The 57671-nt window shown below is 73.0% G+C and carries 42 protein-coding genes and 2 pseudogenes; 20 read left to right on the top strand and 24 right to left on the bottom strand.

Annotated features, from left to right (window positions below; all coding sequences use genetic code 11):
• Nucleotides 1-65: 65 nt before the first annotated feature.
• A complete protein-coding gene (gene ptsP, locus ACIBBD_RS30935) occupies nucleotides 66-1736 on the top strand; it encodes a phosphoenolpyruvate--protein phosphotransferase (RefSeq protein WP_399422862.1) in 1671 nt (556 codons plus the stop codon).
• 88 nt (nucleotides 1737-1824) lie between these two features.
• Here ptsP and ACIBBD_RS30930 read toward each other — a convergent pair whose 3' ends face one another.
• The gene (locus tag ACIBBD_RS30930) at nucleotides 1825-2727 is read right to left on the bottom strand and encodes a hypothetical protein (RefSeq protein ID WP_399422861.1); all 903 of its coding nucleotides are present in this window, start codon (nucleotides 2725-2727) and stop codon (nucleotides 1825-1827) included.
• Nucleotides 2728-2915: 188 nt separating this feature from the next.
• Nucleotides 2916-4883 (bottom strand): acetoacetate--CoA ligase, encoded by a 1968-nt coding sequence (locus tag ACIBBD_RS30925; RefSeq protein WP_399422860.1) that lies wholly within the window; start codon nucleotides 4881-4883, stop codon nucleotides 2916-2918.
• Nucleotides 4884-5096: 213 nt separating this feature from the next.
• Here ACIBBD_RS30925 and ACIBBD_RS30920 point away from each other — a divergent pair, with 213 nt between their 5' ends.
• The gene (locus ACIBBD_RS30920) at nucleotides 5097-7475 is read left to right on the top strand and encodes a TIM-barrel domain-containing protein (RefSeq protein ID WP_399422859.1); all 2379 of its coding nucleotides are present in this window, start codon (nucleotides 5097-5099) and stop codon (nucleotides 7473-7475) included.
• Here the strand turns inward: ACIBBD_RS30920 and ACIBBD_RS30915 are convergent.
• Both ACIBBD_RS30915 and ACIBBD_RS30910 read right to left on the bottom strand, forming a co-directional pair.
• The gene (locus ACIBBD_RS30915) at nucleotides 7466-8002 is read right to left on the bottom strand and encodes an NUDIX domain-containing protein (RefSeq protein ID WP_399422858.1); all 537 of its coding nucleotides are present in this window, start codon (nucleotides 8000-8002) and stop codon (nucleotides 7466-7468) included. The two genes, ACIBBD_RS30920 and ACIBBD_RS30915, sit on opposite strands and share 10 nt — an antisense overlap.
• Nucleotides 8003-8020: 18 nt before the next feature.
• Nucleotides 8021-8857, bottom strand: coding sequence for a M15 family metallopeptidase (locus tag ACIBBD_RS30910; protein WP_399422857.1), 837 nt, complete (start codon nucleotides 8855-8857; stop codon nucleotides 8021-8023).
• A 162-nt stretch (nucleotides 8858-9019) separates the two neighbouring features.
• Between ACIBBD_RS30910 and ACIBBD_RS30905 the strand changes: the two genes are divergently transcribed.
• The 5 genes from ACIBBD_RS30905 to glpK all read left to right on the top strand — a co-directional run bounded on the left by ACIBBD_RS30905 (nucleotide 9020) and on the right by glpK (nucleotide 15139).
• Nucleotides 9020-9445 carry a Zn-ribbon domain-containing OB-fold protein gene (locus tag ACIBBD_RS30905; RefSeq protein ID WP_399422869.1) on the top strand — a complete coding sequence of 142 codons (426 nt, stop codon included), beginning with the start codon at nucleotides 9020-9022 and terminating at the stop codon, nucleotides 9443-9445.
• Nucleotides 9442-10632: a lipid-transfer protein gene (locus tag ACIBBD_RS30900; RefSeq protein ID WP_399422856.1), complete on the top strand. Its 1191-nt coding sequence runs from the start codon at nucleotides 9442-9444 to the stop codon at nucleotides 10630-10632. Before ACIBBD_RS30905 ends, ACIBBD_RS30900 begins: the two co-directional genes overlap by 4 nt.
• Before the next feature lie 167 nt (nucleotides 10633-10799).
• The gene (locus ACIBBD_RS30895; RefSeq protein WP_399422855.1) at nucleotides 10800-12455 is read left to right on the top strand and encodes an EAL domain-containing protein; all 1656 of its coding nucleotides are present in this window, start codon (nucleotides 10800-10802) and stop codon (nucleotides 12453-12455) included.
• A gap of 351 nt (nucleotides 12456-12806) precedes the next feature.
• Nucleotides 12807-13556, top strand: coding sequence for an MIP/aquaporin family protein (locus tag ACIBBD_RS30890; RefSeq protein ID WP_399422854.1), 750 nt, complete (start codon nucleotides 12807-12809; stop codon nucleotides 13554-13556).
• Between the two features lie 59 nt (nucleotides 13557-13615).
• Nucleotides 13616-15139 carry a glycerol kinase GlpK gene (gene glpK / locus ACIBBD_RS30885; protein WP_399422853.1) on the top strand — a complete coding sequence of 508 codons (1524 nt, stop codon included), beginning with the start codon at nucleotides 13616-13618 and terminating at the stop codon, nucleotides 15137-15139.
• A gap of 70 nt (nucleotides 15140-15209) precedes the next feature.
• Here glpK and ACIBBD_RS30880 read toward each other — a convergent pair whose 3' ends face one another.
• From ACIBBD_RS30880 to ACIBBD_RS30860, 5 genes and pseudogenes are all read right to left on the bottom strand, one after another.
• On the bottom strand, nucleotides 15210-15815 hold the full coding sequence (locus ACIBBD_RS30880; protein ID WP_399422852.1) for a GTP-binding protein: 606 nt from the start codon (nucleotides 15813-15815) through the stop codon (nucleotides 15210-15212).
• Nucleotides 15796-19435: pseudogene (locus ACIBBD_RS30875) on the bottom strand (hydantoinase B/oxoprolinase family protein). Before ACIBBD_RS30875 ends, ACIBBD_RS30880 begins: the two are co-directional and overlap by 20 nt.
• A gap of 24 nt (nucleotides 19436-19459) precedes the next feature.
• Nucleotides 19460-19855: a DUF742 domain-containing protein gene (locus ACIBBD_RS30870; RefSeq protein ID WP_399422851.1), complete on the bottom strand. Its 396-nt coding sequence runs from the start codon at nucleotides 19853-19855 to the stop codon at nucleotides 19460-19462.
• 9 nt (nucleotides 19856-19864) lie between these two features.
• Nucleotides 19865-20299: a roadblock/LC7 domain-containing protein gene (locus tag ACIBBD_RS30865; RefSeq protein ID WP_399422850.1), complete on the bottom strand. Its 435-nt coding sequence runs from the start codon at nucleotides 20297-20299 to the stop codon at nucleotides 19865-19867.
• Entirely contained in the window at nucleotides 20296-23193 is a 2898-nt protein-coding gene (locus tag ACIBBD_RS30860) for a nitrate- and nitrite sensing domain-containing protein (protein WP_399422868.1), read from the bottom strand. Before ACIBBD_RS30860 ends, ACIBBD_RS30865 begins: the two co-directional genes overlap by 4 nt.
• Nucleotides 23194-23613: 420 nt before the next feature.
• Here ACIBBD_RS30860 and ACIBBD_RS30855 point away from each other — a divergent pair, with 420 nt between their 5' ends.
• Nucleotides 23614-24249: a hypothetical protein gene (locus ACIBBD_RS30855; RefSeq protein WP_399422849.1), complete on the top strand. Its 636-nt coding sequence runs from the start codon at nucleotides 23614-23616 to the stop codon at nucleotides 24247-24249.
• 273 nt (nucleotides 24250-24522) lie between these two features.
• On the opposite strand, the gene ACIBBD_RS30850 is transcribed toward ACIBBD_RS30855, so the two are convergent.
• The 4 genes from ACIBBD_RS30850 to ACIBBD_RS30835 form a co-directional block, all read right to left on the bottom strand.
• Nucleotides 24523-29136, bottom strand: a complete 4614-nt coding sequence (locus ACIBBD_RS30850) for a hypothetical protein (RefSeq protein ID WP_399422848.1) — start codon at nucleotides 29134-29136, stop codon at nucleotides 24523-24525.
• A 53-nt stretch (nucleotides 29137-29189) separates the two neighbouring features.
• The gene (locus ACIBBD_RS30845) at nucleotides 29190-30062 is read right to left on the bottom strand and encodes a hypothetical protein (protein ID WP_399422847.1); all 873 of its coding nucleotides are present in this window, start codon (nucleotides 30060-30062) and stop codon (nucleotides 29190-29192) included.
• Between the two features lie 55 nt (nucleotides 30063-30117).
• The gene (locus tag ACIBBD_RS30840) at nucleotides 30118-31644 is read right to left on the bottom strand and encodes a hypothetical protein (protein ID WP_399422846.1); all 1527 of its coding nucleotides are present in this window, start codon (nucleotides 31642-31644) and stop codon (nucleotides 30118-30120) included.
• A 98-nt stretch (nucleotides 31645-31742) separates the two neighbouring features.
• Nucleotides 31743-32450, bottom strand: a complete 708-nt coding sequence (locus tag ACIBBD_RS30835; protein ID WP_399422845.1) for a GntR family transcriptional regulator — start codon at nucleotides 32448-32450, stop codon at nucleotides 31743-31745.
• Nucleotides 32451-32624: 174 nt separating this feature from the next.
• On the opposite strand from ACIBBD_RS30835, the gene ACIBBD_RS30830 reads away from it, so the two are divergent.
• Genes ACIBBD_RS30830 through ACIBBD_RS30810 form a run of 5 tightly spaced genes read left to right on the top strand, consistent with a single transcriptional unit; the run spans nucleotide 32625 to nucleotide 37012 of the window.
• Nucleotides 32625-33926: an MFS transporter gene (locus ACIBBD_RS30830; RefSeq protein WP_399422844.1), complete on the top strand. Its 1302-nt coding sequence runs from the start codon at nucleotides 32625-32627 to the stop codon at nucleotides 33924-33926.
• A complete protein-coding gene (locus ACIBBD_RS30825; RefSeq protein WP_399422843.1) occupies nucleotides 33923-34753 on the top strand; it encodes a putative hydro-lyase in 831 nt (276 codons plus the stop codon). The genes ACIBBD_RS30830 and ACIBBD_RS30825 overlap by 4 nt, the downstream gene beginning before the upstream one ends.
• A gap of 20 nt (nucleotides 34754-34773) precedes the next feature.
• A complete protein-coding gene (locus ACIBBD_RS30820; RefSeq protein WP_399422842.1) occupies nucleotides 34774-35532 on the top strand; it encodes a LamB/YcsF family protein in 759 nt (252 codons plus the stop codon).
• Entirely contained in the window at nucleotides 35529-36146 is a 618-nt protein-coding gene (locus ACIBBD_RS30815) for an allophanate hydrolase subunit 1 (RefSeq protein WP_399422841.1), read from the top strand. The genes ACIBBD_RS30820 and ACIBBD_RS30815 overlap by 4 nt, the downstream gene beginning before the upstream one ends.
• Complete coding sequence (locus tag ACIBBD_RS30810) at nucleotides 36143-37012, top strand: biotin-dependent carboxyltransferase family protein (RefSeq protein ID WP_399422840.1); 870 nt, start codon at nucleotides 36143-36145, stop codon at nucleotides 37010-37012. Before ACIBBD_RS30815 ends, ACIBBD_RS30810 begins: the two co-directional genes overlap by 4 nt.
• Nucleotides 37013-37295: 283 nt before the next feature.
• Here the strand turns inward: ACIBBD_RS30810 and ACIBBD_RS30805 are convergent, their stop codons facing one another.
• The 5 genes and pseudogenes from ACIBBD_RS30805 to ACIBBD_RS30785 all read right to left on the bottom strand — a co-directional run bounded on the left by ACIBBD_RS30805 (nucleotide 37296) and on the right by ACIBBD_RS30785 (nucleotide 43106).
• Nucleotides 37296-38156, bottom strand: coding sequence for an SGNH/GDSL hydrolase family protein (locus ACIBBD_RS30805; protein WP_399422839.1), 861 nt, complete (start codon nucleotides 38154-38156; stop codon nucleotides 37296-37298).
• Between the two features lie 341 nt (nucleotides 38157-38497).
• Nucleotides 38498-39649, bottom strand: a pseudogene (locus ACIBBD_RS30800) (glycosyltransferase); the annotation flags it as partial.
• Nucleotides 39646-40779 (bottom strand): glycosyltransferase family 4 protein, encoded by a 1134-nt coding sequence (locus ACIBBD_RS30795; protein ID WP_399422838.1) that lies wholly within the window; start codon nucleotides 40777-40779, stop codon nucleotides 39646-39648. The gene ACIBBD_RS30795 and the pseudogene ACIBBD_RS30800, both read right to left, overlap by 4 nt.
• Nucleotides 40780-40949: 170 nt before the next feature.
• Nucleotides 40950-42389 (bottom strand): HEAT repeat domain-containing protein, encoded by a 1440-nt coding sequence (locus tag ACIBBD_RS30790; protein ID WP_399422837.1) that lies wholly within the window; start codon nucleotides 42387-42389, stop codon nucleotides 40950-40952.
• A gap of 324 nt (nucleotides 42390-42713) precedes the next feature.
• Nucleotides 42714-43106: an ankyrin repeat domain-containing protein gene (locus ACIBBD_RS30785; RefSeq protein ID WP_399422836.1), complete on the bottom strand. Its 393-nt coding sequence runs from the start codon at nucleotides 43104-43106 to the stop codon at nucleotides 42714-42716.
• A gap of 262 nt (nucleotides 43107-43368) precedes the next feature.
• Between ACIBBD_RS30785 and ACIBBD_RS30780 the strand changes: the two genes are divergently transcribed.
• Together ACIBBD_RS30780 and ACIBBD_RS30775 are read left to right on the top strand one after the other, a co-directional pair.
• On the top strand, nucleotides 43369-43563 hold the full coding sequence (locus ACIBBD_RS30780; RefSeq protein WP_399422835.1) for a hypothetical protein: 195 nt from the start codon (nucleotides 43369-43371) through the stop codon (nucleotides 43561-43563).
• 91 nt (nucleotides 43564-43654) lie between these two features.
• Complete coding sequence (locus ACIBBD_RS30775; protein ID WP_399422834.1) at nucleotides 43655-45223, top strand: hypothetical protein; 1569 nt, start codon at nucleotides 43655-43657, stop codon at nucleotides 45221-45223.
• 55 nt (nucleotides 45224-45278) lie between these two features.
• Here ACIBBD_RS30775 and ACIBBD_RS30770 read toward each other — a convergent pair whose 3' ends face one another.
• Nucleotides 45279-46790 (bottom strand): PLP-dependent aminotransferase family protein, encoded by a 1512-nt coding sequence (locus ACIBBD_RS30770; protein WP_399422833.1) that lies wholly within the window; start codon nucleotides 46788-46790, stop codon nucleotides 45279-45281.
• Between the two features lie 34 nt (nucleotides 46791-46824).
• Here ACIBBD_RS30770 and ACIBBD_RS30765 point away from each other — a divergent pair, with 34 nt between their 5' ends.
• The 4 genes from ACIBBD_RS30765 (at nucleotide 46825) to ACIBBD_RS30750 (ending at nucleotide 50480) form a co-directional block, all read left to right on the top strand.
• A complete protein-coding gene (locus ACIBBD_RS30765) occupies nucleotides 46825-47643 on the top strand; it encodes a YitT family protein (protein WP_399422832.1) in 819 nt (272 codons plus the stop codon).
• Nucleotides 47640-48407 carry a glycerophosphodiester phosphodiesterase gene (locus ACIBBD_RS30760; protein WP_399422831.1) on the top strand — a complete coding sequence of 256 codons (768 nt, stop codon included), beginning with the start codon at nucleotides 47640-47642 and terminating at the stop codon, nucleotides 48405-48407. The genes ACIBBD_RS30765 and ACIBBD_RS30760 overlap by 4 nt, the downstream gene beginning before the upstream one ends.
• A gap of 70 nt (nucleotides 48408-48477) precedes the next feature.
• Complete coding sequence (locus tag ACIBBD_RS30755) at nucleotides 48478-49827, top strand: MFS transporter (RefSeq protein WP_399422830.1); 1350 nt, start codon at nucleotides 48478-48480, stop codon at nucleotides 49825-49827.
• A 278-nt stretch (nucleotides 49828-50105) separates the two neighbouring features.
• Nucleotides 50106-50480, top strand: a complete 375-nt coding sequence (locus tag ACIBBD_RS30750; RefSeq protein WP_010357981.1) for an RNA polymerase-binding protein RbpA — start codon at nucleotides 50106-50108, stop codon at nucleotides 50478-50480.
• A gap of 228 nt (nucleotides 50481-50708) precedes the next feature.
• On the opposite strand, the gene fxsA is transcribed toward ACIBBD_RS30750, so the two are convergent.
• The 4 genes from fxsA to ACIBBD_RS30730 form a co-directional block, all read right to left on the bottom strand.
• Nucleotides 50709-51269 (bottom strand): FxsA family membrane protein, encoded by a 561-nt coding sequence (gene fxsA, locus ACIBBD_RS30745; RefSeq protein WP_399422829.1) that lies wholly within the window; start codon nucleotides 51267-51269, stop codon nucleotides 50709-50711.
• 46 nt (nucleotides 51270-51315) lie between these two features.
• Nucleotides 51316-52173 carry a polyprenol monophosphomannose synthase gene (locus ACIBBD_RS30740; protein WP_399422828.1) on the bottom strand — a complete coding sequence of 286 codons (858 nt, stop codon included), beginning with the start codon at nucleotides 52171-52173 and terminating at the stop codon, nucleotides 51316-51318.
• 561 nt (nucleotides 52174-52734) lie between these two features.
• Nucleotides 52735-54348 (bottom strand): amidohydrolase, encoded by a 1614-nt coding sequence (locus ACIBBD_RS30735; protein ID WP_399422827.1) that lies wholly within the window; start codon nucleotides 54346-54348, stop codon nucleotides 52735-52737.
• Nucleotides 54349-54395: 47 nt separating this feature from the next.
• Nucleotides 54396-54836: an Lrp/AsnC family transcriptional regulator gene (locus ACIBBD_RS30730; RefSeq protein ID WP_189936412.1), complete on the bottom strand. Its 441-nt coding sequence runs from the start codon at nucleotides 54834-54836 to the stop codon at nucleotides 54396-54398.
• 274 nt (nucleotides 54837-55110) lie between these two features.
• Between ACIBBD_RS30730 and ACIBBD_RS30725 the strand changes: the two genes are divergently transcribed.
• Nucleotides 55111-55569 carry a hypothetical protein gene (locus ACIBBD_RS30725; protein WP_399422826.1) on the top strand — a complete coding sequence of 153 codons (459 nt, stop codon included), beginning with the start codon at nucleotides 55111-55113 and terminating at the stop codon, nucleotides 55567-55569.
• Between the two features lie 718 nt (nucleotides 55570-56287).
• On the opposite strand, the gene ACIBBD_RS30720 is transcribed toward ACIBBD_RS30725, so the two are convergent.
• Nucleotides 56288-57460 carry an acyl-CoA dehydrogenase family protein gene (locus ACIBBD_RS30720; protein ID WP_399422825.1) on the bottom strand — a complete coding sequence of 391 codons (1173 nt, stop codon included), beginning with the start codon at nucleotides 57458-57460 and terminating at the stop codon, nucleotides 56288-56290.
• Nucleotides 57461-57671 lie beyond the last annotated feature (211 nt).

The following is a 57671-nucleotide window of genomic DNA, read 5'->3' as shown; positions in this document are numbered from 1 at the left end:
ACGGGGCGGCACTCAGCACAACCACCGCGGCGGCGGGACCCGCCGCACTACCGGAGACGGGTGAGATGGAGACAACGCTGCGAGGCGTCGGCGTAAGCCACGGGGTGGCGATCGGCGAGGTTCGACACATGGGGACGGCGGTGCTCGAACCGCCCGCCAAGCAGATCCCGGCCGAGGACGCGGAGCGTGAGCAGGGGCGCGCCCGCAAGGCCGTGGATGCTGTGGCAGCCGACCTGACCGCGCGCGGCAATCTGGCCGGCGGCGAAGCCCAGGCGGTGCTCGAGGCGCAGGCCATGATGGCTCAGGACCCTGAGCTGATGGCGGACGTGGACCGGCGTATCGCCGTGGGGAGCACGGCCGAGCGTGCCGTGTACGACGCGTTTGCCGCCTACCGCGAGCTGCTCGCAGGTGCCGGGGAGTACCTCGCGGGTCGCGTGGCCGACCTCGACGATGTGCGGAATCGTATCGTCGCCCGTCTGCTGGGCGTTCCGATGCCGGGTGTCCCGGACAGTGACGAGCCGTACGTGCTCGTCGCCCGGGACCTGGCTCCGGCCGACACCGCTCTGCTGGATCCGACGCTCGTGCTCGGGTTCGTCACCGAGGAAGGCGGGCCGACGAGCCACAGCGCGATTCTGGCGCGGGCGCTGGGTGTGCCGGCCGTCGTGGCGCTGCCCGGTGCCGGTGAGCTCGTCGAGGGCACCGTGATCGCCGTGGACGGCAGCACCGGCGAGATCTTCGTCAACCCGAGCGACGACAAGAAGGCACAGCTCGAGGCCGCGGCCGCGGAGCGCAAAGCGGCGCTCGCCGCCTCGACCGGGCCGGGCGTCACCGCCGACGGTCACAAGGTGCCGCTGCTGGCGAACGTCGGCGGGCCCACCGACGTGCCGGCCGCCGTCGAGGCGGGCGCCGAGGGTGTCGGTCTGTTCCGTACCGAGTTCCTCTTCCTCGACGACAGCAGGAACGCGCCGTCCGAGGAGAAGCAGGTCGAGGCCTATCGGCAGGTGCTCGAGGCGTTCCCCGAGGGGCGGGTCGTCGTGCGCGTGCTGGACGCGGGTGCGGACAAACCGCTGGACTTCCTGACCCCCTCCGACGAGCCGAACCCGGCGCTGGGCGTGCGTGGTCTGCGGACGCTGCTGGACCACCCGGAGATTCTGCGCACCCAGCTGACGGCGCTGGCGAAGGCGGCCGAGGGCCTGCCGGTCTACCTCGAGGTGATGGCCCCGATGGTGGCCGACCGCGCCGATGCCAGGGCGTTCGCGGACGCATGCAGGGCGGCGGGGCTGCGGGCGAAGTTCGGGGCGATGGTCGAGATCCCGTCGGCCGCGCTGCGGGCCCGCTCGATCCTGCAGGAGGTCGAGTTCCTTTCGCTGGGCACGAACGACCTCGCGCAGTACACCTTCGCCGCCGACCGTCAGGTGGGTGCGGTGTCCCGCCTGCAGGATCCGTGGCAGCCCGCGCTGCTCGACCTGGTGGCGTTGTCCGCCGAGGCGGCGAAGGCCGAGGGCAAGAGCTGTGGTGTGTGTGGCGAGGCTGCGTCCGACCCGCTGCTCGCGTGTGTGCTGACCGGTCTGGGGGTCACCTCCCTGTCCATGGGTTCGGCGTCGATTCCCTACGTCCGGGCGACGCTGGCGAAGTACACGTTGGCGCAGTGCGAGCGGGCGGCTGCGGCCGCGCGCGCGACTGACAGTGCCGAGGAAGCGCGGAGCGCGGCGCAGGCCGTGCTGTCCGGTGAGTAGGGGGAGTCGGGCCGAGTCGGCGTTCGGCTGGTGAACAGGGGCGCTCCGCCTTCGGGTGGGGCGCCCCTTGTCGTGGTCAGTGGTCAGTTCAGTGGTGGTGGCCCGGCGTCGGACCTTGCCGTTCTTCCTGGCCCAGGTCGGGGGGCGCGCAGTAGTCGACGTTGGACTCGGGTGAGATCAGGTCTCCGGACTCGACGTCGGTGCAGTAGGCGTCGAAGACCTCGCCGGCCGTCAGGGGTTCGAGGCCGTCACCGCGCAGCCGCCATCCGTAGATCCGGTCGGGGGCGCCTGGGGCGCTGGTGCGCATGACCAGGCCGCCCGGGCTCTGGGTGGCGAGGCCGAGTGCGAGGACGGTGGTGAACTCGAGGGCCTCGGCCTCGTCGAGTGGAGTGGTGCCGTTCGGCGCCTGGTCGGCGTGGAGGACGGCGACGAGGGTTTCCGGTGTCCCCGTGACGCTGCAGACGAGGTGCCGGTTGCCCGGTGGCGCGGTGTCGAGGATGCGGAGGAGGAGGTCCGAGGCGCGTGCGAAGGCGGCGCGGCCAAGGTCCTCTCCGCAGGTCGCGCAGGCGCCGAGGCGGGCCAGGAGAGTGGCCGCGTACTCCCAGGTCGCCTGCCGGACGGCTTCGTCGACGAGGGCGGGGACGAGGTCGGCCAGCGGCTGGCCCTCGTAGGGAAGGGTGGGGCCGGTCGTCGCGAGTTCCGCGGTGAAGCGGGTGCGATGGGCCGGGACGTCGGGGTCGAGGCCCTTGGCGGTGCAGAACTCGGCGTACTCCTGGGGATCGAACAGGGCCACCGTCGTGTGGATGCCCTGGAGGGCGCGGGTCTTGAGGAGGTCCTCGACCTGTTGGAGGTAGGTGGCGTGGTCATCGAAGGTGAAGCTGCGGTAGCGCCGCATGGCACGGAAGTCGTGTTCGTCGGTGAGCAGGCCGATGGTGCCGGCGATTTCACGGCGCAGAACGCGTCGCATGGTCTGGGGGTCGGTGTGTGCCATGGTTCCCCCTGTGTGCACAGTCGATCAATGCTCACTCACAGTAATCGACGGCACTGACAGCGGGTCCCGGGCGGGCCGGTCCCACACCGGATGATGGGCGAAACGCACAGGTCAGGACGGTGGTTTCGTCGCGGCCGGCCCTCCGCGGGATGCAATGGTGATCGTCGCCGTGACGGCGAGTGGCGTCGTCAGGCCCGCTTGCGCGCGAGGTCCTCGTAGAAGTGCAGGAGGTCGAGGTTGTCGATGGAGCCGGGGTTGACCGCCTTCTCCAGGGGAGTGCCCTGCAGGAGGCGTTTGACCGGGACCTCGATGCGTTTCCCGGTGAGGGTGTGCGGGACTCCGGGCACCTCGATGATCTCGTCGGGGACGTGGCGGGGGGAGAGCTGTTCGCGGATGGTCTGTTTGATGCGGTTGAGGAGCGCCTCGTCGAGAGCGGCTCCCGGTGCGAGGTGGACGAAGAGGGGCATCCAGTAGCCGCCGTCGGGCTGTTCGATGCCGATGACCAGGGATTCCTTGATTTCGGGGAGTCGCTCGACGGCTTCGTAGATGTCGGCCGAGCCCATGCGTACGCCCTGGCGGTTGAGCGTCGAGTCGGAGCGGCCGTGGATGACGACGGAGCCGCGCGAGGTGACGGTGATCCAGTCGCCGTGGCGCCAGACGCCGGGGTAGGTGTCGAAGTAGCTGTCGTGGTAGCGGCTGCCGTCGGGGTCGTTCCAGAAGTGGACCGGCATGGACGGCATGGGGTTGATGACGACCAGTTCGCCGACCTCGTCGATGACGGGACGGCCGGCGGGGTCCCAGGACTGCAGGTCGGTGCCGAGGCAGGGGGCCTGGAGCTCGCCGGTGTACACGGGAAGGGTCGGGACGGCTCCGGCGAAGCAGGAGCACACGTCCGTGCCGCCGCTGACGGAGGCGATCCACAGGTCGTCCCGGACCTCGTCGTGCAGCCAGCGGAACCCGTCGGGCGGGAGCGGGGAGCCGGTGGTCGCGACGCACCGCACCGTGGAGAGGTCGAAGTCGCGGGAGGGGTGGACGTCGGCCTTGCGGCAGGCCATGACGTAGGCCGCGGAGGTGCCGTAGAGGGTGGCCCCGGTGCGTTCGGCGACGCGCCACTGGGCGGCCGTGTCGGGGTATCCGGGGCTGCCGTCGTAGAGAACGACGGTGGTGCCGGTCAGGAGGCCGGAGACGAGGAAGTTCCACATCATCCAGCCGGTCGAGGTGTACCAGAAGAAACGATCCTCGGGGCCCAGGTCGCAGTGCAGCCCCAGCTGCTTGAGGTGTTCGACCAGGATGCCGCCCTGGGACTGGACGATGGCCTTGGGCAGGCCCGTCGTGCCGGAGGAGTAGAGCACCCACAGGGGGTGGTCGAAGGGCACCTGCTCGAAGACGGGGTCCTCGTCCGCGGCCGTCAGGGCCGACCACTCCAGGGCCCCTTCGGGCGCCTCGGTGTCCAGGAGGGGGATGTGGACCACCGCGCGCAGGGTGGGCAGCTCCCGGCGCAGTTCGGCGACGACGTCGCGGCGGTCGTGCTCCTTGCCGCCGTAGCGGTAGCCGTCGACGGTGAACAGGACGACGGGTTCGACCTGCTGGAAGCGGTCGAGGACGCTGCGGGCACCGAAGTCGGGGGCGCAGGAGGTCCAGACGCCGCCCACGGCCGCGGTGGCCAGGAGAGCGACGACGGACTGCGGGATGTTCGGGAGGTAGCCGCTGACCCGGTCACCGGGGCGGACGCCGAGGGCGCGCAGCTCGGTGGCGAGGGAGCCGACCTGGCGGCGCAGCTCGGACCAGGTCACCGGGCGCGGTTCCTGGGTCTCGTCGACATACAGGAGGGCCGGTTCGTCCGCGCGGGTGGCACTGGCGCGCAGGGCGTGCTCGGCGTAGTTGAGCGTCGCCTCGGGGAACCACTGGGCGCCGGGCATGGAGCGGTCGCCCAGCACGCGCGCGTAGGGCGTGGAGAACCGTACGTCGAACCACTCGGTGACGGCTTTCCAGAACGTCTCCAGTTCGTCGACGGACCAGCGGTGCAGGGCCGGATAGCCGCCTTCGGACGGGGCTCCGTGGTGTTCGGCCGCCCAGGAGTGGAACCTGGTGACCTGGGCCTGGGCGATGCGCTGGGGGTCGGGCCGCCAGAGCGGCTCGGGGTTCACGGTCGACATGGGGCGGCTCCCGGACTGTGCGCGTCGTGTGCGTCGTCCGCGCACGTGCTGGGTTGTGCGCGTGACGCGGCTGACACGGACGATGCCATGTGATCGACTTGTACACCAGGGTGTGCCCCACACAGTCCATGTCGTGAAGATGTGGTCCCGCCACGGGTGAACGGCAGTTGAACGACACGCGCGCGTGAGGCGGTCAGTGGCAGGGTGAGCAGCATGGACGGTCGTGACCTGGTGCGTTCGATGAGAGTGGTCGGTTCTGCGGGGGCGGCCCAGGGGTTGCGTACCGTACGGGCCGCGTGGCGCAGGCGGCGCGCCGACGCCACCGGGCTGCCGGCGCGGGGCGGCGAGCGGGCGCGGGTGCCGGGGCAGATGCAGGAGGTGGAGCCGGGGCCCGGTGGGGGGACGGTCCGGTTCAGCCGCTCGGAGCTGCGGATCCAGGTCGCCGTGAACGGAGCGGTGTTCTGGGGCTGGGACGGGGCCGGGCCCGAGCCGTCGTACGCGCTGGCCGGGCGCTGTCCGGAGGCGGATCCGCGGGCGGTGCTGGAGCCGGACAAGGACGGTGGGTGGCGGGTCGTCGCCGAGCGGGTGACGGTCGTGGTCTCGCGGCACGGGGCGATCGAGGTGCGCACGCCGGGAGGCGTGACGGTGCGGCGTGAGCAGCCGCCCCGGTGGTGGGAGCCGCAGGGCGGCGGCCCGGGGCGCTGGATGCAGCGGTCGGAGGTGGCGGCGGACGCCCGTTTCTTCGGGCTCGGCGGGCGGGCGTCGGGGCCGCGTCTGCGTGACGGGACGTACCGGCTGTGGAACACGGATCCGGGGCGCCCGTTCGGCCGTGGGGACGATCCTCTGTACCTGACGATGCCGGTGCAGGTGGTGGTGGCCGACGCGACCACGCACCTGGTGTTCCACGACACCACCTGGGACGGCACGGTGACCCTGCGGGAGGGTGAGGAGGGGGCCGGTTCCGGGCACGACCGGGCCGGGACGTCGACGCTGCGGATGGACGGTGGCTCCCTGCGCTGCTGGGTGATGGTGGGCACTCCCGCGCGCGTGCTGCTCGCGTGGGCCTCGCTCACCGGGGCGCCGGCACTGCCGCCCGGGTGGGCGCTCGGTCATCACCACGCGCGCTGGGGCTTCGGGAGCGAGCAGGAGGTGCGGCGCGTCGTGGCGGGCTACCAGGAGCGCGCTCTGCCGCTCGACGCGGTCCATCTGGACATCGACCACCTCGACGGCCACCAGGTGTTCACCGTCGATCAGGAGCGCTTTCCCAAGCTGCCGGTGTTCGCCGACGAGCTGCGGCGGGACGGGATCCGTCTGGTGTCGATCGTCGATCCGGGGGTGAAGGCCGCGCCGGGCAACGCGGTCTACGACAGCGGGGTCGCCGAGGACGTCTTCGTGCGGGACGCGTCCGGGCGGGTCGTCGAGGGCGTGGTCCGGCCCGGCGAGGCGGTCTACCCGGACTTCACCGACGCGCGCGTGCGGACCTGGTGGGGAGGCCTCTACGCGGAGCGGCTCGCCCAGGGGTTCTCCGGGTTCTGGCACGACATGAACGAGCCGACGTCGTTCACCGCCTTCGGGGAGTCGACGCTCCCCCGGTCGGCCCGGCACGCCCTGGACGGGCGGGGCGGCGATCACCGCGAGGCGCACAACGTCTACGGGCTGTGCATGGCGCAGGCCGGTCATGAGGGGCTGAGGAACCTGTTGCCGGAGGAGCGGCCGTTCGTCTTCTCCCGCTCGGGCTGGGTCGGCCTTCAACGGTATGGCGGCGCGTGGTCCGGCGACGTCGCCACGGGCTGGCCCGGTCTGCGGGCGTCGCTGTCGCTGGTCCTGGGGCTCGGGTTGTGCGGGGTGCCGTACTCGGGACCGGACGTGGGCGGTTTCGACGGCAGTCCCTCTCCCGAGCTGTATCTGCGGTGGTTCCAGCTGGGTGCGTATCTGCCGCTGTTCCGGACGCACGCGGGTCCGCGGGCGGGACGCAGGGAGCCGTGGGAGTTCGGGACCGAGGTGCTGGAGCACGCGCGTGTGGCGCTCGTCGAACGCAGGCGGCTGCTGCCGTACTTCATGACACTGGCGCATCTGGCCCGGCGTACGGGGGCTCCCTATGTGCGTCCGGTGTGGTGGGGAGCGCCCGAGGACCGGGCGCTGCGGGACTGTGAGGACGCTTTTCTGCTGGGTGACTGTCTTCTGGTGGCGCCGGTGCTCGACCCGGGCGCGGACCGGCGGGCGGTGCAGTTGCCGAGGGGGCTCTGGTACGACACGGCGACGGGGAAGGCCTACGAGGGGCCGGGGCAGGTTCTCGTCGACGCTCCGCTGGCGCGCATTCCGGTGCTCGCGCGCGCGGGTGCCGTCATACCGGTGCGAGGGGAGGACGGCGGGCTGGAACTGGAGGTGTGGGCGCCGGCCCGGGGACGGACCGGGGGCGGCCTGGTGGTGCAGGACGCCGGTGACGGCTGGGACGAGCCGGAGATCGAGCGGTACGTCGTCCGTTGGAAGGGCGGTCGGAGGGTCGTCGTCGAGCGGGAGGGTGAGGACGGCGTGCGCGAGCCGTCCCACCCTGTCCGCGTGCGCGGGCTCGGTGGGCCCTCTCAGACGTAGCGGCCCTCGAAGAACGCCCGCACGGCGAGCGTGTGCAGCGGGAAGGCCAGCTCCTCCGGCCTGCGCAGAAGGTGCCAGCCCTCGGTCTCGTCCGTGGTGGCGGACGCCGGCAGCTGCTCCGCGGGGCGTTCCGGCAGGAGACCGAAGAGGAGGAGGTGGCCGTCGGGGGAGCTCATGGCGTCCGCGAGGCGTACGTCGCGGCTCGCGGCGTCGATGCCCGTCTCCTCCTTGAGTTCACGGACGACGGCCTGGCGCCAGTCCTCACGGTCGTCGATGTACCCGCCGGGCAGGGCGATGCCCCCGCGCGCGGGGCCGATGGTTCGGGTGATGACGACCAGGGCGGTGCCCTTCGTGTCGTACACGGGCTGGAGCGCGATCGCGACCGGCAGCGGGTTGCGGTAGGCCACGGTGGCGCAGGCCGGGCAGGTGCGGGGCCAGCCGGTGACGCCCTCCCCGTAGGGCGCTCCGCAGCTCGAACAGTGGGAGCCGCGCGGGGAGTTGGAAGTGGAGTGATGAGTTTCGGACACGCGGCGGACTGTATCCGATCATATGAGGGCGTCGCGCGTGGGTGTCCGCGACGCCTTCGCGAGCGACTTGGCGGAGACGGGGAAGTCGAAGTAGGTGTCCGGGTACGGCTCGGGCTTGAAGGTGTAGTGCCACCACTCCTCGGCGAGGTTGACGAAGCCGAACTCCTCGAGGGTGTCCTTGAGGAGCAGCCGGTTGGCGCGTTGCTCGCCCTGGACGCGCGGGTCGAGGGTGTGGCTGAGGGTGTCGAAGCAGTCGAAACCGGTGCCCATGTCGACGGAGTTGTCCGGGAATCGTTCATCCTGCGGCGCGTAGCACGGCACGAGCACTTCACCGGGGACGTAGGGCCTGCTCGGTCGTGCCGGGAGCCTCACAAGCGTGAGGTCGAGGGTCGAGCCGCGGCTGTGACCGGATTTCTCGGCGATGTAACCATCCGCGAACAGACGGGACTTGTCGACGTCGGGGTAGAACTCGCCTTTCATCGCCTCGTCGTCGAGATCCTGCGCCCAGCGGACGAAGTGGTTCACGGCGCGCTGCGGCCGGTAGCAGTCGTACACCTTGAGCGTGTATCCCTGGCGCAAGAGCTTCGTCTGCGCCTTGTGGAGGGCTTCGGCGGCCGGGCGCGTGAGGATGCACAGCGGCCGGCGGTAGCCGTCGATGCGGGTGCCGACGAAGTTGTGCGGGGTGAAGTAGCGCATCTCCTGGAGGATCGTCGGGTCCACGGTCCTCAGGGCGACGAAGTCCGCCGGGGCCTCGGGGTCGGTGTGGGCCCGCGCGGTGGTGGAGGCGGCGGTCACGGTCAGCAGGGCGGCGATCACGGTGACGGCACCGCGTACAGCGCTGGAGAGTCGTGTCATGTCTCCTGCGTCTATCAGGGCGGGGTTCCGTGGGGGAAGCGATCGCATGCGATCCGGACCTGGTACGCGGCGCCTGCCCCTTTTGCCGTACGCGTGACACACTTCTGACGCTCCGTCAGATATCGCTGCCGAGGAGGGCCCGTGTCACATACACGCATACCCGTGGTCGCCGGGTGGTTCACCGGGGACGGGGACGACTTCAGGCTGCTCGGGACGCGCTGCTCGGCCTGCGGATCGGTCTTCTTCCCCCGCGAGGACACGCGCTGCCGCCGTCCGGACTGCGGAAGCGGCGATTTGGTGGAGGTCCCGCTCTCGCGTCGGGGGCGCGTGTGGTCGTACACGGACACCCGGTACCGGCCTCCGTCACCCTACGTGAGCGACCCGGAACTTCCGTGGCAGCCGTACGCGTTGATCGCTGTGGAGCTGGAGTCCGAGCGGATGGTGGTGCTGGGACAGGCGGTTCCCGGGGTCACCGTCGCCGATCTGACGGTGGGCATGGAGGTGGAGGTCGTCCCCGGAGTGCTCCACGAGGACGCGGAGGCGACCTGGACGACCTGGCACTGGCGGCCGACGGGGGTGAGGGGATGACGGCGGACGTGGCGGTGCTCGGCGTGGGGATGCACCCCTGGGGCAAGTGGGGGCGCGGCTTCGTCGAGTACGGCGTGGCGGCGGCGCGTGCGGCGCTGGCCGACGCCGGTGTGGACTGGCGGGAGGTCGGTGCGGTCGTCGGCGCGGACACGGTGCGTGGCGGCTATCCGGGGTATGTGGCCGGGGCGACGTTCGCGAAGGCGCTGGGCTGGCAGGGGGCCAGGGTGACGAGTGTGTACGCGGCGTGCGCGTCGGGGGCCCAGGCGATCGACGCGGCGCGGACGCAGATTCTCGCGGGACTGTCGGACGTGGTGCTGGTGGTGGGGGCCGACGCCGCGCCCAAGGGTTTCTTCCGCCCCGCCGGTGGGGACCGGCCGGACGACCCCGACTGGCTGCGGTTCCGGGTGCTCGGCGCGACCAATCCGGCGTACTTCGGGCTGTACGCGCGTCGGCGCATGGCGGTGCACGGGGACACGCCGGACGACTTCGCCCGGGTCAAGGTGAAGAACGCCGCGATGGGGGCGCTCAATCCGAACGCGCGCTACCGCGCGCGGGTCACCGCCGACGAGGTCGCCGCGTCCGCGGTGGTGGCCGATCCGCTGCGGCTGCTGGACATCTGCGCCACCTCGGACGGCGGGGCGGCGGTGGTGCTGTCCAGCATGGAGTTCGCGCGGCGCCACGGGGCAGCGGATCCGGTACGGATCCGGGCGGTGGCCACCGTCACGCCCCGTTACCCCCGTACGGTGCTGGACCTGCCGGACATCGCGACCGACTCGGCGAGGGCGGTGGAGCCGGCCGACGAGACCTTCAGGGCGTCGATCGCCGCGGCCGCCTACGAGGAGGCGGGCGTCGGACCCGAGGATCTGTCCCTGGCCGAGGTCTACGACCTGTCCACGGCACTGGAGTTGCAGTGGTACGAGGACCTGGCGCTGTGCGGCGAGGGCGAGGGGGCCAAGCTGTTGCGGGACGGCGTGACGGCGCCGGGCGGCCGCATACCGGTGAACCCGAGCGGTGGGCTGGCCTCGTTCGGCGAGGCGGTGCCGGCCCAGGCGATCGCCCAGGTCTGCGAGGTGACGTGGCAGCTGAGGGGGCAGGCGGGCGACCGTCAGGTCAGCGGCGCGCGCGTGGGCCTCACGGCGAACCAGGGACTCTTCGGGCATGGTTCGGCGGTGGTCGCCGTGCGGTGAGGGAGAGACGGGAGGCCCCGAAACACGTGGGCACCTCACACAGACGCCGCTCGCGGCCGACCGCCCGCCCACCAGGACCTTCTGACGCTCTGTGATCACTCGGGAATCCTGCGTGAACGTCTCATGAACTGCGCCTGGGCGCACGCCCGCGGCGCCATCATGCTCCCGTGCACTCCTGGACGGATACTCTCCGCTTCGCCTTCCAGCCGGTGGTCAACCTGGCCACCGGAGGTGTGGCAGGACTGGAGTTACTCGCCCGACCGGAAACCGGCGACGTGCTGGCGCAGGCCCGGCGGGATGCCGAACTCGACGGTCGGCTGGCTGTGTTGGCGGTGCGGGCCGCCGCGCGCAGGGAGACGCTGCTGCCCCTGCACGTGAACGTGTTCGCCGGGACCCTGGCCGACCTCGGCGGTCTGACCCCGCTGCACGACGCCGTGCGGGAGGCGGGGCGGCTGCCGTGGGAGGTGACGCTCGACGTCGTCCCGCCGTACACCCACGTGCCGCACCGCGCGCTGCTGGAGGCGCTGGCCGCGCTGCGGGAGCAGGGCTTCCGGATCAGTGCGGACGGCGTCGGGGACGGGGACGTACCGCTGCGGCTGCTCACGGACATCGCGCCGGACCTGGTGAAGCTCGACGCGTCCCTGCTGGCGCGACCGGCGGCGGTACGGGCGATGCGGACGCTGTGCGACGAACTGGGAGCCCTGCTGGCGGTCGAGGGTGTGGAGACCGAACTGCAGTGCGCTGCGGCGCGGTCGGCGGGTGCGCAGCTCGCCCAGGGGCAGCTGTTCGCACCCCCGGCCCGGCTGCCCGCGGCCGACGTGTACGTGCCGCCGCGTTCCCCCGGGACGGTGTCGGCGCCCCGGTCGGGGCCCTCGGTGCGGGAGTTCGTCCGGCCGGCCGCGCTGCTGCCGGCCGGTGCCTCCGCCGGTCAGGTGCGGGCGCTGCTGACCGGGTCGCCGGACGTGTCCGGGGTACTGCTGGTGGACCGGGCGGGCGTTCCCGTCCGGTCCGTGCACCGCTCGCGGTTCCTGCTGTCGATGTCGGGACGTTACGGACACGCCCTGTACGCCGACCGGCCGGCCGCAAAACTCGGTGATCCGCCGCGGACGGTGGGCGTCGACGCGACGGCGTGGGAGGTGCTGGACGTGGTCGCCGTCGGCGGCCGGAGCCGTACCTCCGACGACGTGGCCGTCGTCGACCACCACGGGCGGTGCGTGGGTGTCGTCCGGCTCGGCGACCTGGTGCGGGCGCTGGCCGAGACGCGGATCGAGGAGGCGGCGGGGCTCAATCCGCTGACGCGGCTGCCCGGTTCCGACGCGATCACCGGCGAGGTGGACCGGCGGATCGCGGACGCGCGGACGTTCGCGCTGAGCTGGCTGGACGTCGATCACTTCAAGCAGGTCAACGACGGGGCCGGCTTCGCGGCCGGGGACGAGCTGATCCGCTCGGTGGGACGAGCGTTGCGGACCGCGGCGTCGGGGAGCACCTACGTGGGGCACATCGGCGGGGACGACTTCCTGGTCCTGGCCGATCCGGAAGGCCTGGAACAGCTGGCCGCCGCGATGCTGGACGCACCGTGGTCGGCGGGCGGACGCCCGGTCACACTGTCGCTGGCGACGGTCCTGTGCCCGCCGGGCAGCGTGACGGACCATCGCCAGGCGGCGGCCTGCCTGGCGCCGCTGAAGAAGGCCGCGAAGGCCTTGCACGGGGCCAGTTGGGTGCTGGGGCGAGCGGGTCTGCCGGGGCACGAGGTACGGCGGGGGTCGCTTCCGGTGGGGGCTGCGGGGCCGGGAGTGGTGGGGGTGGAGCCGGGGGTGGGCTGAGGGGTCGGCGCGCCGGCCCCGGGGACCCCCGTGCGGACGCCGACCACCCCGCCGGCCCGCCCCGCCTTCCCCAACGGTTGCCGTCCTCCTCCTTGACGCTCCCTGGACGCCGGTGAACACTTCCCGGTGTCAGCCGACATCGCCGCAGATTCGCGGCGTACCAGGCACGGCGCCGCATGGGCTCCCCGTTCCAAGGCCCACTCCCCCACGGGCGATTCGGCTACGACGGCACGCTCGTCACGGACGCAGGGCGGGGCGCGGGACCTCCCTGCCTTGGCCGAAGCAGCCATGGGAACCGCACCCGCACGGAGCACCGGGGCCGATCGCCCCGGGCCCGGCCTAGGAGCCGCCATGAGCAACGGAGATGTATTCGTCGGCGAGGTCATCGGAACCGCGATCCTCATCCTGTTCGGCGCGGGCGTCTGCGCCGCCGTCACCCTCAGGTACTCCAAGGCGCGGGCGTCGGGGTGGATCGTGATCGCCTTCGGGTGGGGGTTCGGGGTGCTGGCGGGGGCGTACACCGCCGCCCCGCTGTCCGGTGGGCATCTCAATCCGGCGGTCACGCTCGGGATCGCCGTCGACACGGGCGCGTGGGGCAAGGTCTGGGTCTATCTGCTGGGCCAGTTCATCGGCGCGATGCTCGGCGCCGTCCTCGCGTACCTGGTGTACCTCGCGCAGTTCCAGGCGAACGTACGCGAGAGGGGCACAACGGACGGAACGGCCGAGGAACCGACGCCGACCCTCGGCATCTTCTCCACCATCCCCGAGATCCGGAACCCGGTCGCCAACCTGATCACGGAGATCATCGCGACCGTCGCGCTCGTCCTGCCGATCCTCGCCTTCGGACTGACCAGGGGGCTCGGGCAGTCCGGCACGCTCGTGCTGATCGTGTCCCTGCTCGTCGTCGGCATCGGCCTCTCCCTCGGCGGGCCCACCGGGTACGCCATCAACCCGGCGCGTGACCTCGGGCCACGCATCGTCCACACCCTCCTGCCCATCCCGAACAAGGGAACCTCCGACTGGGGTTACGCCTGGATCCCGGTCGTCGGCCCGCTGATCGGCGGAGTACTCGCCGGCCTCCTCTACAACGCGGCGTTCTGAGCAGCGTCAGAGCAGCGCAGCATCCGAGCAGCCTTCTGAACCCAGCCCAAGGGGTAGCCATGACGGACAACTCCGAGAAGTACGTCGCCGCGATCGACCAGGGCACCACCTCGAGCCGCTGCATCATCTTCGACCGGGGCGGCGCGATCGTCGCCGTCGACCAGCGTGAGCACCGCCAGATCTTTCCCAAGCCCGGCTGGGTGGAGCACGACGCCACGGAGATCTGGTCCAAGGTGCAGGCGGTGGTCGCCGGGGCGATGGCCAAGGCCGGGCTGCGCGCGGAGCAGATCAGCGCGCTGGGCATCACCAACCAGCGTGAGACGACCGTGCTGTGGGACCGCGCCACGGGCAAACCCGTGCACAACGCGATCGTGTGGCAGGACACCCGCACGGCAGCGCTCTGCAACGAACTGGGCGGCGCCGACGGCCAGGACCGTTTCCGCGAGCAGACCGGGCTGCCGCTGGCCAGCTACTTCTCCGGGCCCAAGGCGGCCTGGCTGCTCGACAACGTGCCCGGGCTCAGGGACCGTGCCGAGCGCGGGGAGATCGCCTTCGGCACCATCGACTCCTGGCTCATCTGGAACCTCACAGGTGGTGTCGACGGCGGCCGTCACGTGACCGACGTGACCAACGCCGCGCGCACCATGCTGATGAACCTGGAGACACTCCAGTGGGACGCGTCCATCCTGTCCGCGATGAACGTGCCCGAGGCCGTGCTGCCGGAGATCAGGTCCTGCGCCGAGGTGTACGGCACCGCGGTGGGCCGGCTGTCGGGAGTACCGGTCGCCTCGGCGCTGGGCGACCAGCAGGCGGCGGTGTTCGGTCAGGCCTGCTACGACGTGGGGACGGCGAAGAACACGTACGGGACGGGCAGCTTCCTGCTGCTGAACACCGGTGACCGGCCGGTGCCGTCGAAGAGCGGACTGCTGACGACGATGGGCTACAAGCTCGGCGGGGAGGCACCGGTCTACTGCCTGGAGGGTTCGATCGCCGTAACGGGCGCGCTCGTGCAGTGGTTCCGGGACCAGCTCGGCATCATCCGTACGGCTGACGAGATCGAGACCCTGGCGGCCGGTGTCGACGACAACGGCGGCGCGTACATCGTGCCCGCCTTCTCCGGGCTGTTCGCGCCCTACTGGCGGTCCGACGCGCGCGGTGTCGTCACCGGGCTCACCCGGTACGTCACCAAGGCGCATCTCGCCCGGGCGGTGCTGGAGGCGACGAGCTGGCAGACACGGGAGGTCGTGGACGCCATGTACCAGGACTCGGGGGTGCGGATCACGACCCTGAAGGTGGACGGCGGCATGACGAGGAACAACCTCCTCATGCAGCACCAGGCCGATGTCCTGGGGGTACCCGTGATCCGGCCCCGGGTCTCGGAGACGACCTGCCTGGGCGCGGCGTACGCGGCGGGACTGGCCACCGGCGTGTGGAACGGCCTCGACGAGCTGAAGGCGCACTGGCGCAAGGACGCCGAGTGGACGCCGTCGATGGAGGCGTCGGTACGGGACCGTGAGTACCGCAACTGGCGCAGGGCCGTGGAGAAGAGCTTCGGGTGGACGGAGGACGGCGAGGGCCAGTAACACGCGCGTGCGTCCTCGGTGAGCCGCGGCCCGTACCCCTGTCGGCGGGGGTACGGGCCGTGCCCGTGTCTCAGGTGGTGACGGTCCGGCGACGGTCGGCGCCGTACTCCATCGCGTGCTGGACGACGCCCACCAGGACCTCCTTGACCGAGCCGCGGTCGCGGGCGTCGCACAGCAGCACGGGTACGTCGTCGTCGAGGTCGAGCGCCCGGCGGACGTCCTCCGCCGGGTAACGGGCCGCGCCCTCGAAGCAGTTGACGCCGACGAGGAAGGGTATGGAGCGGCGCTCGAAGTAGTCGACGGCGGCGAAGCAGTCCTCCAGGCGGCGGGTGTCGGCGAGCACGACGGCGCCCAGCGCACCCTCCGACAGCTCGTCCCACATGAACCAGAACCGCTCCTGACCGGGCGTCCCGAACAGGTACAGCACCAGGTCCTCGCGCAGGGTGATGCGCCCGAAGTCCATGGCGACGGTCGTGGTGTGCTTGCGTTCGACGCCGGTGGTGTCGTCGACCGGGCGGCCCGCCTCGGTGAGGAACTCCTCGGTACGCAGCGGCCTGATCTCACTGACGGCACCGACGAGGGTGGTCTTGCCCACGCCGAAGCCGCCGGCCACCAGGATCTTGAGCGTGACGGGCTCGACCGGGGGCTTGCCGCGCTCAGAACGCCCGAAGATCATCGATCACTTCTCCTGCTAGATGGGGGCTCGTGGGGCGGTGGGCCGTAGCCTCCGCCGCCGGGGGTTTCGATGACGAGGACGTCGCCGGGGCCGACGTCCACGGAGTCGCTGCCGCCGAGTTCGACGACGGTGCCGTCCGCGCGTTCCACCCGGTTGGCGCCCAGCGCGCCGGGTGCGCCGCCGGCCATGCCGTACGGGGGCACTCTGCGGTGCTGGGACAGCGTGGAGACGGTCATGGGTTCCAGGAACCGGATGCGGCGCACCGCGCCGTCGCCGCCGCGCCACCGTCCGGCTCCGCCGCTGCCGTGCCGGACGGCGAACTCCTCGAGCCGCACGGGCAGCCGCCACTCCAGGACCTCGGGGTCCGTCAGACGGGAGTTGGTCATGTGGGTCTGGACGACGCTCGCGCCGGGATGGCCGTCGCCGGCACCGGATCCTGAGGCGACGGTTTCGTAGTACTGGTGGCGTTCGTTGCCGAAGGTCACGTTGTTCATCGTGCCGGAGCCCTCGGCCTGGACGCCGAGTGCCGCGTAGAGGGCGCCGGTGATCGCCTGGGAGGTCTCGACGTTGCCGGCGACGACGGCGGCGGGTGGTTCGGGGGCGAGCAGGGAGCCGCGCGGCACGATGATCCTCAAGGGGCGCAGGCAGCCGTCGTTGAGCGGGATGTCGTCGGCGACCAGAGTGCGGAAGACGTAGAGGACGGCCGCGTTGACGACGGCGTAGGGGGCGTTGAAGTTCGTCGCCAGTTGGGGCGAGGTGCCGGTGAAGTCGATGGCCGCGGAGCGGTTGTCGCGGTCCACGCGCACGCGTACCCGGATGACGGCGCCCGCGTCGGTCTCGTAGGCGTACTCGCCGTCGTCGAGGGCGTCGATGACGCGGCGCACGGCCTCCTCGGCGTTGTCCTGGACGTGCCTCATGTAGGCCTGTACGACGTCGAGCCCGAAGTCGTCGATCATGCGGGTGACTTCGTCGACGCCCTTCTGGTTGGCGGCGATCTGGGCGCGCAGGTCGGCGAGGTTGGTCCGCGGGTTGCGGGAGGGGTGCGGCGCCTCGGTGAGCAGGCGGAGGGTCTCCTCGTCGCGGAAGCGGCCGTTCTCGGCGAGGAGCCAGTTGTCGAAGAGGACGCCCTCCTCGTCGATGGTGCGGCTGTTCGCCGGCATGGAGCCGGGGGCGATGCCTCCGATCTCCGCGTGGTGGCCTCGGGAGGCGACGTAGAAGAGGACGCCCCGGTCACTCTTCGTGTCTGCCGGGTCCTCGGTGTCGAAGACCGGGGTGATCACGGTGACGTCCGGGAGGTGGGTGCCGCCGTGGTACGGGTCGTTGACGGCGTACGTGTCGCCGGGCCGCATCCCGGAGCCGCGGCGACGGATGACCTCTTTGACGCTGGTTCCCATGGAGCCCAGGTGGACGGGGATGTGCGGGGCGTTGGCCACCAGGTTTCCGTCGGGATCGAAGAGGGCGCAGGAGAAGTCGAGGCGCTCCTTGATGTTGACCGACTGGGCCGTCGACTCCAGCCGGGCGCCCATCTGTTCGGCGATGGACATGAAGAGGTTGTTGAAGACCTCGAGGAGAACGGGGTCGGCTTTCGTGTCGAGATCGGAACTCTGCGTAATCGCCGCGCGTTCCATGAGCAGATGCCCGTCGTGGGTCGTCGCGGCCCGCCAGCCGTCGTCGACGACGGTCGTCGTGCCGGCCTCGGTGATGATCGCGGGGCCGGTGACGGTTTCGCCGGGAGGCAGGTCCTCCCGGCGGTGCAGGGGGACGTCGCGCCAGGTGCCGCCGGTGTGGAGGCGGACAGTGCGCGGGGCGGCGGTGCGGCCTTCGTACGGGGCGAGGGCGGAGAGATCGGGGGGTTCGGTGATGCCGGTGGCTTGGACGGAGAGTGCTTCGACGACGATCGGGCGGTCGAGGACGAAGGAGTACGTGGAGCGATGACGTTCTTCGAAGGCGTGTCTCATCGCGGCGGGCTCGGTCAGCTCGACGGTGAGGGGGGTGTCGGTGCCGTCGTAGCGGAGCTGGGCGCGGCGCGTGACCTGGATGCGGTCGTCGGCGATGTCCTCGGCGAGGAGTTCGGCGCGGGCCGCCGCCTCGAGGTCGTCCGCCGTCTTGCGGATCCCGGCCATGGAGGCGGCTTCCAGCGGAGCCTCGACGGACTGTTCGCGCATGGCCGTGGTGTCGGCGAGGCCGATGCCGAGCGCGGACAGGACGCCGGCCATGGGAGGTACGAGGACGGTGCGGATACCGAGCGAGTCGGCGACCATGCACGCGTGCTGCCCGCCGGCGCCGCCGAAGGTGGTGAGGGCGTAGCGGGTGACGTCGTGGCCCTTCTGGACGGAGATCCGCTTCACGGCGTTGGCGATGTTGGCCACGGCGATCTGGAGGAATCCCTCGGCGACCTGCTCCGGCGTGCGGTCGTCGCCGGTCCTCTCGCCGATCTCGCGCGCGAGGGCCGTGAAGCGGTCACGGACGAGGGTGTCGTCGAGGGGTTGGTCGCCGTGCGGGCCGAAGACCGGGGGGAAGTGGGCTGGCTGGATGCGCCCGAGCATCACGTTCGCGTCGGTGACGGCGAGCGGGCCGCCGCCTCGGTAGCAGGCCGGTCCGGGGTCCGCGCCGGCCGAGTCCGGTCCCACGCGGTAGCGGGAGCCGTCGAAGTGGAGGACGGAGCCTCCCCCCGCGGCCACGGTGTGGATGTCCAGCATCGGGGCGCGCAGGCGGACGCCCGCGACCAGGCTGGTGAAGACGCGTTCGTACGCGCCCGCGAAGTGGGAGACGTCGGTGGACGTGCCGCCCATGTCGAAGCCGATGACGCGGTCGAAGCCGGCGAGCTGGGACATACGGGCCATGCCCACGATGCCGCCCGCGGGCCCGGACAGGATGGCGTCCTTCCCGCGGAACTGGTGCGCCTCGGCGAGTCCTCCGTTGGACTGCATGAACATGAGCCGTACGCCGTGGAGCTCGTCGGCGACCTGCCGGACGTAGCGGTGCAACACGGGCGACAGGTAGGCGTCGATGACGGCGGTGTCCCCGCGCGGTACGAGTTTCATGAGCGGGCTGACCTCACTGGACAGCGAGATCTGCGGGAAGCCGATGCGGGCGGCCAGCCGGCCCACCTGCTGTTCGTGGGCGGGGTGGAGGTGGCTGTGGAGGCAGACGACAGCCACGGCACGGATGCCGTCGTCGTACGCCTGCCGCAGCGGCCCGGTGAGGCCGGCGAGGTCGGGGGCGCGCAGGACGGTGCCGTCGGCGGCGATGCGCTCGTCGACCTCCACGACCCGCTCGTACAGCAGCTCGGGGAGGTCGATGCGGCGGGCGAAGATGTGGGGGCGGTTCTGGTAGGCGATGCGCAGGGCGTCGCGGAAGCCGCGGGTGATGACGAGGAGGGTGCGCTCGCCCTCGCGCTCCAGAAGGGCGTTGGTGGCCACGGTCGTGCCCATGCGGACGGACTCGACGGGGTCCTGGGCGTCTCCCAGCAGGGCGCGGACGCCGGCGACGGCCGCGTCGGCGTACCGCGCCGGGTTGTCGGACAGCAGCTTGTGGGTGAGCAGCCGACCGTCGGGACGGCGCGCGACGATGTCGGTGAAGGTACCGCCCCGGTCCACCCAGAACTGCCAGCCGCTCACGTCCTCACCCCGCTTCCGCGCTGCTCACAGCGCCCGGAGGCCGTTGATCACGTCGCGCAGAATACTCTCGTCCGGCAGTTCGGCCGGGGGTACGGGCCGGTTCACATGGACGAATCGCGCGTCCACCAGATCTCCGACGAGGACCCGGACCACGCCGATGGGCAGATCGAGTTCGGCTGCCAGCTCGGCGACCGACTGCGGCGCGTCACTGCACAGGTCCACGATGATCACGTGTTCCGGGGACAGCGAGGCGTCGGTTTCCGGGTCCTCCGCGTGGGGCTCGGCGACGACCACCGCGATCAGGTCGAGACGGTGCTGGACCGCGCTGGTCGTACGACCGCGCGTCATGGCGTACGGACGGACCACCGGTCCGGCCTCGTCGTCGAACCAGTGGCTGCTTGCCTGACCCTCTGTGCTCATGCCATCCCACTACCCGCCGGACGGCAGATCGGTGCGCGGCGCGGTGGCCAGATGCACGCCGACCCGCTTCACGAGGAGCGTCATCTCGTACGCCACCTGTCCGACGTCCGAGTCGGCGTCCGCGAGGACGGCGAGGCAGCTGCCGTCACCGGCGGCGGTGACGAACAGGAAGGCCTCGTCGAGTTCGACGACGGTCTGGCGGACGCTGCCGGCCTCGAAGTGGCGGCCGACGCCCTTGGCGAGGCTGTGGAAGCCGGAGGCGACGGCGGCCAGGTGCTCGCTGTCCTCCCGGGTCAGGTCCTTGGAGACTCCCGTGGGCAGGCCGTCGCCGGAGAGCACGACGGCCTTGCGGATGCTGGCAACGCGGTCGACGAGTTCGTCGAGGAGCCAGTTCAGTTCGCCGTTGTCGGTCGTGGTGTGGCCGATCGCCTTCGGTGCGGTCATCGACCGTCCCCCTTATTCGTTCCTTGTGGTGCTGTGCCGCGGTGGGCGTCTTCGCCCGCGGCGTTCTCCGCGCGGCCGCGCTGCCAGCCACGCTGGAGCGAGGCCATGCGGCTGCGGACTTCGTCGGCGTCCCGGTCGGCCGGGTCCGTGTGGTCCTCCCTGCGCGGTTCCGGGCCCTGCCGTAGTTGCGGGGCCAGGTTCGCCTGCCGTACGCGCCGGGGCAGGGGGCCTGTGCCGGAGCCCGGGTCATGAGGCTCGGTTCCGGGGTTCCGGGCGGAGTCCCGGGGGCTGCCCGGAGCCGCGTCCGCGGGGCGGTGGGGCGCGTGGGCCGGGCGCTCGGCCGACTCGTCCGGGCCGGTCGGCAGGGCCGCGGCCGACCGGGACCGCCGGGGAAGGGCGGGTGGCTGGGACGGCTCGTCCGTGCCGCGGCCGGGGTACTCGGCCGCGCCGGTGTTCCGCGGGATGTGGGCCGTCGCGCCTCGCCTGCGGGACGGCAGGGGCGCCGGGGTGTCGTCGTCCGCCCGGCGTGCCCCGTGCCGCGACGGGAAGTCGTCGCCGGACGTGTGGCGGGTCCGCTGATCGGTCACCGGGCGGCCGTGGGAACTGACCAGTTTGGGGGTCCGGCGGCCTGGCAGGGGCACGGGGGCCGTCGGGTCGCCGGGGGCGGCCCGGTCCCGTTCGCCGCGGGGGTCGGGGAGCCGGCGGTGCGGCTCGACGGTACGGGCGGCCGGCTCCTCCTCCGCACGGGTGAGCGAGCGGCGAGGGCGGAACAGACCGCCTCGGTCGTCGTCCTCGTCCTCCAGCGGGGCCGGGAAGTCGCCGAGCGCGTCCAGGTCGACGGGGGCGTCCAGCTCGATTGGTCCGTCCAGCAGTGCGGCGGGGACTCCGGGGAGTTGCGCCGGGCTGTGGGAGAGCGCGGACCTGCGGTTCTCCGCGGGATCGCTCTCCTTTGCGGGACGGGGGCGGTCGAGGCGGAAGCCGATGCCGTTCGTGTCGGGGACATCGTCGGTGAGCAGCGCGTCGGGGATGAAGATGACGGCGGTCGTACCCCCGTAGGGGGACGGTTGCAGGGAGACCCGGACGTTCTGCCGTTGGGCGAGCCGGCTGACCACGAACAGCCCGAGCCGGTCGGTGTCGGACAGCTCGAACTCGGGGGTCTCGGCGAGCCGGAGGTTGGCGTCGAGGAGCGCTTCGGGTGCCATGCCGAGGCCGCGGTCGTGGATCTCCAGGGTGAACCCGTTGGCGACCCGGTCGCCCAGGACCTGGACGGCGGTGTGCGGCGGGGAGAACACCGTGGCGTTCTCCAGGAGCTCGGCCACGAGGTGGGTGAGGTCGGCGACGGCCGGTCCGGTGACGGCGACGCGCGGCAGGCGGCGGACCTCTATGCGCTCGTAGTCCTCCACTTCGGCGACGGCGGCACGGACGATGTCCATGAGCTGGATGGGCTTGCGCCACTGCCGGGAGGGTGCGGCACCGGAGAGGATCACCAGGCCCTCGGCGTGCCGGCGCATACGGGTGGTGAGGTGGTCGAGCCGGAAGAGGTCGGCGAGTTCCTCGGTGTCCTCGGTGCGACGCTCCATGGTGTCCAGCAGGGTGAGCTGCTTGTGCAGCAGCACCTGGCTGCGGCGGGCGAGGTTGACGAAGACCTCGGAGACGCCGGCGCGCAGTTCGGCCTGTTTGACGGCGGCCTCGACGGCGGCGCGCTGGAGGGTGTTGAGGGCCTGGCCGACCTCGCCGATCTCGTTCTTGTCGTACTCGAGGCGCGGGACCTCGGTCTCGACGTCGACCTGCTCGCCCGCGGAGAGGCGGCGCATCACGCTGGGGAGCCGGACGCCGGACGCCTCGTGGGCCTCCAGTCGCAGCTGGCGCAGGTCCCGGATGAGGCCGCGGCCGATGCGCACGGACAGGACGAGGGAGACGAGCAGCGCGATCAGTCCGAGCACACCGGCGACGACCGCCTTGACGATGACCTCGACCGCCACCGGACGGACACGGTCCTGGTAACGGTCATTCGCCTGCTCGTCGAGGGTGCCGAGTTCGTCGAGGACGTTCGCGGCCGTGGTGTCCCAGGTCCGGGCGGTGACACCGCGAGGCATGTCACCGGGCGTGGTGGAGACGACGGCCTGCTCGGCCGTGCGCAGGGGGGCGGTGGTGGCGTTCTTCCAAAAGCTCTCGTAGCGTTCACGCTCCGCGACGGGCAGTTGGGCGAGGCTGATGTCGTAAACCACTTCCCGCTGCGCCTCGAGGTCGGAGACGTCGCGTATCTCCTCGCGGCTGAGCCGGCCCACGACCAGGGCGGATCCGAGCAGGGCGTCCTCCTGGGAGAGGAGTTCGCGGGCGCGGGCGACGCTGACGAGGGCCCGGTACTGCTTGTCCATCTCCACGCTGTCGACCACGTCCAGCTTGGCCAGCAGGGTGTAGCAGGGCTCGATCAGCCGGTTGTAGAGGTCCAGGGCCTGCGCCCGGGTCACGGTGCCTTCCTCGACGCTGCGGCGCAGGGAGTCGAGGCCGTCGAAGGCGTCGAGCACCGCGGTCAGGCCCTCGCCGTCGTCCAAGTCCAGTACGTCGCGTACGTCGGGGTCCTTGGCGTTCCTGCGGATCTCCGCGAGGGCCTCGTCCGTGGCGGTCCGGGTGCGGCCCAGCGCGGAGAGCGCGTCGGAGGCGCGGGGGTCGGCGAGGTAGACCAGGGTCTGGCGGCGTTCCTGCTGGACGACGCGGACGGTGTCCTCTATGGGGTAGCCGATCTTCTCCACGAGGTGCGACACGGTGAACAGGCGGTTCGCCTCACGCCCCGTGAGCACCGTGGCGAAGCCCCAGATGGCGGTCAGGGACACCAGCGGCACGAGAAGCAGCGCCACGATCTTCCGGCGGATCGACTTCCCGCGAAAGCGCATGGCCTCCCCCAGCTCGAACCCCCACCGGCAGGGGGTACGCATGTGCGTCAACAAACGTCGCGAGCCTACTACCGACGAAAAGTTAACTCGAAGAGGCGTCTGGAAGCAGACGGTCCGTATCGGCTTCGGTACGGGGGGAGTTGTCCGGTCATTGCGGGAGATTGCCTCCCCGGAATCGTACTCCCGGAGGCTGCCGCACCGGGTCGCAGTCATGGGCGAGTTGGCCAGAATTTTTCGAAAACAGGGAATCTTCGAGGTGTGTTGTTCGTCCTAGTCATTGGGAGTTGGGGGCGGAATCGGCCACAGGAGCCGCATGCCGCACCTGGGCGGCGTAAAAGAGCGCAAGCCGGGCAGCCACTGGGGAACCGGTTCTTCGAGCCGGAGGCAAGCGGTCTGCCGGCGGTGGGGAGTGACACGTTGATGGGCACGGCGGAGCGGCGCGAGGCGCCCGAGGACGGCACGGCAGCGCGCGGTACGGCGCTGCGGGAGCGTGAGACACCCGCGGCACCGGATCGCGACATACCGGCGAACGGGCGCGGAGGTGAGGACGGGCGCGGTCGCCCGGCGGCCGCGGGGACCGCCGGTGACAAGTCCGAGGGCATCGGGCGAGCGGGCGCGGGCGACAGCGGTGGTGCGGGCAGCCGCGTGGCAGAGGAGCGAGTGGCCTACCGGCCGTTGTGGGTCGAGGAGCCCGCGCGTCGGCGTCGGCTTCCCGACCCGGTGCGTACCGCGGCGGTGCGCGCAGTGATCATCATCGCGGTGACGCTGCTTCAGGCCATGGTCGCCTTCCTGTGCACCCTGGCCGGGTCCTGGCTGGCCGTCCCCATGGTCATCAGCAGCGTGCTCAGCACGGTGGTGGCCACATGGGGTGCGCTGGACGTCTGGGTGACCCGGCAGGTGTGGAACCAGCGGCACGGTGTCGTGTCGACGCCGAGCAGCACGGCGCGTGCGTTGCGACGCGAGCGACGACGCGCACGCCGGCAGGCGCGCGCCGCCGAGCGCACCCAGGAGCGGATACGCCGGCAGGGCGGCGCCGGGCAGTTGTCCCACTCCTGAGGTCGCCTGCCGAGGCGCACGGGCGCCCAGTGGGCCGGCGTTCCATCGGTCACGCCGCCCCCATCCCCACTCGCCCCTCCGCCCGCGCCAGTTGACGTCCTGCCCGCATGAACGGGCGTGGTCGGTCGACGCGGAGCACCGCTGTCATGCGGCCTTCGCGTTCGTGGACGGCGAGGAAACCGCCGCCGGCCGGCGCACCGTCGCCGAGGCGAGGCGGGGAACCGCGCGGCAGGCCACGACGGGCCCGGCCGGCAGTCCCCCACCGCCGTACGGCTAGGGAGCGCTCGGCGCCGGGCGCCTGAACATCCGCGTCGCCGTGATCTCGCTGTGCCCCGCCTCCCCGGCGGAAGCCTGCGGCAAGCCCGGGCGGAGATGTTCCTCGACGCTGATGTACTTCAGGCCCGCCCTGAGGTCGGCGTCGTTGCGCAACCGGATGACCAGCGGGAACTCCGCCAGTGCCGTCGTGTCGAACAGGCCGGTGGTGTAGAGCAGCTGGACACCGAGCGCGTCGGACACGGCCCGCTGGAGTTCCAGCAGGTAGGTGGCGTTGGCGCGGCCGATGGGGTTGTCGAGGAAGAGCGTGCCGGCGTGGCGGTGCTTGTCCCGTCCCCGGTCGTTGCTCCGCAGGGCCGCCATCGTGCAGTACAGGGCGATGGCCGCGGTGAGCAGCTGGCCGCCGGAGAAGACGTCGCCCATCTGTCCGACGGGCACCCGCTCCGCGCGCAGGACGGCGTCCGGCTTGAGGATCTCCACGGCGACACCCTTGGGCTGGAGCGCGGCCGCCACGCCCCGCAGCAGCAGGGACATGCCGTCGCGCCGCAGGTCGGAGTTCATCTTCACCGCCGCCCGGGTCGCCTCGTCGATGACCTCGCCGAGCCGCTCGACGAGGGTGGCCTGGTCGGGTTCCTCGAAGCGGATGCGCAGGAACTCCTGCCCGGACCACTCGCCGAGCCCCTCGGGCAGACGGGACAGCCGCTGGGCGGACCGCAGGGTCGCCAGTGCCGACTCCACGAGCCCTCTGAGGCGGTCCACGATCGAGTCGCGGTTGCGTTCCAGCTGCGCCAGCTCGTCCGTCAGCACTCGCAGCCGGGGCGCGAAGGCGTCCGCCCACTTCTGGGCGTGCTCGGGCAGCGCGGAGGCGGGCAGCTCACGGATCTGCTGCCGGGCGGGCGTGCGGACCTGCTCGTAGCGGGTGGAGTTGGCGTGCCGGACGAGCACGTCGCTCGCCTCGCGGACGGCTGCCTCGGCGGCCGACAGGTCGGCGGCGCAGCCGCGCAGCGAACGGCGGGCCTCGGCGGCGGACTGGCGTGCCTCCTCCAAGGTGCCGGGGTAGGGCTCCGGCTGCTCCTGGTCCTCGTCGGGGGTGTGCTCGCGCAGCAGGTCGCGCAGCATGGCCGCGATCTCGTCGAAGCCGCCGGCCCCGTCCTCTGCGGCCCGATGTGCTTCCAGCAGTTCGGCGTGCGCCTCGCGGGCCTGGCTCAACGCCTCGGTGCGGGCGGCGAGTTCGGCCGTGGCGGTGCGCAGCAGCACCTGGGCGTGCTCCGCGTCGCGCGGGACGAGCTCCTCGGGAAGTCCGGTGTGGGCGTCCCCGTCCTCGGGGGCGTGCCGCTCGGCCTCGCCGCGGAGCCGGCCGAGCTGCTCGCTCGCGCTGGACATGCGGGTCTCCAGGAGCTGCACCAGCTCCTCCGCGCGCGCGGCGGCGGCCTGCCGGGACGGCCCGTCGGAGCCGTCGGGCGACTGGAGCAACTGCTCCGCGCGCGTGCGGACCTTGTTGCTGAGCCGGTCCAGCTCGGCCCGTGCCGCGCTCTCGTCGCTCTCCGCCCGCGCCTGCTCGGCCCGCAGGTCGGCGCCGACGCCGACCTTCTCGTACACCTGGGAGGCGGCCCGGTAGGCCTCCCGCAGGGCTGGCAGCGACGCCTTGGGCGCGTCGGCGTCGTCCTGCGGTACGTCGTCGGGAGCCCCGGCGATCTCGGAGCGCTCGCCGCGCAGCGCACGCGCGGTGCGGCGGGCGTCGTCGGCGGCGCGCTGGGCGGCGCGGCGGTCCTCGTCGGCGGCGCGGGCCCGCTCCAGGCAGGCCTGCGCGCGGGCCTCGGACTCGGTGGCCTCGTCGGCGAGTTCCCGCAGCTTGACCTGCCAGCCGGCGCGCTCGCGCAGCCGGAAGGCGAGTCCGGCGAGGGCGTCTGCGGCACGCCGGGCCTTCTGGGCGGCCTCCTGCCGTTCGTCCCGTACCTGCGCGGCCTCGGCTGCGGTCTCGTCGGCCTCCGCGCGCACGGTCCGCGCCTCGGCCAGCTCGGCCTCCGCCTCCTCGGCGAAGGAGCGCGCCTCCCGGGCGGCCTCCGCCAGCTCGACCAGGCGTCCCGCCGGACAGCCCGTACGCCAGGAGGCGAGCCGGGCCGCCAGTTCCCGGTCCTTGCCGAGCCGGGCGGCGAGCCGCCGGATCTCCTCGTCCCGCTCGGTGGCCCGCTCGCGCAACGCCTGCCGCTCCTCGTCGGCGGCGTGCTCGTCGTGCATGGCCGGGTTCGGCGGTACCAGGAAGACGTCCCCGGTGTCGGCGTCGGGTGCCGGGGTCGGTGCGAGCAGGGCGGCGGCGGTGCCGACGGCGACAGCGGACCGGGGCAGCAGGGCGGCCTCGGCAAGCGCCTCACGCGCGCGTGCGTGCGAGTCGGGGTCGGTGATGATCACGCCGTCGACCAGCTCCGGCCGGGCGGCGAGCACGCGCGCGTGGTCGGCGGGGTCGACTGCCTGCGCGAGGTAGCGCCAGCCGGGCAGCGCGGGGATGCCGTGCTCGCCGAGGAACTCGACGGTGGCCAGTACGTCCGGACCGGGCGGCAGCAGACCGCCGTCGCCGAGCGCACCGAGGATGCGGGAGTCGTCGGCGGCGGCGGTGCGCAGCTCGAAGAGCTGCCGTTCGGCGGAGGAGACGGCGTCGTCGAGGAGTTCGCGCAGTTCGTCGGCGTAGCGGTCGAGGTCCTCGGGGGTCAGGTTGGTGTCGGCCGGCTCGCCCTCCTGGCGGGGCTGCGGGATGATCCGGCGCGGGGCGCCGCCGGTCAGGCCGAGCAGCTCGGCCAGCCGTTCCTCGCCGGCCAGCGCCTCGGCGGTCCGCCGTTCCGCCTCGTACGACCGGTGCGCGGCCGTCGCCGCGTCGGCCGCGCGGGCGGCGGTCAGCTCGGCACGGGACTCGGCCGAGGCCGCTTCCCGGGCGTGCTCGGTGGCCCGGCGCGAGGCCTCGCGGGCGGTGTCCCAGGCGGCGACGGCCGTCTTCTCGGCGTCGCTGGCGGCGAGGGCGGCACGCGCGGGATCGGCGTCGGGCGCGCTGTCGTCCAACCAGCCGGCGCGCACGGCCTCGGCGGTCTCCTGCTCGACCTCGGTGAGACGCTGGCGCAGGTGCCCGGCCTCGCTGCGGGCGCGCTGCGCCTCGGTGGCGGCGGAGGTGGAGTCGCGGTAGGCGGCCTCGCTGACCTCCTGGAGGGCGGCGGAGCGTTCCTCCTCCTCGTTGGCGAGGGTCTCGGCGCTCTCGGCGGCCGCGTGCAGGGCCCGGACGAGGTCGACGGCGGCCTTGGCGCGGGCGGCGAGGGCCGGGGCGGCGTCCCGCTCGGCCTCCTGGATCGCGGTGGACACGCGCGCGACCCGGTCGGCGGCGGCGCGGTGGCGCAGTACGGCCTCGGCGGCCTGCCAGGCGGAGTGCAGGGTGCGGGCGTCGGCCAGCTCGCGTTTCTGCGCGGCCGCCGACTTCTCGGCGGCCGCGAGCGCCAGTGAGGCATGCCGGAAGGCGAGTTCCGCGGCGATCAGCGCGCTGCGCTCGCGTGCGCCCTCGGAGTGGGTCACGGCGTAGGCGGCGGCCGTGACGCGCTGGGCGAGGTCCGCGGCCCGGGCCCGCTCCCGCACGCCCCGCGCGGACAGCCGCCGTGCCAGGGTGCGGGTGCGCCGCTCGGCAGCGGCGTGGACGTCACGCGCGCGTGCCCGGGCGTCGGCGGCCTCCACGATCCGCCCGAGCAGGTCCACGGAGCCGGCCGTGAAGTCCCGTTCGGCGATGAGTTCGGCGCGGCGGCCGAGCTTGTTGCCGAAGCCGCTGACGAGGTCGGCGAGCCCGTCGGTGTCCCGGGTGTCGGTGACCGCGCGCAGCAGCAGGTCGGTGAAGTCGGAGTCCTTCTTGACCGCGAAGAGGCCGGCGGCCTCGCCCTCGTCGGCGTTCATCTCCCGCTGGTAGCGGAAGAGTTCGGGGTCGAGGCCCAGGTCGCCGAGGTGCTCGATCCAGCGGTCGTGGATGTCCTCCCAGTGCACCTCCAGATGCGGGTACGCCTTGCCCGCCTCGGTGAGCGCGTCCCGGAACCCCTTCATGGTGCGCCGCCGCCCCTGTGCCCCCGACTGCCCCTCGGCGGGCGGCCGTACGGCGGTGGACTCGGCGACGGGCAGGTTGTCCAGGGTCAGTCCGGGACCGGGCCGGAACGAGTACCAGGCCTCCGCGAACTTCCGCGGGTCGTTGGACACCTGTCGTCCGCGCCACTCGCTCACCTTGCCGACGACCACGCACTCGCCGGTGAGGACGTGCTGCCACTCCAGCGCGACATGCCCGCAGTCGTCGGCGAGCAGGAACTTGCGCAGCACACCCGAACTGGCGCCGCCGAGGGTGTTGCGGTGACCCGGCAGCATCACGGAGAAGATCAGCTTGAGCAGGACGGACTTGCCGCCGCCGTTCTCCAGGAAGAGCACGCCGGCGGGCGCGGGCCGGCGTGGCGGGCCGACCGGCTCCTCCTCGAAGAACTCCGCCTGCGTGGGCGCGGGGTCGGGCACGACGTCACCCACGCCCCGCAGGTCAAGCACGGTGTCGGCGTAGCGCGCACCGGCAGGCCCGATGGAGTAGAGGCGGACCCGGGACAGCTCGTACATGGCGGACTCTCGTAAGTCTTCGGCAGATCGGGGGGTGGGGATCTGGTGGTTCGTCAGGAGTGGAACGGCAGCCCGGCGTCGGTCACGAGCTCGTCCGTCTCGTCGGCGGGCAGCAGCGTCGGCGTGCCGTCGGTGACCGGGACGACGCCCAGGTCGAGCAGTTCGGCCATCGCGGCGCTGCCCGCCATGTCCCGCACCTGGAGCTGGTAGCGGGCCGTCGTGCGGTAGGTCCCGCCGTTGTCGTCACCGGTGCGCTGGAGGAATCCGGAGTCGGTGAGGAACGCGACGGCCTTGCCGACGATGCCGGTGGTCGAACCGGCCAGTCTGCGCGCGTCCTTGGTGGCGCCGGTCGCGCTGCGCCGGGCCCAGATCCGCCAGGCGGCCTCCAGACCGGGCGCGTCGCTGGCCGGGTCGGTGTTCTCGCCCTGCTCCTCCGCCCGCTCCTCCAGCCGACGGCAGGCCTGGCGCACGAAGGCGTCGACGCCGTTGACGCTGACCCGCCCGATGTAGGCGTCGTCGGCCAGGTCCTCGGGCCGCGGGAACGCCATCGCGGCGACGGCGAGATGCGCGAGACCGTGCAGGAACCGGTCCCCGCCGTCGGCCGACGTCCGGCGCGCGTAGTCGCTCATGCGCACGGCGAACACCGAGTCCTCGGCCGCCGTCACGGCCATGCCGGCGCGCGGGGACACCTCCAGCACGACGAGCCCGAGCCCGGCCGCGACGGCGTCGGCGAGCCGCGCGAACGCCGGGTCCTCGCGGTAACGCCGCAGCAGCTCGGCGTACTCCTGGTCCCGCGCGGGCTGCAGCTTGGGCTGGAGCCCGAAGGCGACGAGCCGCGCCGCGTCGGCGGCGTCGGCGGGGGTGACGGCGGCGTTCGCCGACGGGGCGGGGGCCTCCGCCTCGCTCCACTCGACGTGCTCGGTCACGGTGTCGGCTCCTTGGTGGTGCGCTGGTGTTCGTACGGTCGGTTCTCGGTGGGGCTCATGCTGCTTCCGTCCGGTCGGCGGCCATCCCGGCCGCGTCCAGCAGGGCCGTCCCGACGATGAGGTCGGCCCCGCCGAACTCCGGATCGTCCAGCTCCGTCCCGTCGTCCACGGCGAACAGCAGCTTCTGTTCGCCCTGCCGGTAGGCGGTCCCCACCGCGGGACTGGCCGCGTGCACCGCCAGCAGCGCCACCAGGTACGGCAGGTCGGGATCGGACCGGCGCGCCTGCGCCAGGAGTCCCGACAGCCTGCGGGGCGCGTCCGGGGGCAGATCCAGCAACTCCATGGCCGCCGCCAGCTGTTCCTCGCTGAAGCGGCTGTCGTCCGGTGTGGCGATGACGTCGGGCTCCGGCATCTCCGCCCCGAGGTGCTCCCGCTCCACCGGCGGCGTCAGCAGCAGGTCGACCAGGTCGCCGACCCGGACGGACACCGGTGTGCGCAGCCCGGTCCCGCGTGCGAAGAAGGCGTCGGTGACCTTGACCGCCTGTTCCACCGGCAGTGGCAGGACGGGGGCGACGAGGTGCCCGTAGAGGTCGATGCCCGAGGTCGTCATGGGTGTGGCGAACGCCTGCCGGTCCTGCTCGGCCCGGAAGAGCGGGCCGGCCTCCAGCAGCCGGGACTGCAACTGTGTGTGCCGGCGGATGCAGTCCTTCACGATGTCGACGAGTTCGGCGGCCCGCCGCTTGTGCTCGGGCTCCTCGGACTCGTCGCGGGCCTTGCGGATGTTGGTGAGGATCGCGTTCTCGTGGCGGTAGCGGTCGGCCACGTGGTCGAGGGCCTCCGCGATCATGTCCGGCACGGCGTTGAGCCAGTCCACCGCGCGGACGTTGCGCCGGGTCGCGTCCAGGGCGCGGCGCAGCGTCTCCGAGTACTGCACGGTGCGGTAGCGGGCCTGTTCGGCGGCGAGCTGGGCGTCGGCGAGGCGGCCGCGGCGGATGAGGACCTCGAGCTTGACCTCGGCGGCGATCTGCGCGCTGGTGACGTCGGTGTCGAGGGCGCCGACGAGGACGTTGACGGCCTCGTCCGTCGTCCGGAGGTAGACCGCGCCGCCGTAGCCGGGGATTTCCTCGACCAGCTTGAAGTCGTAGTCGCGGCGCACGTAGGTGCCGTCCGGGGCGAAGGTGCCGTAGACGGCGCGGAAGCCGCGGTCGACGCTGCCGACGTTGATCAGGTTCTCCAGGACCCAGCGGGCCACGCGCTCGTGTTCCTCGGCGGGCCGCTGCGGGGCCTGCGCGGCGATGCGCGGGACGAGGCGGGCCACGATCTGGTCGTGGTCGGCGCCGGTGTCGAAGTCCATGTTCAGGGTGACGAGGTCGATGGCGGCGAGGGCGATCTCCGCCATGCCGTACACCGAGTACTCGCCGGCCAGGTTGGCCTTGCGTGCGTCGAGGTCGTGGATCGGCGCGGTGCAGGCGAGCGCGCGCAGCCGCCGCGCCAGTCCCTCGTCGGCGGCCGGACCCTGAGCGGGGCGCGGCCCCGCGCTGAGCTGGGGCGGAACACGGTCCGTCGATGCAGGCGAAGTCACGGTGCACAGACTAGGTCCTCGGTCTGACAACGACCCAAACGGCACAGAAGCGACCGTCGTCACAGACACGCGAGACGGTCTCGGGGGACGCCCGGTGCTCAGCCCGCGGTCCGCCCCTCGTCTCCCACCCGACGCCGGTACACCTCGACGATCCGCTCCAGCGAGTCCCGCAGGTAGGTCACGAGCAGCTTCTCCGCCTCCCCCTTGTCACCGGCCTGCAGCGCCTGGAGGATCTGGCGGTTGCGCAGGAGGTAGGGCTCGTGCAGCCGTCGCGGGTCGTCGACCACGTGGAAGGCGAGGCGCAGCTCGGCGAAGACACTGCGCATCAGCTCGTCGGTGCGGGCGCTGCCGGCCAGGGCCACCAGTTCGCGGTGGAAGTGGATGTTGGCGGTGCCCAGCCCTTTCCAGTCATTGTCGACGGCCGCCACCTGACCCTCCGTGACGGCCGCCTGCAGTGCGTCGAGGGCGTACGGCGGCTCCCCCAGCCCCCGCACGACGGCACACTCGACGAGCACGCGCGTGCGGTAGATGTCCTCGACGTCCTCGACGGTCAGGACGCGCACGAACACGCCCCTGTTGAGCTCGTGGACGAGCAGACGCTCGTGGGTGAGCAGCCGGAACGCCTCGCGCAGTGTGTTGCGGGAGACGCCGAGCGCACCGCCGATGCTGTCCTCCGACAGCCGTGTTCCCGGCGGGAAGTAGCCCTCGGCGATACGGCTTCTGAGGATGTCCGAGACCCGCTCGGCCGTGCTGGTGCGGCCCAGGAGGGCGCGGTCGTCGGCCAGTCCCGCCAGCTGCTCTGCCATGCCCGGAATTCAACCGCAGACACGAGAACGAAACAACACGGGTATTGAAGGATCGTTCAACGATCCTCTACCTTTCTGCGCACGGTCCCGCCCCGTCCCCACCGCGGCGTCACCGCTTCCGCACGGCACGGCTCAGTACCCAGCACCCTCCGTCATCCCTCTGCGAGGTGCCCCTTGAGCACGACCCCTCGACCGCAGGCCCTGTCCACCGACCCCCAGCCCCCGCCCGCCGAACACGTCGACGACGACGGCGCGCTCGGCTGGCTGCGCGCCCTCGGCCCGCGCGGCCGCCGCGCCTTCGCGGGCGCGTTCGGCGGCTACGCGCTCGACTCCTACGACTACTTCACCCTGCCGCTGAGCATGGTCGCGCTGGCGGCCTACTTCGGCCTGGACAGCGGCCAGACCGGGCTGTTCACCACCGTCACGCTGGTCGCCTCAGCGGTCGGCGGCGCCGCCGCCGGCGTGCTGGCCGACCGGATCGGCCGGGTCAGGGCGCTGATGATCACGGTGGTCACGTACGCCGTCTTCACCGTCGCCTGCGGCTTCGCGCCCACCTACGAGACGCTGCTGCTCTTCCGCGCCCTGCAGGGCCTCGGCTTCGGCGGCGAGTGGGCGGTCGGCGCGATCCTGGTCGCCGAGTACGCGAGCGCCAGGCACCGCGGACGCACCCTGGGCGCCATCCAGAGTTCGTGGGCCGTCGGCTGGGGCCTGGCGGCGATCATGTACACGCTGGTGTTCTCCGTCTTCGGCGACGACGTGGCCTGGCGCGTGATGTTCTGGACCGGCGCGCTGCCCGCGTTGCTCGTGGTGTGGATGCGGCGCCGCGTGCAGGACGCGCCGACGGCGGTCGCGGCGCGCGAGCACAGCGCGGAGAGGGGCTCGTTCCGGGCGATCTTCGGGGGCCGCCTGCTGTGTACGACGGTCTTCGCGGGCCTGCTCTCGACCGGCGTCCAGGGCGGCTACTACACGCTGGCGACGTGGGTGCCGACCTACCTCAAGACGGAGCGCGGCCTGTCGGTGGTCAACACGGGCGGCTACCTGACGTTCCTGATCTCCGGCGCCTTCCTCGGCTACCTGACCGGCGGCCACCTCACCGACCGTCTGGGCCGGCGCCGCAACATCTGGCTGTTCGCCCTGCTGTCGGCGGTGTGCATCCTGGCGTACGCGAACATCCCGAGCGGCGCCGACACCCTGCTGCTCGTGCTCGGCTTCCCGCTCGGGTTCTGCATGTCGGCGATCTTCAGCGGTTTCGGGTCCTTCCTGAGCGAGCTGTACCCGACGGCCGTGCGCGGCACGGGCCAGGGCTTCACGTACAACACCGGTCGCGCCGTCGGCGCCGTCTTCCCCACCACGGTCGGCTTCCTCGCCGACAGCTGGGGCGTGGGCGGCGCGCTGGTCTTCGGCGCGGTCGGCTACGGCCTCGCGGCCCTGGCGCTGCTGGGGCTGCCGGAGACACGCGGGAAGGAACTGGAGTGAACCGTCCGACCTACACGGAAGACCGTCCGGTGACCGTCGTCGACGAGCACGCGCACGCGTGGAGCCCGCGAGCCGCCCGGTCCCGCTTCCGGGAGGGGCTGACGGGCCCCACGGCCGGGGTCGCGGCGGGCCACACCCAGGTCAACCTGATCTCGGTCCCCGCGGACTGGGCGTACGACGTGCTCCTGTTCTGCCAGCGCAACCCGAAGCCCTGCCCCGTCCTCGACGTCACCGACGCCGGTTCCTGGACGACCGTGCTGGCCGAGGGCGCCGACCTGCGCACCGACCTGCCGCGCTACCGGGTGTGGCGGGACGGCGAGCTGGTGGACGAGCCGACGGACGTGCGCGGCTACTGGCGCGAGGACCTGGTGACCTTCCTGATCGGGTGCAGCTTCACCTTCGAGTGGGCGCTGACCGGGGCGGGCGTCCCGATCCGCCACGTCGAGCAGGGGCGCAACGTCCCGATGTACGTGACGGGCCGTCAGTGCCGTCCGGCGGGGCGGCTGCACGGTCCGATGGTGGTGTCCATGCGTCCGGTGCCGCCTCAGCACCTGGCGGCGGCGATCCGGGAGAGCAGTCTGCTCCCGGCGGTGCACGGCAGCCCCGTACACTGCGGCGACCCGTCGGGTCTGGGCATCGACGACCTCGGCACCCCCGACTTCGGGGATCCGGTGGACGCCGCTCCGGACGACATCCCGGTGTTCTGGGCCTGCGGAGTGACCCCGCAGGCCGCGGTGATGGCCTCGCGCCCGCCGTTCGCCCTCACCCACGCCCCGGGACAGATGTTCCTCACCGACGCCCGCGACGAGCAGTACCGCGTGGCCTGAGAAGGAGACACGAAGGAGCCATGACCACGATCGATCTGAACGCCGACCTCGGCGAGGGCTTCGGCCGCTGGCAGCTGACCGACGACGAGCAGCTCCTGTCCGTCGTCACCAGTGCCAACGTGGCCTGCGGCTTCCACGCCGGGGACGCGGCCACCATGCGGCGGGTGTGCGAGCTGGCGGCCGAACGGGGCGTGACGATCGGCGCGCAGGTCTCCTACCGCGACCTCGCGGGGTTCGGGCGGCGCGCGATGGACGTGCCGTCCGCCGAACTGGCCGCCGAGGTGGCGTACCAGATCGGTGCCCTGGAGGTCTTCGCGCGGGCGGCGGGCGCGCGCGTGGCGTACGTCAAGCCGCACGGCGCGCTCTACAACCGCGTCGTGCGGGACGAGGAGCAGGCCGGTGCGGTGGTGGACGGCGTGCTCCTCGCCGACGCCACACTGCCGGTGCTCGGGCTGCCCGGTTCGCGCCTGCTGGAGCTGGCCGCCACGTCAGGGCTGCCGGCCGTCACCGAGGCGTTCGCGGACCGGGCGTACACCGAGGAGGGCACGCTCGTCCCGCGCACGCAGACCGGGGCCGTCGTCACCGACCCGGACACCGTCGTCGAACGGTCGGTGGAACTGGCCCGTTCCGGCACGGTCACCGCCGACACGGGCGCGCGCATCGGGGTACGCGCGCGTTCCCTGTGCCTGCACGGCGACACGCCTGGCGCGGTGGAGCTGGCCCGCCGGGTCCGCCGGCGTCTGGAGGAGTCGGGCGTACGGGTGGAGGCGTTCGCATGAGGGCGCTGCCCGTCGGCGAGGACGCCCTGCTCGTCGAGGTGGACTCGGGCGAGGAGGCCCAGGCCCTGCACGCGGAGCTGCTGCGGCGCCGCGCGGAGGGCTCGCTGACCGTCCGCGAGATCGTCCCGGCGGCCCGCACCGTCCTCCTCGACGGTCTGGACGATCCGGCGCGTTGGGTTTCCGAATTCTCCACCGCCGACCTTCCGCCCGCTCCGCCGTCCCCCCGCGAGGTGATCGAGCTGCCGGTGCGCTACGACGGCCCCGACCTCGCGGACGTCGCCGCCCACTGGGGCGTCCCGGAGCGTGAGGTGGCCCGTATCCACGCGGCCACCGAGTTCCGTGTCGCCTTCTGTGGCTTCGCCCCCGGCTTCGGCTACCTCACGGGCCTGCCGCCGCGCTACGACGTCCCGCGCCGGGCCACTCCCCGCACGGCCGTTCCGCCGGGTTCCGTCGCACTGGCGGGCCCGTACACGGGCGTCTACCCGCGCTCGTCCCCGGGCGGCTGGCAGCTGATCGGCAGCACGGACGCCGTGCTGTGGGACCACGCGCGCGTGCCGGCCGCGCTCCTGACACCGGGCACGCGCGTGCGGTTCGTCCCGGAGAGCGCCGCATGAGCGACCGCGCGCTCTCCGTCGTCCGCGCCGGCGCCCTCACCACCGTGCAGGACCTGGGCCGGCCCGGCCACGCCCACCTCGGCGTGCCCCGCTCCGGTGCCCTGGACGCGCCCGCGGCGGCGCTCGTCAACCGGCTGGTCGGCAACCCGGTCGACGCGGCCGTCCTGGAGACGACGCTCAACGGCTGTGCCGTACGCCCGCGTGCGGCGGTCACCGTGGCCGTCGGCGGCGCCCCCTGCCCGGTCACGGTCGACGGCCGGCCGGCCGCCTGGGGCGCGCCGGTGCGGGTGCCCGCGGGCGCGCTGCTGGACGTCGGGCCGGCGATCCGCGGAGTACGCGGCTACGTGGCCGTGACCGGCGGCATCGCCGTCGAACCCGTGCTCGGCAGCCGCTCCACGGACCTGCTCTCCGGTCTCGGCCCGGCGCCTCTCACGGACGGCACGGTGCTGCCCCTGGGACACGTCCTCGTCCCGCACACGCGCGTGGACGTGGCCCCGCAGCCGGCGCCTCCGGCGGAACTCGTCCTGCGGGTGACCCCGGGTCCCCGCGACGACTGGTTCACACCGGCGGCGCTCCGCACGTTCACCTCGCGCGCGTACCGCGTGTCGCCCGCGAGCAACCGCATCGGCCTGCGCACGGAGGGCCCCGCCCTGGAGCGGGCCCGCCCCGGCGAACTGCCCAGTGAGGGCATGGTGCTGGGCGCGGTACAGGTCCCCCCGGACGGCAGGCCGGTCGTCTTCCTGGCCGACCACCCGACCACCGGGGGCTACCCGGTGATCGGGGTGGTCCGCCCGGCCGACCTCCCGGCCGCCGCCCAGGCGGTACCGGGAACACCGGTCCGCTTCACGGCCGTACGCCGACGCTGAGCCGCAGACGCGCCGGTGGGAGCGGGTACGCCGCTGTTCAGCCGCATCCACGCCGGTGGCAGCAGGCCCGTACGCCGCCGTTCAGCCGCGGACATGCCGGTGCCAGCAAGGCCCGGCCGGGCGCCCTGCCGGCCGGGCCGTCGCAGTCGTGGGCGGCGGACTGGAAGCCGGCGGACCCGGACTCCTTCACCGTCTCGCCCGTCGGCACCCCGCGGTCGCGCGCGACCGCGGCGCTCACCTTCACGCCGATCACAGCCCACCACCGCCGCCCGCAGCCGCCGCCCTACGCCGCGCCCGGCTGCCGTTCCGCCACCGACACCGCGGCCAGCGCCGCCGACACCGCCGCGGCGGCCCGCAGGTCGAGCCGGGCGCTCGTTCCACGCGCGCGGTGCCGCATCTCGTCGGCGGCGAGCGCGAGCAGTTGCGGCAGCAGGTCGGTGCACCGCCGGGCCACCCAGCCGGTGCCCGCGGTGGCCAGCCACCACAGGCCGGCCGCCTTGGAGGGCGCCGGGAACTCCGGCTCGACCGAGGGCGGGGCGCCGGTCGCCAGGCCCGACTGTGCCAGCAGCGCGTGGAAGCGCGCCGCCAGCTGCCGGTGGCCCCGCTCGCCGGGGTGCAGCCGGTCCGCGCTCCACAGGGCGCGGTCCGTCAGCCACGCGCCCTCGGACGCGTGGAGGTGGACGGCCCCGTACCGGGTGGAGAGCGCGTGGACGACGGTGTTGATCGCCTGCTGCCGCCGGGCGAGCGGTCGGGCGAGGGCACCGGGCAGGCCCAGTATCGCGCCCGGGTCGGGCAGGCAGGCGGTGAGCAGGACCGCGCCCTGCCGGGTGAGGGAGCCGTACACCGTGTCGAGCCGGGTGGCGACGGCGTGGATGTCGAAGGTGCAGCGCAGGGTGTCGTTGACGCCGACCACGACGGAGACGAGGTCGGGCCGCAGCGCGAGCCCGGCCGGGAGCTGTCGCTCCAGGACGTCCCGCGTCTGCGACCCGCTGACCGCGAGGTTGGTGAACTCGACGGCTTCCCCGGTCTCCCCGCAGAGTCCGCCGGCGAGCAGCGCGGCCCAGCCCCGCCACCCGTCGCCCACACGGTCCCCGACTCCTTCGGTGAGCGAGTCCCCGAGGGCCACGAAACGGACGGGTCTCATCCGAGCCCTCCGGACACGAAGGGACGGGACACCGCCGTCACGTCACGCTCGACCGGACAGGACACCGCCGTCACGTCAGGCTCGGCCGGACAGGAGACCGCCGTCACGTCAGGCTCGGCCGCACGGGACACGGCCGTGACGTCAAGCTCGCCGGAAGGGGACGTGCCCGTCCCGTCGCTCACGGAGGACAGCACCGACCCGTCGCTCCCTGAGGAGGGGGAAGGCACCACCCTCTCGCCCGCCCCGGAAAGGAGCGGCACCGTCACCCCGCCCACCCCGGAACGGCGCGGCACCGTCACCTCATCCTCCGGGGAGCCGCACGCCACCGTCCCCTCACCCGGGCCAGAGCCGGACAGCACCGTCGCGTCGTGCGCCGCGAGGAACGCCTCCACCGCCGTCCCCCACCCGAAGCACTCCGCACGCGCGCGGGCCCCCTCGCGCCGTTCCACCACCGACCGCCCGAGGAGCGTCTCCACCGCGTCCGCGAAGGCCTCCCCGGTGTCGGCGGCGACGGCCCCCGCGGCCCCGATCACCTCGGGCAGCGCGGAGGAGGCACTCACCACCACCGGTGTCCCGCACGCCATCGCCTCCAGCGCGGCGAGCCCGAACGTCTCGGCCGGCCCCGGCGCCAGACACACGTCCGCTGACGCCTGGAGGGCGCCCAGCGCACCCCGGTCGGCGACGTGCCCCAGGAAGGTGACGGGCAGCCCGCGCTCGCGCGCCCGTTGTTCGAGACGGCCCCGCAACGGCCCGTCCCCGGCGACGACCAGCACCGCACGCCTGCCGCGCCGCACGAGGGCCTCCACGGCGTCCAGGGCCGTACCGGGCCGTTTCTCGACGGACAACCGGGTGCACGTGACCAGCAGCGCCTCGTCCACGCGCGCGTGGCGGGCCCGCACCCCGGCGTCACGCAGCGCGGGATGCCGTTCGGCCAGGTCGACGCCGAGCGGCGCCCGCACCACGTTCCGCGCCCCGATCCGCACGAACTCCCGCTCGGCGAACTCGGTGGTGCACACCACGCGCGCGTAGGCGTGCGCCGTACGGATGTTGAGCGCGTCGGCGGCCCGTCGCGCCGCGGCGTCCGGCACGCCCCAGGTGCGCAGCACACCGTCGGCGGTCTCGTGGGAGACCATCACGGCGGGCACCCGGGCCCGTCGCGCCCACCTGCCGGTCCACCGCAGCGTCGTACGGTCCGAGACCTCCAGACGGTCGGGGCCGAGCTCCTCCAGCAGGCGGGCGAGGCGCCGCTTGTCGGTGAGGACGCGGTAGCCGCCGGTTCCGGGCAGCAGCGGCCCGGGCAGGGTGATCACCCGCCCCTGCTCGGTGTCGCGGTCGCTCGCCCGCTCGCCGGGCACGATCAGGACCGGCTCGTGGCCTGCGGCGCGATAGCCCCGGCCCAGCTCGCGCAGCGCCGTGCGCAGCCCGCCCGAGGCGGGCGCGACGAAGTTGGCGAGCCGGACGATCCGCAGCGGCCCACCGGCTCCGGCGCTCATGCCGCCACCGCCGGACGGCGCGCGGCGAGCACGTCCGCGTAGTGGCCGATCAGCTGGTCGCCGACGGCGGCCCAGGTGCGCCCCTCCACCATGGCCCGCCCGGCGGCCCCGTAGGCCGTCCGCCGCGCGGGATCCGTGGCCAGGGACCGCACCGCGTCCCGCACGGCGGCGGCGTCGCGCGGCGGTACCAGCAGCCCGGTGCGGCCCTGGGCGACCAGGTCCAGCGGCCCGCCCGCGGCGGGCGCGACCACCGGGACCCCGCTGGCCATGGCCTCCTGCACGGTCTGGCAGAACGTCTCGAAGGGACCGGTGTGCACGAAGACGTCCAGCGAGGCGAAGACGCGGGCGAGGTCGTCGCCGGTGCGCCGGCCCAGGAACACCGCGCCCGGCAGCGCCTCCGTCAGCTGGGTCCGGCTGGGCCCGTCGCCCACCACCACGACCCGCACGCCCTCCAGGCCGCACGCCCCGGCCAGGAGCTCGACCTGCTTCTCGGGAGCGAGGCGCCCGACATAGCCGACGATCACCTCGCCGTTCGGGGCGAGTGCGCGGCGCAGTGCCTCGTCGCGGTGCCCGGGACGGAAGCGGACGGTGTCCACACCCCGGGCCCACAGCCTGGTCCGGGGAATCCCGTGCGTCCGCAGGTCGCGCAGGGCGGCGCTGGAGGGGGCGAGGGTGAGGTCGGCGGCGGCGTGGACGGACCGTATGCGCCGCCAGGCCGCGGCCTCGCCGGCGCCCATGTACGTGCGGGCGTATCCGGCCAGGTCGGTCTGGTAGACGGCGACGGCCGGGATGCCGAGCCGGGCGGCGACCGCCATGCCGCGGACACCGAGGACGAAGGGACTGGCCAGGTGGACCAGGTCCGCACGGTGGTCGGCGACGGCCACGCCGACGCGCCGGCTGGGAAGGGCGACGCGGACCTGGGGGTAGCCCGGGAGCGGAAGGGAGGGGACGCGGACGACGGGGCAGGGCGCCAGGGCGTCGGCCCCGGTACCGGTACCGGCCGCGGTGGCCGGCGCGACGACGAGCGGGAGGTGACCGCGATCCACGAGGTGCCGGGCGGTCTGGTAGGCGCAGTGGGCCACGCCGTTCACGTCGGGGGGAAAGGATTCGGTCACGATGACGACACGCATACCGGTGTTGTCGCCGCACTGGACGTGGCCGCGTCAACGTGGATCTTTCCGGACGACAAACGTCCCATGAGCGTTGCACCGCGCACCCTGGCAGGTCAGACGGTGTCCATGCCCACCCGACCCGCAGGTCGTCCGGTGTTCACCTGGCGGGCAGACCTCTGCCCGGACGATCACATGGTGGCCGCGTCCGTCGCGTCACCGGCGCCCCCGGTCCCGATCCGGCTGCGTACGGCCGTCTGGACCTCCGCCTCCTCGGCCGGGTCGGCGGCGAGCCGGCGCAGCCGTTCGACGACCCGGGCGTCGCCGGTCTCGGCGTGCCGGGCGGCGATCTCGCGGGTGGCCTCCTCGCAGTCCCACAGGCACTCGACGGCGAAGCCGGTGGCGAAGGAGGGGTCGGTGGCGGCGAGCGCGCGGGCGCAGCGCCCGCGCAGATGGGAGGAGGCGGTCTCGCGGTAGATATGGCGCAGGACGGGGGCCGCGCAGACGATGCCGAGGCGTCCGGCGCCGTCGACCAGGGTCCACAGGGTCGGCGCGTCACAGCCTTCGCCGCGTACGGCCTCGCGCAGGGCGCCGAGCACCAGGTCGCTGTCCCGGGTGCCGCCCCGGCAGGCCAGCATGCGGCCCGCGGCGGCGCCGAGGGCGTCGGGCCGGTGGGCCCAGCCGCGGGCGCGGTCGACGGCGGCGACGCTGCGCATGCGTTCGAAGGCGTCGACGGCTGCCTCGACGACGGGCGTCGAGCCGGTGGCCACGGCCCGTTCGATCAGGTCGAGGGCGTCGGGATCGTGACTGTCGGCGAGGTAGCGCAGGGCGGTGCACCGGGCTCCCTCGGTGCCGTCCTCGGCGGCCCGCACGATCTCCGGCCGGTCCTCGGGACCGGCCACGGCGGTGAGGCAGCGGGCGGCGGGGACATGGAGTGCGGCGCCTCGTTCGACGCCCTGCTGGGCCCATTCGAAGACGGCCTGCACGCTCCAGCCGGGGCGGGGCCCGGTCGGGCTCATCTGCCGTTGCCAGCGGTCGAAACAGCCGGTCTCCTGAGCGGCACGCACGCGCGTGGAGATGTACTCGCGGGGATCCTCGGCCCACAGCCGCCAGGGCCGTGGCTCGAACGCGTCCCGCACGGCGGCGGCCAGCTCGGCCTCGCCCTCGGCGTCGGTCCCGAACCGGGCCAGCACGGGTGCGGCCAGGGCGCGCAGGCCGGCGTCGTCGTCGCGCAGGGCGAGCTCGTCCAGGGCCCAGGCCCAGTTGGACCCCGAGGCAGCGTACCGGCGCAGCAGGTCGAGGGCGTCCCGTCTGCCGTAGGAGGCGAGGTGGCCCAGGACGGCCAGGGCGAGGCCGGTGCGGGACTCCTCGGTGTCGAAGACGTCCTCGACGTCGAAGAGGTGGGCCTCGATCTCGTCCAGCCCGCCGTTCAGGTCGAGGTAGAGACGGGCGTAGTAGAGGGAGCGGTTCTCCACCTGCCAGTCGTGGCGAGGGTCGCGCAGCACACAGTGGTTCAGTGCGGCGAGTGCCTCGGGGCGGGGAGCGGTGAGCGCGTGCAGTGTGCCGTCGCCGCGGCCCCGCTGGAGCAGGCCGAGCAGCGTACCGCTGGGCGCTATGACCGGATCGAACATGGGAAACAGCCTCACATCAAGCGTCGACGCAACCGGGGACGTGCATTACCTGGCCGCGTGACAACACGTCGGGGCGCCCGCCGTTTCCTGCTTGCTGTAGACCATCTTCCTCTGCCTCTCGTCGGTGGCCCATGCGGACCGCATCACGGCCCGCGCGGTGCGGCAACACCTGCCCAGCCATCGCGTCCGTGAATCACGACGTCATGATGACTCGGCAGCTCAGCCCGCCGCGACCGAAATTTCCGGCGGCCCCGTACCGCCTCCCCCGTGGTGGTCGATTTACCTGCTCAGGACTCTCGTTCTACCCGCTCAGGCCCGTCGGTGTCACTGCGTGCCGAACAGCTCGAGCAGTTCGGCCCGGGCGAACATCCGGGCCGTGTCGACGGCCGAGGGGGTGCCGGCGGCCGGGTCGGCGCCGGCTTCCAGGAGGGCCCTGACGACCTCCGTCTCGCCCTTGAAGGCGGCGCCGGCCAGCGGTGTCTGGCCTCGGTCGTTGATCCGGTCGGCGTCGGCGCCGCGGGCGAGCAGGGCCCGGACGGCGTCGGCGTGACCGTGGTAGGCGGCGAGCATCACGAGCGAGTCGCCGCGGTCGTTGGTGAGGTTGGCCGGAACGCCCGCGTCGACGTACGCCACGAGCTCGTCGGTCCGTCCCCGGCGGGCCAGATCGAAGATCTTGGTCGCCAGCTCCACGACCTCGGGGTCGGGGGCTTCGCTCATCGGCGGGACCGCCTCTCGTTGCAGCCGTTCAGGTGAATCGCCAGGGTACTGGCTCGACGGACACATGGCGGGAGCCGTCGGAGGCAAAGATCACCACCAGACCCGTTCGACGCAACTCCGCTGCTCAGGAGGCCCGTCAGGACTACCGCCACCAGGGGGAATTGCACCGAATTTCACCCAGTTGCACCTTTAATCGTATGGATTCATCCTGTGATCCTGGAAGTACTCATGGTGACTGTCCCCGCGAACCAGGAGAACTCACATGATCCTGTCCATCTCAGGCGTGGTCCTGCTCGGCATCATCGTCTTCCTCTTCTTCCGCAAGGACGGGCTGAAGGGGTCGCACGCCTGCATCTGCGCCCTGTTCGGCTTCTACCTGGCCAGTACGGCCATCGCGCCGAGCATCAAGGCGGGCGGCGAGAGCCTGGCGAGCCTCCTCGGCGGCATCAAGTTCTGACACCGCCCAGCCCGCCGTCCTCCCCCAAGGACCACGACAGCTCCGTCCGCGGGGGATCCCCACCGCCCGTACGCACCTCCAGGAGACAGCAGTGGTTCGGCGCCCCCTCCCCCGCATCCTGAGCACAGGCAGCGCGCAGATCGCCCGGAGCCGGGAGCTGGCCCGGACGGCGGCCGACAGCGCCACGGACGTCCTCCACCCGCTGATCACGATCACCCGCGGTCTGCGCCGGCTGGCCTCGGCCGGGCGGCGCAGGTGGGCCGAGACCCCCAAGGACAAGCACGGGCCGCTGCTGTTCCTGGTGGCCTCGGTGGTGCTGGTCGTGGCTCTCGTGCCGTACGGCCCGCTGCTCGCCGTCATCACGCTGATGGCGGCGGCGGCCTGGCAGGGCCGGGACCGCACCCCACCGGCTCCCGAAGGCCCCGACGAGTCGCAGGCCCAGCGGCTCCAGGCGCTGTACGAGGCCCTGGTCCCGTACTTCTCCACTGCGGAGGACCCTTCCCCCCTCTACGCCCACGGCGGAGCGTGGGAGAAGGCCTTCCCGTCCCACGAGTTCGACGGCTCGGGCCGGATCACCCACCTCGAGATCGCCTATCCGGCGTACTTCCCGGACGGCGAGGCCGAGGCACGCGCGCGGGTCGAGCACCTGCTGACGGCCAAGTCCGGCCGGGGCCGCGAGTACCACTTCGACTGGGACGAGGAGGACAGCACCCTCACCGTGACCGTCCTCGCCCCGCTCCCCACCGACATCGCCGCACAGCGCTTCGTGAGCGCGCCCGGCGAGACGGTCCTCGGTTTCACCGACCCCTCGCAGGTCCCGCGCACGCTTCCCCTCGACTTCGGTGAGGACCGGCGGGACGTCCCGCCGGTCGTCTGGCGCACCGGCATCCGCTCCACCGAACCGCACCTGCTGGTGGTGGGCCAGCCCAGCAGCGGCACCTCCACCCTGCTGCGCTCCATCGCCCTCCAGGCCCTCCAGTACGGCGACGTCCTCGTCGTCGACGGCGGCGGCACGGGCGAGTACGCCTGCCTGACCGGCCGGGACGGCGTCCTGGGCGTCGAGGTCGAGCTGGCCGGAGCACTGGCCAGCCTGGAGTGGGCGGCGCAGGAGACCGAGCGCCGGCTCATCGCCGCGAACCAGGCCCGGCAGGCGGGCCACCCCCCGCCGGACGACACCAGGCGCCCGCTGTGGATCCTCCTCGACCGCCCCACCGCGTTCACCCACCTCGCGGACGCGGACGACCGCAAGGACCCGCAGTCCCTCCTCCAGGTCCCCCTCCGGCACGGCCGCGCGGCGCACGTCACGGTGGTCGTGGCCGAACAGTTCGACAGCCTCGACGCCCTGAGCGACGCCGTACGCCAGCACACGCGCGCGCGTGTCGTCCTCGGCCAGGCGCCGGCCGCCCTGCTGGAGGCGGTCCTGGGCGCCCGTCCGCACACCACTGCCCCCGATCACGTCCCACCGGGGCGCGGCTACGCCCGGCTGGGCACCGGACCGGTGCACCGCCTCCAGGTGCCGGCGACGCCGGATCCGTACGACGACGCGACGAGCGACGCGCACCGGCAGGCGGTGCTGGATCTGCTGCCGCCGCGCACGACCCCGGCGGACGGGGAGTCACTGCCGGTGCCGGCCGAGGCCCTGGCCGTCGAAGGCTCGTGACAGGCGCGGAGACGCGGGCGGGTGACCTCACCCGCCCGCTCGCCGTCACCCGGCCTCAGGCGACGAACGTCCGCGGCCCCTCCGTCGCCCCCACGGTCCCTCCGCTTTGTACGATCCGTGCCGCCGCGGCCAGCCGCACCGCCGCCTCCTCGGCGACCGCGCCCCCCACGGTGAACGGCAGCCGCACATACCCCTCGAAGGCGCCGTCGACGCCGAACCGCGGCCCGGAGGGCACCCGCACACCCACCCGCTCCCCCGCCTCGGCGAGCCGCGACCCCGACAGGCCCCCGGCCCGTACCCACAGCGTCAGCCCGCCCTTGGGCACCGCGAACTCCCAGTCGGGCAGTTGCCTCCGGACGGCGGCGACCAGCGCGTCCCGGTTCTCCCGGGCCTGCCCGCGGCGCAGCTCCACGGCCTGCTCCCAGCCGCCCGTGCTGAACAGCCAGTTCACCGCCAGCTGCTCCAGCACCGGTGTGCCCAGGTCGGCGTAGGCGCGCGCGGCGACCAGGCTGCGGATGACGTCCGGAGCCGCCCGGACCCAGCCGATGCGCATCCCGGCCCAGAAGGCCTTGCTGGCCGACCCGACGGTGATCACCGTCGACCCGGCGGGGTCGAAGCCGCACACGGGACGCGGCATCGCGCCACCCTCGACATCCTCGTCGAGCCACAGCTCGCTCATCGTCTCGTCCGCGACGAGCACGGTCCCGGCCGACCGGGCCGCCTCGACGAGCCGGCGCCGCTGGTCCTCGTCGGCGAGCGCGCCGGTCGGGTTGTGGAAGTCGGCGACGACGTAGGCGATCCGCGGCGCGGCCTCGCGCAGGACCTGCCGCCAGCGGTCCATGTCCCATCCGGCGAGGCCCTCGGCCATCGCGACGGGGACGAGCCGGGCGCCCGCCTCCCGCATGAGCTGGAGGATGTTGGCGTAGGACGGCGACTCGACGGCGATGCGCTCACCGCGCCCGCCGAAGAGATGGCAGATGGCGTCGATCGCGCCCATCGCGCCCGTCGTCACCATGATCTGCTCGGGCATCGTCGGTATCCCGCGCGCGGTGTAGCGCTCGGCGATCATCGCGCGCAGGGCGGGCAGGCCCGCCGGGTAGTCGCCGTGCGTGTGCGCGTACGGCGGCAGCTCCTCCAGCGCGCCCTGCACGGCGCGGGTGAGCCAGGGTTCCGGCGCGGGCAGGGCCGCGCAGCCGAGGTCGATCATCGAGCCGAGGGCCTCGGGCGGCAGGGGTTCCAGGCCGCGCGCTGGGACCGGGTTGCCCGCCGGGACGGCCGTCCAGCTGCCGGCGCCGCGCCGGGACTCCAGGAAGCCCTCCGCGCGCAGCGCCTCGTACGCGGCCGCGACGGTCGTGCGGCTCACGGACAGGGACAGCGCCAGTTCCCGCTCGGCTGGCAGCCGGGCGGCGACGGGGACCCGGCCCTCCAGGACGAGCAGCCGGATGCCGTCGGCGAGCGCGCGGTAGGCGGGCGGCCGGCGCGTCCCGGGGCCCGCCGGGCGGTCCTGCTGCGACGTGAGCAGCCGTGCGAGCTGCGGGGCTCCCACCGCGGAGGTCCACTGCGCCATGGTTACCAGTCCACCTTCCTGGAATTGGCCATGGATGACGTTTGCTTCCAAGCCACAGAGTGTCACGTGTCAGGCCACCACCACCACCGGGGGGACCTCCTTGTCCGCGACGCCGCCCATCGACAGCCCACCTGAAGACACCTCACCTAAGGACGGCCCGACGACAGACAACCCGGCGGCAGGCGGCCCACGCGAAGGCAGCGCCTCCGGGAGCGGTCTCCCCCGCCGGCTGGTCCAGCTCTACGCAGGCCTCGCGCTCTACGGCGCGAGCTCAGCCCTGCTCGTACGGGCCGGCCTGGGCCTGGAGCCGTGGAATGTGCTGCACCAGGGTCTCGCCGAGCTGACCGGCCTGTCGATCGGTGTCGTGTCGATCGTGGTGGGCGCCGTCGTGCTGCTCCTGTGGATCCCGCTGCGCCAGCGCCCCGGCCTCGGCACGGTCTCCAACGTCTTCGTGGTGGGCCTGGCCATGGACGGCACGCTCGCGGCGGTCCCCGACGCGCACGCCCTGACCGTGCGCGTGCCGCTGCTGGTGGCCGGCATCGTCCTCAACGGTGCGGCGACCGGCCTCTATATAGCGGCCCGTTTCGGGCCGGGGCCACGCGACGGGCTGATGACGGGGCTGCACCGGCGCACCGGCCGCTCGATCCGCGTGATGCGGACGGCCGTCGAGGTGGCGGTCGTGGTCACGGGTTTCGCCCTCGGCGGCACCATCGGCCTCGGCACACTGCTGTACGCGGTGTCGATCGGCCCGCTGGCCCAGCTCTTCCTGCGGGTGTTCGCCGTCCCCGCGGCATCCGGCGGCAGCACGGTCGTTGCCGCCGGGTCACCCCAAGGGGCGATACTGCGTCCGTGACCACCCTCGTACGCCACCCGTATCTCGACCATCCCGGGCCCATCGCGTTCGCGCACCGCGGCGGGGCCGCGGGCGGTCAGGAGAACACCGTGGCGCAGTTCCGGCGGGCGGTCGACCTGGGGTACCGCTACATCGAGACCGACGTGCACGCCACGCGGGACGGCAAGCTCGTCGCGTTCCACGACGCGACGCTGGACCGGGTGACCGACGGCGTGGGCCGCATCGCCGACCTGCCGTGGGCGGACGTACGGCACGCGCGCGTGGGCGGCAAGGAACCGGTCCCGCTCTTCGAGGAGCTCCTGGAGACCTTCCCCGAGGTGCGCTGGAACGTCGACCTCAAGGCGGAGCCGGCGCTCCACCCCCTGCTCAACCTGATCGCCCGCACGGGCGCCTGGGACCGCGTCTGCGTCGGCTCGTTCTCCGAGGCCCGCGTGACGCGCGCCCAGCGGCTGGCCGGGCCGCGCCTGGCGACGTCGTACGGCACCCGGGGCGTGCTCAACCTGCGGCTGCGGTCGTGGGGTGTGCCCGCGGCGCTGCGCCGGTCGGCGGTCGCCGCTCAGGTGCCCGAGGCCCAGTCGGGCATCCAGGTCGTGGACCACCGCTTCGTCCGCGCCGCCCACGCGCGCGGGCTGCAGGTGCACGTGTGGACGGTCAACGAACGGGATCGTATGCACCGGCTCCTGGACCTGGGGGTCGATGGCATCATGACCGATCACATCGACACGTTGCGCGAGGTCATGGAGGACCGGGGCGCCTGGGTCTGACACCGGTCGGCCGCGCCGGCCCCGTCGGCGGACCGCGCGCGGCGACTGCAGCGGGGAAGCGAGGGCACGGGTGGGCACCGATACCGTGCGGACGGCGGCGTCCGACGACGCCGCGGGGCGGCGGCGGGAACAGCGCGGCTGGTACTTCTACGACTGGGCGTGCTCCGTCTACTCGACGAGCGTGCTCACCGTGTTCCTCGGGCCGTACCTGACCTCGGTCGCCGAGGAGGCGGCGGACGCCGACGGGTATGTGCACCCCCTGGGCATCCCGGTCCGGGCGGGCTCCTTCTTCGCGTACTCGGTGTCGCTGTCGGTGATCGTGGCGGTGCTGGTGATGCCGCTGGTGGGTGCGGCGGCCGACCGCACGGGCCGCAAGAAGCCCCTCCTGGGAGCCGCCGCGTACGTGGGCGCCGCGGCCACGACGGGCATGTTCTTCCTCTCCGGCGACCGCTACCTGCTCGGTGGGCTGCTCCTCGTGGTGGCCAACGCGGCCCAGTCCGTGGCGATGATGCTGTACAACTCCTACCTGCCCCAGATCGCGCCGCCCGAGGAACGCGACGCGGTCTCCTCGCGCGGCTGGGCCTTCGGGTACGCGGCGGGCTCACTGGTCCTGGTCGTGAACCTCGGCCTGTACCTCGGCCACGACTCCCTCGGTCTCTCCGAGTCCACGGCCATGCGGATCTGTCTGGCCTCGGCCGGCCTGTGGTGGGGCGGTTTCGCCCTCGTCCCGCTGCTCAGACTGCGCGACCGCCCGTCGGCCGCCCGCGAGGCGGCGACCGCACCCGGCCTGCGCCAGCTGGCGGCGACGATCCGCGACATGCGCCGCCATCCCCTGACCCTCGCCTTCCTCCTGGCCTACCTCGTCTACAACGACGGCATCCAGACGGTGATCTCCCAGGCCTCCCTCTACGGCTCCGAGGAACTCGGGCTCGGCCAGTCCACCCTCATCGGCGCCGTCCTGCTGGTCCAGGTGCTGGCCGTCGCGGGCGCGCTGACGATGGGCCGTCTGGCCCGCAGGTACGGCGCGAAGCGCACGATCCTCGGCTCCCTGGTGGCGTGGACGCTGACGCTGGGCGCCGGGTACTTCCTGCCGGCCGGGGCGCCCGTCGGCTTCTTCCTGCTGGCGGCCGCGATCGGCCTGGTGCTCGGCGGCAGCCAGGCGCTGTCCCGCTCCCTCTTCTCCCACCTCGTCCCGCCCGGCAAGGAGGCCGAGTACTTCTCCGCGTACGAGGTGAGCGACCGCGGGATGAGCTGGCTGGGCCCGCTGCTGTTCGGTCTCACCTACCAGCTGACCGGGAGCTACCGTGACGCGATCATCTCCCTGGTGATCTTCTTCGTCCTGGGCTTCGCGCTGCTCGCGCGGGTTCCGGTACGACGGGCGATCGGCGACGCGGGGAACCCGGTACCGGAAAGGATTTAGCGCTCACGACGAAAGGGCGGTAGTGTACGCGTTTGGCCTGCCAGGCGTACCGTTACTGCGCGTCAAAGATGCCGAAACGCTGGGTGACATCTCCTTGCAGATGTGACAAACCGGGCGCCGGTGGGTACTGCACTGGTTGACAAGGCTGCGGCTACGACGGCGACGCATGACCCGGGACGGGACTCGGAACGGGAATCTTTACCGCCGCCCGGACGTTGACCGGATGACGACGACAGCGACACCTGTCCTGTGGGCGACAAGCCCGGGAGGCACGATTCATGAGTGAGCGAGCTCTTCGCGGCACGCGCCTCGTGGTGACCAGCTACGAGACGGACCGCGGCATCGACCTGGCCCCGCGCCAGGCCGTGGAGTACGCATGCGAGAAGGGGCACCGATTCGAGATGCCCTTCTCGGTCGAGGCGGAGATCCCGCCAGAGTGGGAGTGCAAGGTCTGCGGGGCCCAGGCACTCCTGGTGGACGGCGACGGCCCTGAGGAGAAGAAGGCCAAGCCCGCGCGTACGCACTGGGACATGCTGATGGAGCGGCGGACCCGTGAGGAACTCGAAGAGGTCCTCGAAGAACGGCTGGCGGTGCTGCGGTCCGGGGCGATGAACCTCGCGGTGCATCCCCGGGACAGCCGCAAGTCCGCGTAGCCCTGCGGGAGCCAGGGCCGGCATCAGCGCACGTGAATGACCGCGGGCGCCGTACGTGAAGTCGACGTACGGCGCCCGCGGTCGTTGTGCGTTCTACGGCTGCTCAGCAGGGCCCTGCCTGCACCTGGGGCGTCCCCCCGCGCCCCGTCAACCCGACCGTGTTCCCGAAAAGGCCCTCGGCGCCGGACGGGCCGGGACGGCCGACCGGCGCCGACAGGGGACCGGGGCTCAGCGGGTCAGCGGCGGGCGCGGCCCCTGGTCCGCCTCGCCGGCCGGCGCGCCGTCCCGGATGACCTCGCCCTGCACCACCTTCCCGTCGGGGCGCTGCATGCGCGCCTGCTGGAAGGCGTCACCCAGGGAGCCCGGCATCGCCTCGCGCAGCTTGCGGTCCATCGTGCGCTCCGCGGAGCGGGCGACCGTCTTCTGGACCGGCGGGACCAGGAGGAGCAGGCCCAGTACGTCGGAGATCAGGCCCGGGATCATCAGCAGCAGGCCGCCGAGCATCATCAGGCCGTTGCCACCGCCCCGGGAGGGCGGGGTGCCGCGCTGGAGCGCCTCGTTGAGGTTCTGGAAGGCACGGCGGCCGGCGCGCTTGATGACCACCGAGCCGAGGAACGCTCCGGCGAGCAGCAGCAGGAAGACGGTGAGCCCGCCCGCCGCGCCCGCGACCACGGTCAGCAGCCAGACCTCCAGCACCAGCCACACGGCGAGGCCCAGTGGCAGGAACGTCCGCAGGCGGGAACGCCGGGGCCGGGCGGGGTGGGTGGGGGTCGCAGCGCCAGTCGTCATGGTCCCAGTGTGCCTTCACCCGGCTCAGAGCGGGATAAGGGGACGATCAACCGTTTCCGTGCGACTCCTGCGGCGCCGCCGGAGGCGAGGCCGGGGACTGCGGCGACTCCTGCCGGGCGGCCCCCTTGCCCGCGATCTTGCCGACCCGCTCCCCCACGCCCCACGCGGTGACCCGCCACAGCGCCTCGACGAGGATGTCGCGGCTCATCTTGGAGTCACCGAGTTCGCGCTCGACGAAGGTGATGGGAACCTCGACGACATGGAAGCCGGCCTTGACCGCGCGGCGGGCGAGGTCGACCTGGAAGCAGTAGCCCTGCGAGGCGACCTCGTCGAGGCCGAGGCCCTCGAGGGTCTCGCGGCGGAAGGCGCGGTAGCCGCCGGTGATGTCCCGCAGCGGCAGGTCCAGGGCGAGGCGGGAGTAGAGGCTGCCGCCGCGCGAGATGACCTCGCGGGACTTGGGCCAGTTCACGACGCGGCCGCCCGGCACCCAGCGGGAGCCGAGGACGAGGTCCGCGCCCTTGAGGGCGGTCAGCAGGCGGGGCAGTTCCTCGGGCTGGTGGGAGCCGTCGGCATCCATCTCGATCAGCACGCCGTAGCCGTGCTCCAGGCCCCATCGGAAGCCCGCGAGGTAGGCGGCGCCGAGCCCTTCCTTGCCCTTGCGGTGCAGGACCTGGACGTGGTCGTCCTGGGCGGCCAGTTCGTCGGCGAGCTTGCCCGTGCCGTCGGGGCTGTTGTCGTCCGCCACGAGGACGTGGGCCTCGGGGACAGCCTTGCGCACCCGGCCGACGATGGACTTGATGTTCTCCGCCTCGTTGTAGGTCGGAATGATCACCAAGGCCTTGCCGAGCGGACCGAACTGCCTCCCGCGGTCCTGTGCCGCGAGGGTCGCGTCGCCGTCGTTCACTACTGCCCCTTCATGTCCGTACGCAGGGGACCACCATAGTGGCCGCCGCCTGCGGTGACGTGACGGGACGTTCGTATGGTGGTGTCGTTTCCGGAAAAGCGGGGTAGGTATGCGCTTTTCGGCTCGTATGTACGAGGCTACTGCGCACGGGTGCGCCCACACCGTCCTGCGGATGGGGGCCCGGCGCCCTTCGGGCCGACCTGGGACCCGCTGGCTGCGGATCGACGCGAAGCCGTTGTCTACTGAGCGGCCGGGCCCCACCCGGGTCACACCTCCCCCGACCGGCCGGAACAATCCCTCGCTGCGGCGCGAGCGCTGCGCCTGGCTCCCAGTGGCGGTGCGCCGGTGCGACGGACCGTCCCTGACCCAGCGGCGCCTCGGCGAGTGCGCGGACGTTCCCCGGCGGGGCGTCCGGTGGTGGACTCGGCCGAACCTACCGGCCCCCCGCCGTCGGCTGTCAACAGCCGTTCCACCTGCGGGTCTTCGGTCAATGCGCTGGTCAGCGGCGCGCTCGCGCGACGGCGGGCGGACGGGTGATCCTCCGCCCGCCGTCCCGGGACATCACTCACCCGGCCGTACGAACACCGTCCGCCCGCCGACCACCGTGCGCAGGCATAGGGGCAGGTCGGCGCCCGGTGTCAGGTCGGGCAGGCCGGGCGTGCCGGAGCGGGGATCGGTGGACCAGCGGGCCACGCGGTCGTCCGGCGCCTGGACGACCAGCTCGTCCGTGCGCCACACCGCGTAGTCCGCCGGCGCGCCCGGCACCAGGACACCCGCGTCGTCCCGCCCGACCGCCCGCCAGCCGCCGCGGGTGTGGGCGGTGAACGCGGCGCGCACGGAGACGCGGTGCTCCGGGGTGCGGTGGAAGGCGGCGGCGCGGATCGTGCCCCACGGGTCGAGGGGGGTGACGGGGCTGTCGGAGCCGAAGGCGAGCGGGACGCCGGCCCGCAGCAGCGCCGCGAAGGGGTTCAGGGCGCGGGCCCGGTCGGCGCCGAGACGCTGGGCGTACATTCCGTCCTCACCGCCCCACAGGGCGTCGAAGGCGGGCTGGACGGAGGCGGTCAGGCCGAGCTCGGCGAATGCGGCGACCGTCTCCGGGGTGAGCATCTCGGCGTGCTCGACGCGGTGGCGGGCGGCACGGACGCGGGTCAGGCCGACCTTCTCGGCGGCGGCGCGCACGCCGTCGACGACGGCGGTGACGGCGGCGTCGCCGATGGCGTGGAAGCCCGCCTGGAGTCCGGCCTCGGTGCAGGCGACGACATGTGCGGCGATCTCGGCGGCGCCGAGGTAGGCGGTGCCGGTGTGCTCCGCGTCGGCGTACGGCTCGTGCAGGCAGGCGGTGTGGGAGCCGAGGGCACCGTCGACGAAGAGGTCACCCGCCGCGCCGAGGGCGCCGAGTTCCCGCGCCTTGTCGACATCCCGCTCGGCCCAGTAGCCGACGACCCGGGGTCCGGGCTGTTCGGCGGCGAGCCGCAGCAGGCCGGTGAAGTCGTCCTCGGAGGAGATCTCCGGACCGGCGCACTCGTGGATCGAGCCGATGCCGAGGGAGGCGGCGTGCGCGAGGGCGGCGCGCTGGGCCTCGGTGCGCTGCCGGTCCGTCACAGCCGCGAACGCGGCGGCCCGCGCGGCGTGGTGGGCGTCGGCGGTGAGCGGGCCCTCCGGCGGACCGTCCGCCGCGCCGAGGCCGGGCGTCAGGTCCAGCAGGGCGGTGGTGACGACCGCCGAGTGGACGTCGATGCGGGAGAGATAGAGAGGTCGGCCGCCGGTGGCCTCGTCCAGCTCCGCGCGCGTCGGAGGGCGGCCGCCGGGCCAGCGCGAGGCGTCCCAGCCGTGCCCGAGCAGCACCTTGTCCTGCGGGCGGGCGGCGGCGAAGTCCCGCACCCCGGCGAGGGCCGCTTCCAGGGTGGGCGCGGTCGACAGGTCGAGGCCGGTCAGGGCGAGGCCCGTGGAGGTGGTGTGGACATGGGCGTCGGTGAATGCGGGGGTGACCAGGGCACCGTCCAGGTCGACCACCTCGTCGACGCCGTCGGCGAAGGCGTCGGCCGCACCCTCGGAGCCGACCCACGCGATCTGACCGCGCTCGACGACCATCGCGGTCGCGAACGGGTCGGCGGGGCTGTGGACCTCTCCACGGCGGAGCAGGACGGTCTTCGGCTCGGGGGTGCGCTCACTCATGGGGAACAGTTTCGCGCCTCGCCGGAGCCGGCGCGTACGCGGACCCCTCAGATGCGCGGCGGTCTGGCCTCGTACGGAGTGGACAGCACGACCGTCGTCCGCGTCGAGACCCCGGCGAGCGCCCGGAGCCGCCCCAGCAGCTCCTCCAGCTCGTGCGGGGTGGCCACACGCACCTTGAGGATGTAGTTCTCGTCGCCGGCCACGCTGTGGCAGGCCTCGATCTCGGGCACCCCGGCGAGACGGTCGGCGATGTCGTCGGGTGCGCTGGGGTCGAACGGTTTCACCGAGATGAAAGCGGTCAGGGGCAGCCCGACGGCCTCGGGGTCGACGACGGCCGCGTATCCCCGGATGACGCCGCGCTGTTCCAGCCGGCGCACCCGCTGGTGCACGGCCGACGTGGACAGGCCCGTGGCCTTGCCCAGGTCGGTGTAACTCATCCGCCCGTCCTTGACGAGCAGCTGCACGATTTGCCGGTCCAGCTCCTCCATGACGCAAGAACTTACAGGGCGCCCCATCTCTTCGTATACCTATGCAGCCCAGGTCATACCGGTTCGTGATGTGGCCAGGCGTCAGCCGCGCACCGTCCGGATGACCCCACCCGGGCGGGCCCGGGCAGGCACCTGCGCAGGGCATGTGACGAACGCCACAGGCCACGTCAAGGCTTCGTGATGTTCTCGTGATTACCGCCGAGACGGGCAGGGAAGTGCTTGCTGTGGTCGAGGCCGCAGCGCCTTCACGGCCCAGCCCGAGGGGGAGAATCCCATGCAGAGTCTTAAGCGCCCTGGTCGCACCGTGCCCAAGCGGTTCCAGCCGGTCGTCGTCGAACCCGAGCCGGAGGGCGTCGAACCCGACGGCCTCGACGCCGAATACACCGACGGCGCCGACGAGTTCGACGCGTACGACACCTTCGAGATGTACCGGGTGATCTGCCCGGACTGCGCGCAGCCCATCGCGCTGCTCGCGGACGAGGAGATCCTGCCGGAGCACGCGCTGTGCGCCTCGCCGTGGAACCCGTTCGGGCTCACGGTCTGCGCCGGTACGGGACGCGCGGCGTCCGAGGCGCGCCCCGCGGACGAGTCCTTCGAGCCCCAGGAGCAGGACACCGCGCTCCTGCTGACGCTCCCTCAGGGTCTCGACTGGCGTATGCAGCCGTTCTCGCACGTCGGCGGCCCGGGCTCGCGCCCGATGCGCGTGCCGGCGATGCGTCGCCACGCCGCCTGAGCGTCTTGGGCCGTCGGTAGCCGGCCCACCTCCCGCACCTGCCCTGCACCACGGCCCGCAGACTGCCGTGGTGCGGGCTCGGTGTGCCCGGGCGGGCCGGCACGATCCCCGGCCGGACGCCGGCGCGACGACCTCGCCCGAGCGGTCATCGCCGCCTTGCGTAGGGGCACTTGGCCGTGACGCCGGGGCGGTCCGTCGGCGGGCGGGTGCGGCGGCGGACCACCCCGGCGGACGCGGCGGCGGACGGCTGCCCCGGCGGACGCGGCGGCGGGTTCCTGGCCGGCGGCGGGTTCCGTGGCCGGCGGCAGGTCCGATGACCAGCGGCGGGCGCGTCGGCCGACACCGGGTCCGGTGGACGCGGCGGACCCGCTGTCGGCCGACGGCGCGTTCGCGGCCGGGTTGCCCGCCCGCACGGGGGCAGGGGCACAGACGGGGGCACATCCCGAACTCACGCCCTACCGCGCGATCCGGTGACCTGACCTCGCGCGCTCGCGTTGCCCCGGTATGGCTCCCACGTACTCGACGGCGCCCGGGCGTCACCGCCAGCTCTTCGTCCCGGTCTCCGCAAAATCGGTTCCGCCGACTCCGCCGCGCGCGCAGGACCCGCCGATCTACCGCGACATGATGCGCGCCTGGGCCGACCGGGGCCGCACCCTGCCGGGCCGGCAGGACCCGGAGTGGGTGCGGCTGGTGGCCCCGCTGGTGCGGCCGGGGCAGTTCAGCGGGTCTCCGGACCCACTAGGTGACGGGCGATGACCATCCGCTGGATCTGGTTGGTGCCCTCGACGATCTGCAGGACCTTGGCCTCGCGCAGGTAGCGCTCGACGGGGAAGTCGGCGGTGTAGCCGTAGCCGCCGAGGACCTGGACTGCGTCGGTGGTGACCTGCATCGCGGCGTCGGTGCAGTGCAGCTTGGCCATGGCCGCCTGCGGCGCGAACGTCCGGCCGGCGTCGCGCAGCCGTGCCGCCGCCAGGTACAGGGCCCGGCCCGCCTCGATCCGGGTCGCCATGTCGGCGAGCAGGAAGCGCAGCCCCTGGAAGTCGGCGATCGGCCGCCCGAACTGCCGCCGCTGTCTCGCGTAGGCGACCGCCTCGTCCAGAGCGGCCTGGGCGAGGCCGACGGCGCAGGCCGCGATCCCGAGCCGGCCGGAGTCCAGCGCGGTCAGGGCGATCGCGAAGCCCTCGCCCTCGTCGCCGATGCGCCGCGCGTCCGGGATCCGCACGCCGTCGAAGTGGACCTGGGCGGTCGGTGAGCCCTTCAGCCCCATCTTCCGCTCGGGCGGCGCGGCGCTGACGCCCTCCGCGTCACCGGGCACGAGGAAGGCCGTGATCCCGCGCGGTCCCTCGCCGCCGGTGCGTGCCATGACCGTGTAGAAGTCGGCGATGCCGCCGTGTGTGATCCAGGCCTTCGTGCCGGTGATCACCCAGTGGTCGCCCTCCCGCACCGCCCGCGTGCGCAGCGAGGCGGCGTCCGAGCCGGAGGTGGGCTCGGAGAGGCAGTACGCGCCGAGTTGCCCGCCGCCGAGCATCCCCGGCAGGTGCGCGGCCCGCTGCTCCTCGGTGCCGTGGACGGCGAGCGTGGAGCAGGCGAGGGTGTGGACGCTGACGCCGAGCCCGACGGTGAGGCGGGCGGCGGCGAGCTCCTCGAGGACCTGGAGATACACCTCGTAGGGCTGGTCCCCGCCGCCGTGCGCGGAGTCGTAGGGCAGGCCCAGCAGTCCCGACTCCGACAGGAGGGTGAACAGCCCGCGCGGGAAGCGGCCGGCGGCCTCCTCCTCGGCGGCCGTCGGGGCGATCTCTCGCCGGGCGATGTCCCGGACGAGGTCGAGCAGGTCGCGGGCCTCGTCCGTGGGCAGCAGGCGGTCGACCGGTGGCGGGGCGGGATCGGGCATGGCGGCCATCTCCTCCCTGGCTCGGCCCGGCGGCTCGGCGCTGTGAGTATGCCCGCGTGACGCCCTTGCCGCACGGGCGGGCAGCGCCGGGTCGGTCCGCGCCATTGAGCGAGTGATCTGTTCCTCCTCCCGCGTGGGCGGCGTCACCCGGGCGAAGCCGGGCGGCACGGCCACCGGGCCGGCGCCGGAGACGTGGGAGGACGGTAACGAG

It is taken from the genome of Streptomyces sp. NPDC051315 (genome assembly GCF_044455165.1).
GTDB lineage: Bacteria > Actinomycetota > Actinomycetes > Streptomycetales > Streptomycetaceae > Streptomyces.
The sequence above is the reverse complement of the archived record's forward strand: the minus strand, read 5'-3'. Positions and strand labels throughout refer to the sequence as shown.

Coding starts and splice junctions, on each gene's coding strand:
- ptsP (WP_399422862.1), top strand. CDS start 66: ATGGAGACAACGCTGCGAGGCGTCGGCGTAAGCCACGGGGTGGCGATC.
- ACIBBD_RS30930 (WP_399422861.1), bottom strand. CDS start 2,727: ATGGCACACACCGACCCCCAGACCATGCGACGCGTTCTGCGCCGTGAA.
- ACIBBD_RS30925 (WP_399422860.1), bottom strand. CDS start 4,883: ATGTCGACCGTGAACCCCGAGCCGCTCTGGCGGCCCGACCCCCAGCGC.
- ACIBBD_RS30920 (WP_399422859.1), top strand. CDS start 5,097: ATGGACGGTCGTGACCTGGTGCGTTCGATGAGAGTGGTCGGTTCTGCG.
- ACIBBD_RS30910 (WP_399422857.1), bottom strand. CDS start 8,857: ATGACACGACTCTCCAGCGCTGTACGCGGTGCCGTCACCGTGATCGCC.
- ACIBBD_RS30900 (WP_399422856.1), top strand. CDS start 9,442: ATGACGGCGGACGTGGCGGTGCTCGGCGTGGGGATGCACCCCTGGGGC.
- ACIBBD_RS30890 (WP_399422854.1), top strand. CDS start 12,807: ATGAGCAACGGAGATGTATTCGTCGGCGAGGTCATCGGAACCGCGATC.
- glpK (WP_399422853.1), top strand. CDS start 13,616: ATGACGGACAACTCCGAGAAGTACGTCGCCGCGATCGACCAGGGCACC.
- ACIBBD_RS30880 (WP_399422852.1), bottom strand. CDS start 15,815: ATGATCTTCGGGCGTTCTGAGCGCGGCAAGCCCCCGGTCGAGCCCGTC.
- ACIBBD_RS30870 (WP_399422851.1), bottom strand. CDS start 19,855: ATGAGCACAGAGGGTCAGGCAAGCAGCCACTGGTTCGACGACGAGGCC.
- ACIBBD_RS30865 (WP_399422850.1), bottom strand. CDS start 20,299: ATGACCGCACCGAAGGCGATCGGCCACACCACGACCGACAACGGCGAA.
- ACIBBD_RS30860 (WP_399422868.1), bottom strand. CDS start 23,193: ATGCGCTTTCGCGGGAAGTCGATCCGCCGGAAGATCGTGGCGCTGCTT.
- ACIBBD_RS30855 (WP_399422849.1), top strand. CDS start 23,614: ATGGGCACGGCGGAGCGGCGCGAGGCGCCCGAGGACGGCACGGCAGCG.
- ACIBBD_RS30850 (WP_399422848.1), bottom strand. CDS start 29,136: ATGTACGAGCTGTCCCGGGTCCGCCTCTACTCCATCGGGCCTGCCGGT.
- ACIBBD_RS30835 (WP_399422845.1), bottom strand. CDS start 32,450: ATGGCAGAGCAGCTGGCGGGACTGGCCGACGACCGCGCCCTCCTGGGC.
- ACIBBD_RS30820 (WP_399422842.1), top strand. CDS start 34,774: ATGACCACGATCGATCTGAACGCCGACCTCGGCGAGGGCTTCGGCCGC.
- ACIBBD_RS30815 (WP_399422841.1), top strand. CDS start 35,529: ATGAGGGCGCTGCCCGTCGGCGAGGACGCCCTGCTCGTCGAGGTGGAC.
- ACIBBD_RS30810 (WP_399422840.1), top strand. CDS start 36,143: ATGAGCGACCGCGCGCTCTCCGTCGTCCGCGCCGGCGCCCTCACCACC.
- ACIBBD_RS30805 (WP_399422839.1), bottom strand. CDS start 38,156: ATGAGACCCGTCCGTTTCGTGGCCCTCGGGGACTCGCTCACCGAAGGA.
- ACIBBD_RS30795 (WP_399422838.1), bottom strand. CDS start 40,779: ATGCGTGTCGTCATCGTGACCGAATCCTTTCCCCCCGACGTGAACGGC.
- ACIBBD_RS30790 (WP_399422837.1), bottom strand. CDS start 42,389: ATGTTCGATCCGGTCATAGCGCCCAGCGGTACGCTGCTCGGCCTGCTC.
- ACIBBD_RS30785 (WP_399422836.1), bottom strand. CDS start 43,106: ATGAGCGAAGCCCCCGACCCCGAGGTCGTGGAGCTGGCGACCAAGATC.
- ACIBBD_RS30780 (WP_399422835.1), top strand. CDS start 43,369: ATGATCCTGTCCATCTCAGGCGTGGTCCTGCTCGGCATCATCGTCTTC.
- ACIBBD_RS30770 (WP_399422833.1), bottom strand. CDS start 46,790: ATGGCGCAGTGGACCTCCGCGGTGGGAGCCCCGCAGCTCGCACGGCTG.
- ACIBBD_RS30765 (WP_399422832.1), top strand. CDS start 46,825: ATGACGTTTGCTTCCAAGCCACAGAGTGTCACGTGTCAGGCCACCACC.
- ACIBBD_RS30750 (WP_010357981.1), top strand. CDS start 50,106: ATGAGTGAGCGAGCTCTTCGCGGCACGCGCCTCGTGGTGACCAGCTAC.
- fxsA (WP_399422829.1), bottom strand. CDS start 51,269: ATGACGACTGGCGCTGCGACCCCCACCCACCCCGCCCGGCCCCGGCGT.
- ACIBBD_RS30735 (WP_399422827.1), bottom strand. CDS start 54,348: ATGAGTGAGCGCACCCCCGAGCCGAAGACCGTCCTGCTCCGCCGTGGA.
- ACIBBD_RS30730 (WP_189936412.1), bottom strand. CDS start 54,836: ATGGAGGAGCTGGACCGGCAAATCGTGCAGCTGCTCGTCAAGGACGGG.
- ACIBBD_RS30725 (WP_399422826.1), top strand. CDS start 55,111: ATGCAGAGTCTTAAGCGCCCTGGTCGCACCGTGCCCAAGCGGTTCCAG.
- ACIBBD_RS30720 (WP_399422825.1), bottom strand. CDS start 57,460: ATGCCCGATCCCGCCCCGCCACCGGTCGACCGCCTGCTGCCCACGGAC.